This window comes from Armatimonadota bacterium, assembly GCA_013359125.1.
In the GTDB taxonomy this organism is placed as follows: Bacteria; Armatimonadota; Fimbriimonadia; order Fimbriimonadales; family GBS-DC; genus JABWCR01.
Map to the genome: position 1 here is coordinate 114,515 of JABWCR010000002.1, position 57,671 is coordinate 172,185.

53 protein-coding genes and 1 tRNA gene (2 of these 54 running past the window's edge) are annotated in these 57,671 nt (G+C 58.1%); 35 read left to right on the top strand and 19 right to left on the bottom strand.

The window, feature by feature from the left end; all coding sequences use genetic code 11:
* Positions 1–36, bottom strand: the 5' end (the start) of a protein-coding gene (locus HUU60_01860) for a DUF115 domain-containing protein (GenBank protein ID NUL81452.1). The gene continues 1,122 nt to the left of window position 1, outside the view; only the first 36 of its 1,158 coding nucleotides appear in the window; its start codon is at positions 34–36; its stop codon lies beyond the left edge, outside the window.
* A gap of 46 nt (positions 37–82) precedes the next feature.
* Between HUU60_01860 and HUU60_01865 the strand changes: the two genes are divergently transcribed.
* From HUU60_01865 to HUU60_01915, 11 genes are all read left to right on the top strand, one after another.
* Positions 83–154, top strand: a tRNA-Ile gene (locus HUU60_01865).
* Positions 155–178: 24 nt separating this feature from the next.
* Positions 179–2,434 carry a hypothetical protein gene (locus HUU60_01870; GenBank protein ID NUL81453.1) on the top strand — a complete coding sequence of 752 codons (2,256 nt, stop codon included), beginning with the start codon at positions 179–181 and terminating at the stop codon, positions 2,432–2,434.
* A gap of 43 nt (positions 2,435–2,477) precedes the next feature.
* On the top strand, positions 2,478–4,853 hold the full coding sequence (locus HUU60_01875; GenBank protein NUL81454.1) for an enoyl-CoA hydratase/isomerase family protein: 2,376 nt from the start codon (positions 2,478–2,480) through the stop codon (positions 4,851–4,853).
* 10 nt (positions 4,854–4,863) lie between these two features.
* A complete protein-coding gene (locus HUU60_01880; GenBank protein NUL81455.1) occupies positions 4,864–6,042 on the top strand; it encodes a thiolase family protein in 1,179 nt (392 codons plus the stop codon).
* Entirely contained in the window at positions 6,039–6,326 is a 288-nt protein-coding gene (locus HUU60_01885; protein NUL81456.1) for a hypothetical protein, read from the top strand. Before HUU60_01880 ends, HUU60_01885 begins: the two co-directional genes overlap by 4 nt.
* A 13-nt stretch (positions 6,327–6,339) precedes the next feature.
* Positions 6,340–7,089, top strand: coding sequence for an electron transfer flavoprotein subunit beta/FixA family protein (locus HUU60_01890; protein ID NUL81457.1), 750 nt, complete (start codon positions 6,340–6,342; stop codon positions 7,087–7,089).
* 14 nt (positions 7,090–7,103) lie between these two features.
* Positions 7,104–8,039, top strand: coding sequence for an electron transfer flavoprotein subunit alpha/FixB family protein (locus tag HUU60_01895; protein NUL81458.1), 936 nt, complete (start codon positions 7,104–7,106; stop codon positions 8,037–8,039).
* Entirely contained in the window at positions 8,040–10,013 is a 1,974-nt protein-coding gene (locus HUU60_01900) for a 4Fe-4S dicluster domain-containing protein (protein ID NUL81459.1), read from the top strand.
* 18 nt (positions 10,014–10,031) lie between these two features.
* Complete coding sequence (locus HUU60_01905; protein ID NUL81460.1) at positions 10,032–11,819, top strand: acyl-CoA dehydrogenase family protein; 1,788 nt, start codon at positions 10,032–10,034, stop codon at positions 11,817–11,819.
* Positions 11,820–11,823: 4 nt separating this feature from the next.
* The gene (locus tag HUU60_01910; GenBank protein ID NUL81461.1) at positions 11,824–13,392 is read left to right on the top strand and encodes a long-chain fatty acid--CoA ligase; all 1,569 of its coding nucleotides are present in this window, start codon (positions 11,824–11,826) and stop codon (positions 13,390–13,392) included.
* Between the two features lie 37 nt (positions 13,393–13,429).
* Complete coding sequence (locus tag HUU60_01915; GenBank protein NUL81462.1) at positions 13,430–14,731, top strand: cystathionine gamma-synthase family protein; 1,302 nt, start codon at positions 13,430–13,432, stop codon at positions 14,729–14,731.
* Here the strand turns inward: HUU60_01915 and HUU60_01920 are convergent.
* Genes HUU60_01920 through HUU60_01930 form a run of 3 tightly spaced genes read right to left on the bottom strand, consistent with a single transcriptional unit; the run spans position 14,683 to position 17,085 of the window.
* The gene (locus tag HUU60_01920) at positions 14,683–15,651 is read right to left on the bottom strand and encodes a stage II sporulation protein M (protein NUL81463.1); all 969 of its coding nucleotides are present in this window, start codon (positions 15,649–15,651) and stop codon (positions 14,683–14,685) included. The two genes, HUU60_01915 and HUU60_01920, sit on opposite strands and share 49 nt — an antisense overlap.
* 15 nt (positions 15,652–15,666) lie before the next feature.
* Positions 15,667–16,233 (bottom strand): YHS domain-containing protein, encoded by a 567-nt coding sequence (locus HUU60_01925; protein ID NUL81464.1) that lies wholly within the window; start codon positions 16,231–16,233, stop codon positions 15,667–15,669.
* A 39-nt stretch (positions 16,234–16,272) separates the two neighbouring features.
* The gene (locus HUU60_01930) at positions 16,273–17,085 is read right to left on the bottom strand and encodes a sugar phosphate isomerase/epimerase (protein NUL81465.1); all 813 of its coding nucleotides are present in this window, start codon (positions 17,083–17,085) and stop codon (positions 16,273–16,275) included.
* Between the two features lie 35 nt (positions 17,086–17,120).
* On the opposite strand from HUU60_01930, the gene HUU60_01935 reads away from it, so the two are divergent.
* The gene (locus tag HUU60_01935; GenBank protein NUL81466.1) at positions 17,121–18,263 is read left to right on the top strand and encodes a PD40 domain-containing protein; all 1,143 of its coding nucleotides are present in this window, start codon (positions 17,121–17,123) and stop codon (positions 18,261–18,263) included.
* A 1-nt stretch (position 18,264) separates the two neighbouring features.
* On the opposite strand, the gene rplU is transcribed toward HUU60_01935, so the two are convergent.
* The 6 genes from rplU to HUU60_01965 are packed head-to-tail and all read right to left on the bottom strand — an operon-like array spanning position 18,265 to position 21,546.
* Positions 18,265–18,579, bottom strand: coding sequence for a 50S ribosomal protein L21 (gene rplU / locus HUU60_01940; protein NUL81467.1), 315 nt, complete (start codon positions 18,577–18,579; stop codon positions 18,265–18,267).
* A 32-nt stretch (positions 18,580–18,611) separates the two neighbouring features.
* Positions 18,612–19,583 carry a KpsF/GutQ family sugar-phosphate isomerase gene (locus HUU60_01945; GenBank protein NUL81468.1) on the bottom strand — a complete coding sequence of 324 codons (972 nt, stop codon included), beginning with the start codon at positions 19,581–19,583 and terminating at the stop codon, positions 18,612–18,614.
* 18 nt (positions 19,584–19,601) lie between these two features.
* Positions 19,602–20,321: a 50S ribosomal protein L1 gene (locus HUU60_01950; protein NUL81469.1), complete on the bottom strand. Its 720-nt coding sequence runs from the start codon at positions 20,319–20,321 to the stop codon at positions 19,602–19,604.
* Positions 20,322–20,334: 13 nt separating this feature from the next.
* On the bottom strand, positions 20,335–20,760 hold the full coding sequence (gene rplK, locus HUU60_01955) for a 50S ribosomal protein L11 (protein ID NUL81470.1): 426 nt from the start codon (positions 20,758–20,760) through the stop codon (positions 20,335–20,337).
* A gap of 16 nt (positions 20,761–20,776) precedes the next feature.
* A complete protein-coding gene (gene nusG, locus HUU60_01960) occupies positions 20,777–21,304 on the bottom strand; it encodes a transcription termination/antitermination factor NusG (GenBank protein ID NUL81471.1) in 528 nt (175 codons plus the stop codon).
* Complete coding sequence (locus HUU60_01965; protein ID NUL81472.1) at positions 21,301–21,546, bottom strand: preprotein translocase subunit SecE; 246 nt, start codon at positions 21,544–21,546, stop codon at positions 21,301–21,303. The genes nusG and HUU60_01965 overlap by 4 nt, the downstream gene beginning before the upstream one ends.
* Positions 21,547–21,665: 119 nt before the next feature.
* On the opposite strand from HUU60_01965, the gene HUU60_01970 reads away from it, so the two are divergent.
* From HUU60_01970 to mtnA, 5 genes are read left to right on the top strand one after another with little or no spacing between them, the layout of a single operon-like run.
* Positions 21,666–22,850, top strand: a complete 1,185-nt coding sequence (locus HUU60_01970) for a hypothetical protein (protein NUL81473.1) — start codon at positions 21,666–21,668, stop codon at positions 22,848–22,850.
* Complete coding sequence (locus HUU60_01975; protein ID NUL81474.1) at positions 22,850–25,873, top strand: hypothetical protein; 3,024 nt, start codon at positions 22,850–22,852, stop codon at positions 25,871–25,873. The genes HUU60_01970 and HUU60_01975 overlap by 1 nt, the downstream gene beginning before the upstream one ends.
* Before the next feature lie 5 nt (positions 25,874–25,878).
* A complete protein-coding gene (locus tag HUU60_01980; GenBank protein NUL81475.1) occupies positions 25,879–26,772 on the top strand; it encodes a hypothetical protein in 894 nt (297 codons plus the stop codon).
* Positions 26,769–28,070 carry a tRNA uridine-5-carboxymethylaminomethyl(34) synthesis GTPase MnmE gene (gene mnmE, locus HUU60_01985; protein NUL81476.1) on the top strand — a complete coding sequence of 434 codons (1,302 nt, stop codon included), beginning with the start codon at positions 26,769–26,771 and terminating at the stop codon, positions 28,068–28,070. The genes HUU60_01980 and mnmE overlap by 4 nt, the downstream gene beginning before the upstream one ends.
* Positions 28,071–28,074: 4 nt before the next feature.
* Positions 28,075–29,052 carry an S-methyl-5-thioribose-1-phosphate isomerase gene (mtnA, locus tag HUU60_01990; protein ID NUL81477.1) on the top strand — a complete coding sequence of 326 codons (978 nt, stop codon included), beginning with the start codon at positions 28,075–28,077 and terminating at the stop codon, positions 29,050–29,052.
* On the opposite strand, the gene HUU60_01995 is transcribed toward mtnA, so the two are convergent.
* From HUU60_01995 to HUU60_02010, 4 genes are all read right to left on the bottom strand, one after another.
* Positions 29,049–29,675, bottom strand: coding sequence for a hypothetical protein (locus HUU60_01995; protein NUL81478.1), 627 nt, complete (start codon positions 29,673–29,675; stop codon positions 29,049–29,051). The two genes, mtnA and HUU60_01995, sit on opposite strands and share 4 nt — an antisense overlap.
* Positions 29,676–29,701: 26 nt before the next feature.
* Entirely contained in the window at positions 29,702–31,147 is a 1,446-nt protein-coding gene (locus tag HUU60_02000) for a hypothetical protein (protein NUL81479.1), read from the bottom strand.
* The gene (locus tag HUU60_02005) at positions 31,147–32,226 is read right to left on the bottom strand and encodes a tetratricopeptide repeat protein (GenBank protein ID NUL81480.1); all 1,080 of its coding nucleotides are present in this window, start codon (positions 32,224–32,226) and stop codon (positions 31,147–31,149) included. Before HUU60_02005 ends, HUU60_02000 begins: the two co-directional genes overlap by 1 nt.
* 197 nt (positions 32,227–32,423) lie before the next feature.
* A complete protein-coding gene (locus HUU60_02010; GenBank protein ID NUL81481.1) occupies positions 32,424–34,175 on the bottom strand; it encodes a tetratricopeptide repeat protein in 1,752 nt (583 codons plus the stop codon).
* Between the two features lie 135 nt (positions 34,176–34,310).
* On the opposite strand from HUU60_02010, the gene HUU60_02015 reads away from it, so the two are divergent.
* The gene (locus HUU60_02015) at positions 34,311–36,185 is read left to right on the top strand and encodes a carbon starvation protein A (GenBank protein ID NUL81482.1); all 1,875 of its coding nucleotides are present in this window, start codon (positions 34,311–34,313) and stop codon (positions 36,183–36,185) included.
* Here HUU60_02015 and HUU60_02020 read toward each other — a convergent pair.
* Both HUU60_02020 and HUU60_02025 read right to left on the bottom strand, forming a co-directional pair.
* The gene (locus HUU60_02020; GenBank protein ID NUL81483.1) at positions 36,171–36,809 is read right to left on the bottom strand and encodes a uracil-DNA glycosylase; all 639 of its coding nucleotides are present in this window, start codon (positions 36,807–36,809) and stop codon (positions 36,171–36,173) included. The genes HUU60_02015 and HUU60_02020 overlap by 15 nt on opposite strands.
* Position 36,810: 1 nt before the next feature.
* A complete protein-coding gene (locus HUU60_02025; GenBank protein ID NUL81484.1) occupies positions 36,811–37,302 on the bottom strand; it encodes an HIT domain-containing protein in 492 nt (163 codons plus the stop codon).
* Positions 37,303–37,358: 56 nt separating this feature from the next.
* Between HUU60_02025 and aroA the strand changes: the two genes are divergently transcribed.
* The 3 genes from aroA (at position 37,359) to HUU60_02040 (ending at position 40,559) form a co-directional block, all read left to right on the top strand.
* Positions 37,359–38,651 (top strand): 3-phosphoshikimate 1-carboxyvinyltransferase, encoded by a 1,293-nt coding sequence (aroA, locus tag HUU60_02030; GenBank protein NUL81485.1) that lies wholly within the window; start codon positions 37,359–37,361, stop codon positions 38,649–38,651.
* A 139-nt stretch (positions 38,652–38,790) separates the two neighbouring features.
* Entirely contained in the window at positions 38,791–39,615 is an 825-nt protein-coding gene (locus HUU60_02035; GenBank protein NUL81486.1) for a PEP-CTERM sorting domain-containing protein, read from the top strand.
* Positions 39,616–39,698: 83 nt separating this feature from the next.
* The gene (locus tag HUU60_02040) at positions 39,699–40,559 is read left to right on the top strand and encodes a ChaN family lipoprotein (protein ID NUL81487.1); all 861 of its coding nucleotides are present in this window, start codon (positions 39,699–39,701) and stop codon (positions 40,557–40,559) included.
* Here the strand turns inward: HUU60_02040 and HUU60_02045 are convergent.
* Positions 40,556–41,473 carry an MBL fold metallo-hydrolase gene (locus tag HUU60_02045; GenBank protein ID NUL81488.1) on the bottom strand — a complete coding sequence of 306 codons (918 nt, stop codon included), beginning with the start codon at positions 41,471–41,473 and terminating at the stop codon, positions 40,556–40,558. The two genes, HUU60_02040 and HUU60_02045, sit on opposite strands and share 4 nt — an antisense overlap.
* Positions 41,474–41,588: 115 nt before the next feature.
* Here HUU60_02045 and HUU60_02050 point away from each other — a divergent pair, with 115 nt between their 5' ends.
* The 5 genes from HUU60_02050 to HUU60_02070 are packed head-to-tail and all read left to right on the top strand — an operon-like array spanning position 41,589 to position 45,302.
* Positions 41,589–41,930: a prepilin-type N-terminal cleavage/methylation domain-containing protein gene (locus HUU60_02050; GenBank protein ID NUL81489.1), complete on the top strand. Its 342-nt coding sequence runs from the start codon at positions 41,589–41,591 to the stop codon at positions 41,928–41,930.
* A gap of 10 nt (positions 41,931–41,940) precedes the next feature.
* Positions 41,941–42,381: a hypothetical protein gene (locus HUU60_02055; GenBank protein NUL81490.1), complete on the top strand. Its 441-nt coding sequence runs from the start codon at positions 41,941–41,943 to the stop codon at positions 42,379–42,381.
* A gap of 37 nt (positions 42,382–42,418) precedes the next feature.
* Positions 42,419–42,967 carry a type II secretion system protein gene (locus HUU60_02060; GenBank protein NUL81491.1) on the top strand — a complete coding sequence of 183 codons (549 nt, stop codon included), beginning with the start codon at positions 42,419–42,421 and terminating at the stop codon, positions 42,965–42,967.
* A gap of 13 nt (positions 42,968–42,980) precedes the next feature.
* Positions 42,981–44,846: a hypothetical protein gene (locus HUU60_02065; GenBank protein ID NUL81492.1), complete on the top strand. Its 1,866-nt coding sequence runs from the start codon at positions 42,981–42,983 to the stop codon at positions 44,844–44,846.
* 9 nt (positions 44,847–44,855) lie between these two features.
* On the top strand, positions 44,856–45,302 hold the full coding sequence (locus HUU60_02070; protein ID NUL81493.1) for a hypothetical protein: 447 nt from the start codon (positions 44,856–44,858) through the stop codon (positions 45,300–45,302).
* Between the two features lie 39 nt (positions 45,303–45,341).
* On the opposite strand, the gene HUU60_02075 is transcribed toward HUU60_02070, so the two are convergent.
* On the bottom strand, positions 45,342–45,866 hold the full coding sequence (locus HUU60_02075; protein ID NUL81494.1) for a hypothetical protein: 525 nt from the start codon (positions 45,864–45,866) through the stop codon (positions 45,342–45,344).
* A gap of 359 nt (positions 45,867–46,225) precedes the next feature.
* On the opposite strand from HUU60_02075, the gene rho reads away from it, so the two are divergent.
* From rho to HUU60_02095, 4 genes are read left to right on the top strand one after another with little or no spacing between them, the layout of a single operon-like run.
* Positions 46,226–47,530, top strand: a complete 1,305-nt coding sequence (rho, locus tag HUU60_02080; protein ID NUL81495.1) for a transcription termination factor Rho — start codon at positions 46,226–46,228, stop codon at positions 47,528–47,530.
* Positions 47,531–47,546: 16 nt separating this feature from the next.
* Complete coding sequence (locus HUU60_02085) at positions 47,547–48,128, top strand: bifunctional nuclease family protein (GenBank protein ID NUL81496.1); 582 nt, start codon at positions 47,547–47,549, stop codon at positions 48,126–48,128.
* Positions 48,129–48,174: 46 nt separating this feature from the next.
* The gene (locus HUU60_02090) at positions 48,175–48,816 is read left to right on the top strand and encodes a 1-acyl-sn-glycerol-3-phosphate acyltransferase (protein NUL81497.1); all 642 of its coding nucleotides are present in this window, start codon (positions 48,175–48,177) and stop codon (positions 48,814–48,816) included.
* Positions 48,803–50,299, top strand: a complete 1,497-nt coding sequence (locus HUU60_02095) for a hypothetical protein (GenBank protein NUL81498.1) — start codon at positions 48,803–48,805, stop codon at positions 50,297–50,299. The genes HUU60_02090 and HUU60_02095 overlap by 14 nt, the downstream gene beginning before the upstream one ends.
* Here the strand turns inward: HUU60_02095 and HUU60_02100 are convergent.
* Positions 50,278–51,420, bottom strand: a complete 1,143-nt coding sequence (locus HUU60_02100) for a PLP-dependent transferase (protein ID NUL81499.1) — start codon at positions 51,418–51,420, stop codon at positions 50,278–50,280. The genes HUU60_02095 and HUU60_02100 overlap by 22 nt on opposite strands.
* Positions 51,421–51,530: 110 nt before the next feature.
* On the opposite strand from HUU60_02100, the gene HUU60_02105 reads away from it, so the two are divergent.
* The 5 genes in view from HUU60_02105 to HUU60_02125 are tightly spaced (at most 18 nt apart) and all read left to right on the top strand, a layout consistent with a single transcriptional unit that may run on beyond the window.
* Positions 51,531–51,905: a response regulator gene (locus HUU60_02105; GenBank protein NUL81500.1), complete on the top strand. Its 375-nt coding sequence runs from the start codon at positions 51,531–51,533 to the stop codon at positions 51,903–51,905.
* A 10-nt stretch (positions 51,906–51,915) separates the two neighbouring features.
* The gene (locus HUU60_02110; GenBank protein ID NUL81501.1) at positions 51,916–53,805 is read left to right on the top strand and encodes a TonB-dependent receptor; all 1,890 of its coding nucleotides are present in this window, start codon (positions 51,916–51,918) and stop codon (positions 53,803–53,805) included.
* Positions 53,802–54,767 (top strand): ABC transporter substrate-binding protein, encoded by a 966-nt coding sequence (locus HUU60_02115; protein NUL81502.1) that lies wholly within the window; start codon positions 53,802–53,804, stop codon positions 54,765–54,767. The genes HUU60_02110 and HUU60_02115 overlap by 4 nt, the downstream gene beginning before the upstream one ends.
* Positions 54,764–57,268: a HAMP domain-containing protein gene (locus HUU60_02120; GenBank protein NUL81503.1), complete on the top strand. Its 2,505-nt coding sequence runs from the start codon at positions 54,764–54,766 to the stop codon at positions 57,266–57,268. Before HUU60_02115 ends, HUU60_02120 begins: the two co-directional genes overlap by 4 nt.
* Before the next feature lie 18 nt (positions 57,269–57,286).
* Positions 57,287–57,671: the start of a hybrid sensor histidine kinase/response regulator gene (locus HUU60_02125; GenBank protein ID NUL81504.1), read on the top strand. Its footprint extends 821 nt past the window's final position; 385 of the gene's 1,206 nt are visible here — the first part of the coding sequence; it begins with the start codon at positions 57,287–57,289; its stop codon lies beyond the right edge, outside the window.

Below are 57,671 nucleotides of genomic sequence, written 5' to 3' on the forward strand. Positions count from 1 at the left end.
CTTTGTCGTTGTCTCGGTCGTCTTTGTTAGCGCCATAGCGCCCCCTGCGATATTGTAGCGCCTGAGTGTATAATCGGAGCGAGGGCCCGTAGCTCAAGGGCAGAGCAGGCGGCTCATAACCGCTTGGTTGGGGGTTCGAATCCCTCCGGGCCCACTCTCTTCGGGTATCCTTTTGAGCGTGAATCGTTGCCTCCTGTCCCTCGTCCTGCTGGTTGCGGCCTCCAGTTTGTTCGCACAACCCGTCTCCCAGGGCATCGCCGTCGAAATGGACGAGAAATTAGGGCTTAGCATCGATAAAGCCCGGTCGATCGGATCGACCTGCGTGGTCGTCAAAGTTCCGGCAAGCATTAGTCCAGAACTCTGGAAAGTCGCGATCGAAACGCTCGAATCGCGAAACCTGGGCTATTGGCTTTGGCTCCCAGACAGTTCGGCGCGCAATGCCGAAGGTTGGATCTGCCAACCCGAGCGCTATCGCCAGAACCCAGATCCAAAGGGCGTCTACAAGTTTCGGTCGGACACAGCCTCTCGCGCTTTAGCCTTCATTGTAGAAAAGCGAAGCGGCGATCTACGACGCAACATCGAGATTGAGTTAAAGGACGGCGAGGCCGCGTTTGGCGCTAGCGCCGACAACGAATTAGACGTAGCGCTTTACTATCCGTTCGGCGTCAGTCAGATGCCCGACTTCTGGGCCAAGCACGACGCGCACCGCGACCGATTAGCGCTGCTGCTACAGTCCAAGAGGCCCTCCAGGAGCCTTCTAGGCTGGATCAACGCCTCTCCGTCGCTCCCGTCTCAAGATCATTGGCGGGTGTTTCCCAACAGCCCAGAGTTTCAGCTGGATTGGGAGTCCTACCTGCGCGGCAAATATCAGGATGTGTCGGGATTGAACTTTGCCTGGAGGACGGACGTAGAGTTCAAAACGCATCGCGAGGCGGCGCAACGCTTTCCCCTGTGGGCCAACAAGCGAGGCGTTGCGGCTTTATGGAAGATCGGCGAGCGGCCCGTTCATGTGGATCAGGCGCGCACGCAGTTCTGGACCGATTATCACGATTTTCTAAGAATGCGATGCGAGACGGCCTACCGTTCGATGCAGAAGTTTTTGAACGCGCCCTGTCTGAGTTGGATGGAGTTGACCGACGGTTCCGATCTGTCTCCTTCTCCCGCTTGGTTGCCGCGCGATCGGGACGGCGCCGCCGTCTACATACCGTCCAATGTACGAGACCATTGGTTTGCCGCCTTGTCGCAAGCCGCCGGATCAATGGCCGACATGAAGGGTCAGCGTTTGGCGATAATCGAAACCGCAACCGCCACTAGCGCATTGGTCCAGACCTTAGCCGGCGTTGGCTTCTCGACGATCGTTTGGGAATCGAAGCCGGAAGACGCGATCGGAGATGCCCTGTCTGTAACTCCGACTGCTCGCCAGCCCGTGGCAGAGGCTTTCCCCATTTCGGCTTGGACGCCCGTCGAGCCTCAACTGATGGACGATGGCCGGTGGCTCGTGCCGTCTCAAACAGCTGTCGGAGGCAGACTGATCTGGATAGACGGCGTGTACGGTTACTGGACGATGGTTCAAACGGACGTAGGACCGCGGGTCCGGCTCTGCTTATGGACAAATAGAGAATCGAAGCAGCTCGTGCTGAAGTTCGGCGATAAGACGCCCATCTTCGCTTCGATGGCCGACGGCACGGCCGCTCAAGCGACTGTGCGGGGCGACCGGGTTACGGTCATGATTGGCTCGAGACCTACATTCCTTACTGGTTTTACCGCCTTGCCTTTGTGCGAGACAGCCATCGAAGATTTGGCGGCGCGGTTCAAACGGGCTGAGGAAACTGCATCGAATCTTAAGCGCGATCTATCCGTTCAGCGGTTCGGCTACAAGCAGGCCATGCAAACCTATTCAAAGAGCCCGCTCTCAGGCTTCGAGTTAGTGCGCCAAGCGGTCGAATCGGCCGAGCGCGCAGTCAGAAACTACGTCTGGTTAGAAGCGGAGAATGCACGGGATCACAATTTTGGCTCCTCGCGCGACTGGGCTGCGATTTCGGGCGGCGCCAGCTTGTGGCTAAAGTCCTCCATCCTCCCGACCGGTGGATACGACTACGCCAACTACAGTTTCAGCGCTCCTTATGACGGCGACTATGCGATCTGGGTTGCGGCCGCAGGGCTGTCGAGAGAGCTAGAATGGAGCGTTCAGCCCGATCCCAAAAACGAGGCGTCGAGCGGGGCCGAAGGTCGCTATTCTCCAAACGGAGACAAGGGCGCCAAGTACGCCGGGCGCTATGTTTGGCACCGAATCGGATCGGCGCGCATCCGACCCGGATCGCACGAGCTAACCTTGCGCTTCAAGGCGAACGGCGAGCGATACATCGAATTGGATGCCATCCTGATCGCGCCGAACGGCATCGTTCCGACCGGCGCATCACAACCAAGGCCTTAAGACAGGAACCAATGCCAAACCAAAGAAAAGACGAGGGAAACGAATGATCGACGAACATAAGACGACCGGGTTCGCCGTGGTTTTGGGCGCCGGCACGATGGGCGCGCAAATCGCGGCGCACTTGGCGAACGTCGGGTGGCGCGCGCTGTTGCTCGACATCCCGGGCGGCGAGCCAACCCCAGACGAAGCGGCAAAGGGTCTGACTGCAACCAGCCCAGAAGTTCGAAATCGTCCCGCTATTCAAGGGCTTGCCAAAGCAAAGAAACTCAAACCCGCGCCGTTCTATCATGAAAAGTTTGCCGATCGCATCCAGTTTGGCAATTTTGACGACGACCTGCCTAAAATCAAGGACGCCGATTGGGTGATCGAAGCCATCGTCGAACGGTCGGACATCAAAAGACAGATGTGGGACAAGGTACAGCAGCACGCAGGCCCCCAAACGTATCTCAGCACAAACACATCCGGTCTCTCCGTCTCCGAGATGACAGAGGGCTGCAGCGAAGAGATTCGCGCCCGGTTCTTTGGAGCGCACTTCTTCAATCCGCCTCGATATTTGAAACTGCTTGAACTGATTCCTCTCGATCAAACCGCGCAAGATACGATGGACCGTGCGGTCGGTTTTGGCGAAAAGGTATTGGGCAAGAGGGTCGTGATCGCACGGGACACCCCCGGTTTTATCGGCAACCGCTTGGGCATCTATTCGATGATGAGCGTGTTTCAGGCGGTCAAAGAGTTTGATATGACCGTCGAAGAGGTCGATGCGCTGACGGGGCCTCTGATCGGGCGACCGCGCAGCGCGACCTTCCGATTGGCCGACATCGTTGGCCTGGACGTGCTTGCCAGCGTTGCGAGCCATCAGCGCGAAAGGCTCGAAACGCCAGAAGAAAAGGCCGCGTTCGAACTTCCCGAAGTCGTGCAGACTATGCTTGCCGAAGGTCGATTGGGCGAGAAGAGCGGAGCCGGTTTCTTTCGACGCCTAAAGGACGGCACGATAGAAGCGATGGACCTGAAAACGGGCGAATACCGACCGCGCCAAAAGCCGCGATTCGACCATTTCGCCGAAATCGAAAAACTGCCCCTTAAGGAGCGCATCAAAGCCCTGATCGCGCACGACAGCCGAGAAGGGAAGTTTTTGTGGCGATTGTTCAGCGACGGTTTGTGCTACGCCCTGACGCATGGACCCAGCCTGTGCGACGACCCCGAGCCGATCGACAATGCGATCAAATGGGGCTTTGGATGGGAGATGGGGCCGATCGAAACATTGGACGCCATCGGCCCGCGCGCGTTCGCCGAACGCCTGGATGTCGTTCCGCCAACGCTTCAGCAACTGTTTAATTCGGGTCGCGAGACGTTCTATCAAGGCGATACGGTCTACTCTTGGTCGATCGGCGGCGCCCGGCAGATCGACCTCTCGCCCGAGTTTATGACGCCGGGGATCATGGCCGAAAAGCGCCCCAAACTTCTTGGCAACGCCGACGCCTCGCTGTACGACTTGGGCGACGACGTTTTTTGCGCGGCGATCCATTCCAAAATGAACACCCTCGGCCCCTCCGTAATGGAGACGATCCTGAAAGGCGCCGACAAAGCCGAACAGGAAGGCCGCGGCTTGGTGATAACGGGACTGGGCGACCACTTTAGCGTTGGATTCAACCTACAACTGTTCCTGATGATGATCGGCGCGGGCGAGTGGGACGAGGTCGCAAACGGCGCCCATGCTTTTCAGCAAAGTTTGTTGCGCCTTCGCTACGCCAAGGTTCCAATCGTCAGCGCCGTTTTTGGCTATACGTTGGGCGGCGCGTGCGAACTGGCCATGCACAGTTCGAGCGTCGTAGCTTCGGCGGAAACCTACATGGGGCTGCCGGAAGTCGGAGTCGGCATTATTCCTGGCGGCGGCGGCGCGAGTACCATGCTTCATCGCGCCTTAAAAGACCTTCCGGCAGACGCCGATCCCTATCCAGCAGTGCGCAAGATCATTGAGACTTTAGGATTTGGCAAGGTGGGCACGAGCGCGTTCGAAGCGCAAGAGTACGGATTCCTGCGCCCGGGCTTGGATCAGATCGTGATCAATCCCGATCGCGTTTTGTGGGGCGCCAAGCAAGCTGCCATCAACCTGTACGAAGCAGGCTATCAGCCGCCCGAACCGCCAAAGGTCATGGCGCATGGCGACGGCCTCTATAGCCGACTCTATGTCGAGCTTTACAATCTCAAGACCGGCGGTATGATGTCCGATCACGACTTCCTCATCCTTTCGGAACTGGCATGGATACTGTCCGGCGGCGACGGCGCCAGCGCAAAACCGATGCCCGAAGCCTACTTCTATCGGCTTGAGGTCATCGTAAACGCCAAACTGGCGCAACAGCCCAAGACCTGGGAAAGAATGAAGCACATGCTGGAGAAGGGCAAACCCCTTCGCAATTAAGGAGACCACGATGCAAGACGCTTATATAGTTGCTTCGGTAAGAACGGCGATCGGAAAAGCGCCCCGCGGCGCGCTGCGAAACGTGCGACCGGACGATTTAGGCGCATTTGCGCTTCAAGGCGCTTTGGCGCAAGTTCCCGGTCTCGACCCTAAGGAGATAGAGGACGTCGTCTTTGGCTGCGCAATGCCAGAGGGCGAGCAGGGCATGAACGTAGCCCGGATCAGTGTGCTGCGAGCCGGTTGGCCTATCGATGTGGCCGCCGCGACGGTCAATCGCATGTGCGCCTCGGGTCTGGAGGCCATTGCGATCGCGGCTCAGCGCGTTCAAACGGGCCAATGCGATGTCGCCGTCGGTGGCGGAACGGAGAGCATGTCGATGATCCCCATGGGCGGAACCATTTTCAAACCAAACCCGACGCTTGCTCGCAACTATCCCGATTCCTATCTGGGCATGGGGCTGACTGCCGAGAAACTGGTCAATGAGTACGGCATAACCCGCGAGGAGCAGGACGAGTTCTCCTACAACAGCCATATGAAGGCGGTCTCCGCTCAAGATTCCGGCGCATTCGAAGGCGAGATTTGGACGGTGCAAACGACCGAGCGCGACTACGGCCCGGACGGCTATCCAAAGGAGAAAGAAGTTATTCTTAAGCAGGACGAAGGACCTCGGCGCGATACAACCATCGAAGCGCTGGCGAAGCTTAAGCCAGCATTCTTGAGCGACGGCACCGTAACGGCGGGCAACAGTTCTCAACGGAGCGACGGCGCCGCTGCGACGATTCTGATGAGCGAGAGCAAGATGAACGCTCTCGGACTGAAACCGATCGCACGATTGGTCTCCTATGCGCTTGCGGGCGTTCCGCCGGAAACGATGGGCATCGGCCCTGCGTTTGCAATCCCCAAAGCGCTGGAGAAAGCGGGCAAAAAGGTCGAGGACATCGACTTGTTCGAGGTGAACGAGGCGTTTGCCGCTCAGGTGCTGGCCGTGTTGCGACAGTTCCCCCTGCCGACCGAACGACTGAACGTCAATGGCGGTGCCGTTGCACTCGGTCATCCATTGGGCTGTACAGGCGCCCGGCAGACAGCGACTCTCTTGAACGCGTTGCGAAAGAGAGGCGGGAAGTGGGGCGTCGTTAGCATGTGTGTGGGAGGCGGCATGGGCGCCGCGGCGGTGTACGAACTGTTATGAAACACAAAGGCGACACGGCGATCGACAACCTCTCCGCTGCATTTGGTCGAATGTTGATCGCGCTGTATGCAGCCGAAAAGTGGGCCGTTACTTTAGAAGACCGCGAAGAGGCGGCCAGGGCGATCCGCATGTCCGAAGCGATGGAAGCGGAGGCCATGGCCGCGTTTGGACGAGATAGCGTTGCGCCCCTCTTGAGGCAATTGGTGCGCGAAACGGGCGATTTAGCCGCAATTAGACGCTATCTAACCATGCCGGACCGCACAAGATCGCATCACTATGCATAGGGAGGCTGACTGAATGAAGGTGTTGACGCCGATCAAGCGCGTGCCCGATCCGTTTGCCAAGGTAACGCCCGGACCGGACGGACGATCCGTCGTTGTAGATGGCGAGAAGCACGTTATCAACCCATTCTGCGAGATCGCGCTTGAGGAAGCGATTCGACTCAAAGAAGCCGGCATGGCCACCGAAGTTGTAGCCGTAACGGTTGGAGGCGCAGAAGCTGCCGAGCAGCTTCGAACTGCGCTGGCAATGGGCGCCGACCGAGCCGTCCATATCCAAGTTGACGAGACGCTCGATCCGCCCGCGATCGCAAAGCTCTTGGCCGCCTTCGCAAAGCGCGAGTCGCCTCAAATTATTCTATTAGGTAAGCAGGCCGTCGATTTGGATAACAATGCGGTCGGTCAATACCTCGCCGCCTATTTGGGAGTCCCCCAAGCGACCTTTGCCTCCAAAATTGAAATCAGCGGAAGCGAAGCGACGGTTGCAAGGGAAACCGACAGCGGCATCGAAACCATCCGAGTCGCCTTGCCTGCCGTCATTACAACCGATCTGCGGTTGAACGAGCCTCGGTACGTTTCGCTCACAGGCATAGTTCGAGCAAGAAGCAAGCCGTTGGAAACGCTCTCGCCGGCCGACTTGGGCGTGTCGGTGCAAGCCAGCGTGCGCCTGATAAGCGTCGAGGCTCCCCCCAAGCGACAGGGCGGTCGCAAAGTCGCCTCTGTATCCGAACTTGTTCAAGCCCTCAAGGAAGAAGCAAAGGCTATCTAATCACGGAGAGATCAATGAGAGTTCTCATTTTAGCGGAGAGCGATGGACAAATCGTATCGGAGAAAACCCTTCCCAGCATCGCCTTTGCGCAATCGATAGGGGCCGAGTTCGACATTCTGGCATTCGGAGAACAGGGCATCGACCGCCTGCAAGGCTATGGCGCAGGCCGCGCGATCGTTGTTCAGAACGCCGGTCCGCCGCTGTCCGGCGCTTACGCAAAGACGATCGCTCTCGTCGCCGAGCCGTACGACATCGTTGTGGGTACGACTTCGACTTATACTCGCGATGTTCTGGCGCGGGCGGCAGCCTTGCTGGATTGGCCGATAGTGAGCGATGTCATACAGTTTGAAGCCAGCGAGAGAGTTAGGGTCAAACGTCCGATCTATTCGGCCAACCTGATCGGCACGTTCGAAATCGACGCGCCAAGATTCGCCATGACCGCTCGCGGTCCGGCATGGGGCAAGCCCGAATCGCGCAGCGGCGAATCGCAAATCGAACGCATTTCCTTACAAAGCGATTCGGACGGCACCCGATACATTGGATTGGAGCAAGGCGCGCAGGGCAGACCCGACTTGACGCAGGCTCGGGTCGTCGTGTCGGGCGGACGACCCTTAAAAGATGCAGAAACTTTCGAGAAGCTTATTGGCGGACTCGCCGACGTGCTGGGCGGCGCTGTGGGCGCAACGCGCGCCGCCGTCGATTCTGGAATCGCTCCAAACGACCTGCAGGTTGGTCAAACGGGCAAGACGGTTGCGCCGGAGCTCTATATCGCTGTGGCCGTCTCTGGGTCCGTGCAGCACCTGGCCGGAATGAAAGATTCGAAAGTCATCGTCGCCATCAACACCGACCCAGAAGCGCCCATCTACGATGTGGCCGACTTCGGCTTAGTGATGGACCTCTATCAAGCGGTACCCGAGATGATCGAGGAACTCAAACGTTTAAGAGGCTAAATGGACTGGTCCGAATATACGCGCAATACTTATATTGGAATTAGTTCTCTCGAAAAAGCGCTCTTTTACATCCTGATCTTCTCTTCTATCGGCTATGTCGCCCTTTGGTATCGCGGTCGCGCTCGCCTGTGGAAACAGGGCCAGGCCGTGTCGGACGATCGCCCGTGGCATAAGCGATTCCGAACGATGCGGCGGTTCTCTCTAGAGCAACGAAAACTGCCGAGGCACAAGTTCGGCGGCCTCTTTCACATTCCGATGTACATCGGCTTCATCGTCCTCTTCATCGGCACGACTCTGCTCTTTATCAACGAGACGACCGAGCGCGTCGGATTCAAGTTCCATAAGGGATTGTATTTTGCCGTTTACGAGGTGACTCTCGATCTTTTTGGCTTGGGCGTCTTGTTCGGCTGCCTGCTAGCGCTTTATCGCCGTATTGTTCAGAAGCCGCCATCGCTCAGCCGCGCTCCCGCCGACCTGGTCAGCGTTCTCTTACTCTTCGTCATTGTGCTGACGGGGTATGCGCTCGAATCGGCGCGCATAGTCGTAGATAGCACACCGCCTCAAGTTGCGGCATGGTCATTTGTCGGCAACGCTTTTGCGCCTGCCTTCATGGGCCTATCGGTTGATGGTTACGGCGTGATCTGGTGGATTCATGCCGTCCTTATTGCCGCATGGATCGTTTCCCTCGCATTTGGAAGGACGCGGCACATTTTGCTGGCGCCCGTGGTCGCCTATTTCAAACCCGCTATCCAGGCCAACGTCCCGCCCAACGTCGATATCGAGCAAGTAGAGCAGGGAGGTGCAATCGGTGTCAATGCCCTCTCCCAATTCTCGCGCTGGCATCTGATGAGCCTTGACGCCTGCATGGGCTGCGGTCGGTGCGAACGCGCCTGTCCCGCCACAGCCACGGGCAAAACGCTCAACCCGAAGCTCATAGTTGAGAAGCTTCGAGACGCAATGACAAAGGGCAGCGGCGATGATTTGACCCATGTGATCAGCGACGACGAGCTCTTTGCCTGCACGACGTGCGGCGCCTGTCGAGAGGAGTGCCCCGTATTGATCGAGCATCCCATCATGATTATGGAAATGCGACGGCACCGGGTAACCGAAGGCAATCTGCGCGGTACGCCTGCAGGCGCTTTGCAACGGATCGGCAGCCAGGGCAATCCGTGGGGTCTGCCGCCCGCCGATCGCGCAAAGTGGGCAGACGGCCTCGACATTCCAACGGTCGCCGAAAACCCGAACTTTGACATTCTCTTTTGGGTTGGGTGCGCAGGCGCATACGATCCACGCGGACAGCAAACCGCGCGCGCCATTGCAACGCTCCTGACCAAGGCAGGCGTCAATTTTGCTGTGCTGGGCCCTAAAGAAAAGTGCACGGGCGATACGCCGCGACGGCTTGGCGAAGACTTGCTTTTCCAAGACCTGGCCATGCAAAACGTCGAGACCTTGAATGCTGCCAAGGTCAAGCGAATCGTTGCGATGTGCCCGCACTGTATGCACACGATCAAGAACGAGTTCGGAGCATTCGGCGGGCAGTACGAAGTTCTCCATCACACGCAACTATTGGCGGAACTCATCGAACAAGGCAAACTTCCAGCGCCCCAAGACGGCGGCAAGACGATTACGTACCACGATCCCTGCTATCTGGCGCGGGTCAATGGCATCCACGCGGCGCCTCGGCGAGCGTTGAGCGGCATGAAGCTGAACATCATAGAGGCGCCGCGCTCTAAGGATAAGACTTTCTGCTGCGGCGCCGGCGGCGGTCGGATGTGGACCGAAGAACCGCCCAGCCAGCGACCGGGAGTTCAGCGCGCCGACGAACTGCTGGCGACGAACGCCGAAACGGTCGCGGTCGGCTGTCCTTTCTGCATGATCATGATCTCTGACAGCGTCAAAGCCAAGAGCGAAACCACTCAGGTCAAAGATATTGCCGAACTGATCCTGGAACAAATCGAGACACCTGTGCGATAATAGAGAACGGAGGACACCATGAGTCTAACACTGCGCGGCGGCGAGTTCATTATCAAAGATTGCGACCCATCACAAACCTTTACGCCAGAAGACCTAACCAGCGAAGATCACTTGATCGCACAGGCGGCTGAAGACTTTATTCGAGGCGAAGTGATGACCCAGTACGACGCGATCGAGAGCCAGGCCGACGGGGTCATGATCGGACTGCTCAAGAAAGCGGGCCAGTTAGGCTTGATGGCAGGCGGACTGCCCGAGGCTTTTGGCGGCGCGGGTTTAAGCAAAGCGACCACCACGCTCGTCAGCGAGCGCATCAGCATCCAGCCGAGTTTCGCCGTCTCGCTGGGCGCCCACATAGGCATCGGCACCCTGCCCATCCTCTTCTTCGGCACGCCCGAACAGAAGAGAAAGTACATTCCAAAACTGGGAAGCGGCGAGCAGATCGCGGCCTTCAGCTTGAGCGAGGCCGAGTGCGGTTCCGACCCCCTCAGCGCCAAGACAAAGGCGACCCTCTCGCCCGATGGAACCAAGTATCTGCTGAACGGCGCCAAAATGTGGACCACTAACGGCGGATTTGCAGATGTCTTCATCGTCTTTGCCAAGATCGATGGAGAGCAGTTCACCGCATTCATTGTTGAGCGCAACTTTCCGGGAGTCTCGGTTGGGCGAGAAGAGCACAAATTAGGCATCAAGGGCAGCTCGACTCGGCGCGTCATCCTTGAGAACGCCGAGGTGCCTATCGAAAATGTCTTGGGCGAGATCGGCAAAGGGCATCGCATCGCGTTCGGAGTGCTCAACATCGGTCGCTTCAAACTGGCAGCCAGCGCGCTCGGCGTCTCAAAAGAGGCGCTTCGCATCGCTGTTCGATATGCCAAGGAGCGCAAACAGTTTGGGCGAGAAATCGCCTCGTTTGGCATGATCCAGCAGAAAATCGCCGATATGGCCACCAAGGTCTACGTGCTAGAGAGCGCGATCTACCGCACGGCGGGTCTGCTCGATAGCGTCTTCCATGACATCGATGCCTCCGCGCCGGATGCCAACGATAACTATCGCCGTGCGGACGAAGAGTATCCCGTCGAATGCGCAATCATGAAGGTGTTCGGCTCCGAGGTCCTTGATTTTGTGGTCGATGAAAACCTCCAGATTCATGGCGGCTTTGGGTTTACCGAGGAGTTTCCTGCGGCGCGAATGTACCGAGATGCGCGGATCAACCGCATTTTTGAAGGAACGAACGAGATCAACCGCTTGCTCTCTCTGGGGATGCTGATGAAGCGCGCGCTGAAAGGCCACCTGCCGGGATTAATGGAGGCGGCGCAAGCCATTCGCTCGGAGTTGAATACGCCGCAGATGCCAGCCCCAGACCCGACGGAACCGATCGAAATCGTCGCCAAGCAGGTCGGCGGAATGAAGAAGGCCGCATTGATGACAGCGGGCATGGCGGTCGAGACCTTGGGCGCGACGATCGAGAACGAACAAGAGATCGTCGCCGCTCTCGCGGACTGCCTGATCGAGATTTATGCGCTCGAATCGGCGCTGCTGCGGACAAGAAAACTGAGCCAAAAAGGCTTGAACGTCGATCTTCCCGCCGCCATGACCATGCTCTACGGCTATAGCGCTCTCGATAACGTCGAGCGGTCGGCGCGATGGGCGATCAACGCCTTTGCCGAAGGCGATACGCGCCAGACGCTCTTGATCGCCCTCCGCCGCTACTGCAAGCGAATCGAGTGCAACCCGATCGGGCTTCAGCGCCAAGCAGCGGCCTACGTGATCGAGCGGGAAAGGGAGTGGTCTGCCTCGAGCGCCAAGTGAAGATGTGGCCGATACCCTGGTCGAACTGATCCGGTCAAACGCACAATCGCTCGGCGACTTGACGGCCTATCGCTTCTGGCGGGACGGTGCCGTAACCGATGTTACATGGTCGCAGTTTGACCGCGATTGCGATGCGTTCGCACAGTTGCTGATCGATCGAGGCGCGATGCCGGGAGATCGGATCGTGCTGCTTTCTGAGAACCGATACGAATGGTTGGTGGCCGACCAAGCCATCCTGCGCGCGGGCGCGTTCACGGTTGCGCTTCACTATCCGCTGACGAAGGAGCAGGCCGCCGCTCAAGCAAAAGACTGTGGAGCGCGACTGGCCATCGTTTCTGGAGAGCATCAATCGGCCAAACTCCCAGACCTTGATTGCATCCTGATCGACTCAAGAGGCAAGCCGCCTTCAGATGAGGTCATCAGGCGATCCAAAGCGATCGCCCCTAACGACGTTGCCACAATCATCTATACGTCGGGCACGACGGGCGAGAGCAAGGGCGCCATGCTGACTCATCAGAACCTGCTTTCGAACGCCCGAGCGCTCAGAGAGTTGGTTCAAGCCGAATCGCACGAGAACGTCGTGCTCAACTTTCTCCCGCTAAGCCACATCTATGCGCGCACCAGCGACTATATCTCGGCGGCAGTGCAGGGCGTCGTAATGGCGTTGGCCGCTAGCATCGAGACCGTCGGTCAAGACCTACAAACGTTCCGACCGCACGCGATTAACGCCGTGCCCAGATTTTACGAGAAAGTGAGAGAACGCATCATCGAGAGGCGAATTGTCCGTCTGCTCGGGCCCCTGGGTCGTCGTCTCGCGGTCAAAAAGGCGTTTGGCGGGCGGCTGCGCTATGCGTTCTCCGGTGGGGCGGCGCTGGATCCAACTGTGCAAGAGTTCTTTAGTCAAGCCGGACTAACCATCTATCAAGGATACGGATTGACAGAAACCTCGCCCGTAGTCTCAACCTGCTGGGAGGAGGCTTTCAAACCGAACACCGCTGGTCGAGCCGCCCCCGGCGTCGAGATCAAGATCGCAGAAGACGGCGAAATACTGGTACGCGGGCCTAACGTGTTCGTAGGATACTGGAACAACGAGGCCGCGACCAGAGAGGCGTTTGATGAGGACGGCTGGTTCCGCACGGGCGATGTCGGCGAGCTCGACAACGACGGCTTTCTCAAAATTACCGATCGGAAGAAGGACATCTTTGTGCTTTCGGGCGGCAAGAACGTTGCGCCAATGCCGATCGAGAACGCGCTGATCAACGATCCCTTTATCCTGCAGGCCGTGGTGTTTGGCGACAAGCAAAAGTTTACTGGGGCGCTCATCGTTCCCGACCGAGAAGCGCTATCCGGCAAGTTCGATCTCTCGGACAACGAAGGGATCAAAACCTTTCTACAACAGCGCATCGATCTGGCATTGGCAACCTTTTCGCCCCATGAGCGAGTCAAACGATTCGCCATAGTCGAGGAGCCCTTTTCGATGGAGAACGGGTCGATGACGGTAACGCTCAAGCTTCGCCGCTCGCGCATTCTCCATCAGTATGCCGACCTCGTCGAGAAGGTTTACCGCGACTAAAGCCGAAGATAAAGCTAGAGCCAATTAGGAGGTTAGCATGGGCGACCAATATCGCCGTCAGATCAACGATAGAACCCTTCGGCCAGAAAGCCTGATGATGAGCTACGGCTACCTGCCCGAGTGGTCGGAATGCGCGCTAAAGTGCCCCATTTTCCAAACTTCGACCTTTGTCTTTCGCACGGCGGAAGAAGGAAAGGCCTTCTTTGAAATCGCCTATGGTTTGCGCGAGCAGGGACCCGGCGAAACGCTCGGTCTCATCTATAGTCGCTTAAACAACCCAGATTTAGAAATCCTGGAGGATCGCCTTACGCTTTGGGACGGCGCCGAGGATTGTGCCGTATTCGAAAGCGGCATGGCGGCCATCTGTGGCGCGATGTTCTCCTTTTTGCGTCCGGGCGATGTGCTGTTGCACAGCGAGCCGCTCTATGGAGGCACCGACCACTTGATCAAGCACGTCCTTACCGAATATGGGATCGTGCCAGTGCCCTTTGCGGCCGGAACGAGCGAGAGCGGCATCCTGCGGATTCTGGATCAAAGCGATAGCGCGGACAAACTGAAGATGATCTATATCGAGACGCCTGCCAACCCGACAAACGTGCTGGTCGACATCGAAATGTGCGCTCACATCGCCAGAGCGCGCTCGACTCCAGAACGCCCGGTCATTACCGCTGTCGACAACACCTTTTTGGGGCCCGTGTTCCAACACCCGATAAAGCATGGCGCCGATTTAGTGCTCTACTCGGCTACCAAGTACATCGCGGGACACTCGGACGTTATTGCCGGAGCATGCCTTGGTCCAAAGAACTACATTCAGACCATCAAGGCATGGCGAACTTTCATGGGCTCAATGTGCAGCCCGTGGACAGGCTGGCTTTTGATGCGGAGCCTAGAAACCCTGAAGTTGCGAATGACCTGCCAGATGAAGAACGCCCGCGTGGTGGCCGACTTCTTGGCCGACCATCCTCAAGTCGAGCGCGTTCACTACTTAGGACATATGACCGAGCATTGCAGCCAGTACGCGACCTATCAGCGACAGTGCTTGAGCCCGGGCGCGATGATCTCGTTCGAAGTGGTCGGCGGAGAGAGGGAAGCGTTTCGTTTTCTCAACTCGCTCAAACTAATCAAACTGGCCGTTTCGTTAGGCGGTACCGAATCGCTGGCCGAGCACCCCTGCACAATGACACATGCCGACATGTCCAGCGAGGACAAGAAGCAGTTCGGAATAAAGGAGAACCTAATCCGCCTATCCGTTGGCGTAGAACACCCCGAAGACCTAATTGCCGACTTAGATCAAGCGCTGCGGTGCGGCGTAGAGGCGCGGCCCGCCGCCATGAAGTAGACGGACAAGACGACCAATCCAGCCACGCCGAACAGCGCTTTGGCATAGTTGGGAAAGGCGTAAAACGAAAAGAAACCCTCGGTAAGAGCCGCCCACAGCAAGAGCGGCACGGAGCCGGCCAACAACCATATCGCCGTCTTGCCGCCATGCCGAACCGAATCGATTCGTGTGCGGTCGCCCGGCAACAACAGCGACAATCCCAAAGCGAGCCCGCCTGCGCCGCACAAGAAGATTGCGCCTAACTCCGGCACGCCATGAGGAAAGATGGAAACCAGCAAGTAACCCAGCTTTCCGACTTTGGCCATCTCTGCCGCCAAAGCGCCCATGATCGCGCCGTTCTGAATGAGCAACAGCACGGTGGGGATGCCGAGCAGAATCCCATACCCAAAGCATCGCATCGCCACGCTCGTGTTGTTGACAAAGTAGAACGCGGTCGGCGCATAGCCGTCGTCCTTACCGACCGCCTTCTGCTCGCCTGACTTCCATTGTTCGACCACATCGGCAAACTGTTCCGGCATCAGCCGGTAGGTCCAATCGCCGTCGTGATAGCAGAGGGCAAAAGCGACGACCGCCCCTACGAAGAAGAACCCGATCGCCGCCGCAAACAACCGCCAAGTTGTTCGAAAGCTGAGCGCGAAGCGATCCCAGAAGTTTCTCAGGCCAATTCGAAGAGTGCCCGTCCGGGCGCGATAGATGACGCCGTGCGCACGCGTCATCAGGGCATTGAGGGAGGCGTCTAATTCGGGGCTCAGCTTCTTGGTGCGGATGTAGGCTAAATCCGCCGCAGCTTGACGATACAGCCTGCCAATGCGCTTGAGTTCAACCCTAGAAAGAGATCGCGCGCCCCCTGTACGAAGGCGCGCGACCGCTTGATCCAACTCGTTCCAAGCCTCTTTTCGCCGCTCGATATCAAACGGCATAGGCGTCGAACGAGATTACTTCTTAACGGGCGCCTTTGCGGGAGCCTTGGCGACCGTCGTAAACTTAGCAGGGTTCTTCTTAAAAGTGTCGCGGCAGGCTGCGGTGCAGAAATGCAGGGTCTGCTTGTTGTGCGCCAGAGTAACGGACTTTTTGGCGTCCTTGACGGGGGTCTTGTGCACCGCGCACATGACGGCGGCCGGCTTGGCAGGCGCCTTGGCTTCCATGGTCTTGGGCTCGGCGCAACACGCGTCCTTGGCCTGGCCGCCCTCGGCGCAACACTCGGCCTTCATGGCTTCGGTCTTGCCCTCGGCGCAGCAATCGTCGGTCTTTGCGGCGGTTTTCGCCTCGGTCTTGACGCTGGCTGTCTGGACTTTAAGGTATTTGGCAGGGTCGGCTTTGAATTTGGTAACGCAACCGCTGCAACAAAAGGCCAGTTCCTTGCCGTTGTGCGTATACTTGACCGCCTTCGCCGCATCCACCGCTCCGCCGCTGACAGGGCAAGTCGCGTTCTTCTGGGCCTGAAAGCCTGCAAACACCATCGTAAGCGCGGCTGCTGCCGCGATAAGGCTGATTAATCGCATCGAGTGGATCCTCCTGAGTGATCTATGGATATTGTACCCTCATTCTCGATTATCGGCCAATAGTTTCCTCAGGTAAGCGCCCGATCCGCGAATCATGCTCTCTGGGTCGGGAAAGTCGTCGAACGGCTCGATCGACAGCCACCCGGTATAGCCGATGCGCTTTAAGGTGCTCAAGATCGGCCCAAAGTCGGTCGGCCCAAAGCCGGGCGCCCGTCGGTTAGAATCGTTGAGATGGACGTGCCTAATGATGCTCTGCCGCTTGATGATCAAGTTCGGAAGGTCGTGCGTTTCCGAAAGCGCGCTCTTGACATCAAAAATAGAGCTGACGGAGTCGGAATTGAACGCCCGAACAACCTCCGCCGCTTCATCCATCGTGTTGATAAAATGGGTCTCGTCGCGCGGCAAAGGCTCGATACAAATGATAATCCGATGTTCTTCGGCCTCGCGCACGGCCGACGTCAGAGTATCGATCATCAACTCGAGCCGATCATTCCGGTCGGACGATCGCTGCTTTGGCGAGCCGAACACCATCCGATCTGCTCCCAAGTCGGCTGCGAAAAGCACCAACTCTCGCAAGTAATCCGCGGTTCGGGATCGAATCTCGGCATCCGCATGGGCAACGTGCAGCCCGGCAGGCGACACTAACAGCCAATGCAGCCCGACTATCTGAAGTCCCGCGCTCTCGGCAGCGCTCTTGATTTCAACTCGATCCGACATCCCTAAATCGCAGACCGAGTCGGCAAACACAAAAGGCGCGATCTCTACGCCTTCAAAACCGGCATCTGCGATCAAACGACAGGCGTCTGGCCAGGGCAAGCGGCGCAAAAGTTCGTTGCAAGCGGCGAGTCTCATTGGAATAATGCTACCCGCTGGTAAAATAACCGGCAATGCGACGACAGCGAACGCTCATCGGCCTTCTCCTTGTCATCATCCTGGTTTCGGTACTGGCTTATGTGCGCAGCCAGCCTTGGGGACAGTTTCTGCTGTTTCTACCACCTGACAGCCAAGGCTGGATCGTGTGCGAGAGAGCCGGAGAGAACGATTCGGACATCGTGATCGTTAAGCCGGACGGCGCGATCGTCGAATTAGCGACTGGCCCGAGCGACGACATCCAGCCCGATTGGTCGCCCGACGGAAACATGATCGCATTTTCCAGCAACAAACGCGACGAAGTCTATCAGCTCTTTCGCATCCCGGCTTCGGGCGGTCAGGCGCTGCAGCTCACAGTGGGCGGCGGTGCAAAGTTCGAGCCCGTCTATTCTGCAAACGGCGACCACATTCTTCACATAGCCCAAGGTCTGGTAACCGAAGTCGAGCCAAAAACCCTCCACGCAGAACAAATCATCCCGCCGAGCGAGATGATGCACCAATGGAGACAGGACGGCGAAGCGGCGCTGAGCTTTCGAATGCCGCGCCCGAGCAAGACCGACGATCGCCTATTCGCCGCAGTGCAGCGTGCGGATGGCGAGGAAGTCGCCATAGCCCACTTTATCCCTCCCGACCGATCTCGGATGCGGTCGCCCATGCTGGTAACTTCGGCCAAGAGGATTGACGTTGACTGGTCGCCCAAAGAGGCCAAGTTGGCGATGGCCGTTTGGGAAGGCGAGGTACAAGTATCCGAGGAGAGGAAGGACAAGGCCAGCTTCATCGGCATGGCCGACTTCACCCAAGACCCGCAACAGCCGAGCTTTCGCATCGTCATGGCATTGCCGCCCGAACACTTCGCGAGCGAAGTCGCCTTCTCGCCAAACGGCGAGGTGTTAGCGTTTGTGCTGAACAAGACGCACGAAGAGGGCTATGAACGACTTGGATTGGTCGTAGTCGCTGCTACAGGCGGCGCGCCAACGCCTCTAACGCAAGGCGAAGCATGGCAGCCAAGCTGGACGCCAGACGGGCAAAAAATCGCCATCGCCTTCGGTCCAAGGGGAAAAAGGCAGATCCATCTCGTGCACCGCGAATCGGGACAATCGGAGCCGATCACCAAGGATGAGCGAGACTACTCGTCGCCCCGCGTCTCGCCCAAGAAATAGCCTATTTCGAGACGATCTCTAACACTTTCAGCCAAGTTCTCGACTGACGATGGCCAAATCGCTTCCGTTGGTTCTTCTTGGCCTTATACTTAAAGCCAACGATCTTCTTCGCACGGTCCTGCTTGACGACCTCGGCGATCACTTTGGCTCCAGAAACGAACGGAGCGCCCACCTTGACCTCGTTCTCGCCGCGCACCAGCACGACCTCCTCTAACTCTACCTTGGCGCTCGGTTCGGCATCGATCTTCTCAACGACCAGCGATCCGCCCACCTCAGCCTTGTATTGCTTTCCGCCCGTTTTCACTATCGCGTACATGTGTTTGCTCCGTTCCAAAGATTATCGCGAACTCAAATTATACCCGCTCGAAGGAGGTCTTTCAGCATCAGCATCCCGATGGGCCGGCGATCTTCGTCCAATACCGGCGCCTCGCCAATCTTGACCGGCAGTTCCTGAAACATCCTCAGAGAATCGAGAGCCAGCGGATTGCCCTCTATAACGGTTGCCGTTGGATTCATGATCGCAGAGGCGGGCAGTTCTAGCGCTTTCTCGTCGGTTAACAATCGGCGCCGTATGTCGCCGTCCGTAATCAAACCGACAAATCGCCCCTTGCCGTCCGCAACGCACGCAGCGCCCGCGCCCGCCTTTGTGATCGCAAAGAGCACGTCCCTCACGCTCGAATCTTGATTCACGACAGCCAGCCCGTCCTCCTTGCGCATCACCTCGTGCGTGGTCAGGAGCAACTGCCGACCCAATTTGCCCGCCGGATGATTGACTGCAAAATGATCGGGCGTAAAGCCTCGAGCAGCCATAACAGACAACGCTAAAGCATCTCCCAAAGCCAGCATCGCGATCGCGCTGGCAGTGGGCGCCAAGTTGTGCGGGCAAGCCTCGCGCTCGACGGAGACGTCCAGCACGAAATCGCAGCTTCGAGCGATCGATGAATCGAGGCTGCCAGTGAACGCGATCATCTTGCTGCCCAAACGCTTTAGAGCAGGGAGGAGCGTTACAATCTCGTCGCTCTCGCCGCCATAAGAAAGCAGCACGATCGCGTCGTTCCCGTTCACCGCGCCCAAATCGCCGTGCGCCGCTTCGGTCGGATGCAGGTACATGGCCGGGGTGCCTGTGCTGCTAAACGTGCCGGCCAATTTTCGGGCAATGGCTCCCGATTTTCCGACGCCGCAAAGCACTAGCCGACCTTGGAGACCCAGAATCATCTGCACGGCGCGGTCGAAACGCTCGTCAAGCCGCGAGATCAAGCCCTGAATCGCATCAGCCTCGATCTGAAGCGAAGTCCGAGCGACCTCCATCGGGTCGGCCATCGCGCTGGTTACCAAAGCCTAAACTCCGACTTCGCCAAGTCTCTGCGCCGCGACCGTATCGACCCGGATGCCAGGCCCCATCGTCGTCGAGATCGTGATCCGTTGCAGATACCGACCCCTTGCGCCCTGAGGCTTGGCTTTGATCAATGCGCTCAGCGCGGCAGCCAAGTTCTCCTTCAGCTGCGCTTCGCTAAACGAAGCCTTGCCGATTGGCATGTGCACGATTCCGGCCTTCTCAACTCGATAGTCGACGCGGCTCGCCTTCTTGATGTCCTCCACCACTTTGCCCGGATCGGTCGTAACCGTGCCCGACTTGGGCGTCGGCATTGCCGCTTTCAAAACGCCGCCGATCTTGCTGATGACAGGCATCAAAGCCTGTTCGGCTACAATCACATCGAAGTTCTTCCAGTCCTTCCAGCCTTTCTGAATCTGCTCGACCAGTTCCTCTGCGCCGACCATCTCCGCGCCCGCTGCCTGTGCCGCATCGGCCGCAGGTCCCTTTGCAAACACCAGCACTCGCTGCTTCTTGCCCGTTCCATGCGGAAGATTGGTAACGCCGCGCACCACTTGATCGCCCTTCTTAGGATCGACGCCCAACTGTATCGCCAAATCGACGGTTTCGTCAAACTTGGCCGAAGCCGTCTCCTTGGCCAATCGAACGGCATCGTCTGGCGAGTAGACCTCGTTCTTATCGACTTTGGTAGCTGCACCTTTGAATCGTTTACCTACTGTCTTCATCCTCGTTCCCCCTTTAGTCCACCACTTCCACGCCCATAGAGCGCGCAGTGCCCGCCATGATCTGCATAGCGGCTTCGATGTCGTTCGCGTTCAGGTCTGGCATCTTTCTCTCAGCCGCTTCTTTCAACTGCGCCCGAGTGATCTTGCCGACCTTCTGCTTCAGGGGATTGCCGGAACCCTTTTCGATGCCCGCGGCCTGTCGGATCAGTGCCGACGCCAAAGGTTGCTTGACGATGAACGTAAACGACCGATCTTCGTAAACCGTGATCTCGGTCGGAAGCACCATGCCCTTTTGCGAAGCGGTGCGGTCGTTAAAGTTCTTCACAAAATCCATGATGTTGACGCCCGCTTGACCGAGCGCCGGACCAACGGGCGGCGCCGGTGTGGCGGCTCCCGCTGGGAGGTTCAGCTTAACTACGTTGATGACTCTTTTCGCCATAATGGCTCCCTCCTACTTAGGTTAGGCGTTCGATCTGTTGAAATTCCAGCTCGACCGGGGTGTCTCTGCCAAAAATCGAGATCAGTACTTTGACCGTCTCTCGGTCGCCGTTGACCTCTTCTATTTTGCCTGTAAAATCGGCAAAGTGTCCGTCCACCACGCGCACGTTGTCGCCGCGCTTCCATGCCACGCGAGGCTTGACCTTGCTGTCCTCGATAGACTTCAAAATCTCTTCGACCTCATAATCGTGCATGGGGATCGGCCGGTCGCCCGAGCTGATGAAACTAGCGACGCCGGGCGTCGTGCGGATCAGCGTCCATGTGTCGTCGTCCAAGATCATCTCTACCAAGAGATAGCCGGGAAAAACCTTGCGCGTGATCGTCTGCTTCTTGCCGGCGCGGGTGCGAATCTCTTGCTCGGTCGGAATCAATATGCGAGTGATGCGGTCGGATAAGTCGGCCGCCTGCGCGCGCCGCTCCAATGTGGCGCGAACCTTGTTCTCGTGTCCCACGAGCGTCCTAACAACGTACCAGCGCTTGGTCATGGCTTTAGGTTAAAGCGATTCTCGATGGCGGTGATTCCAAACGACAAGATAGCGTCCAGCACTGCCAGCCAAAGCGTAAAGACGATCACAACGCCCAACACGGCCATCGCCATGCGGGTTGTGTCGTTGTGATTCGGCTTCGTAACGCGCAGCCACTCCATCCAGATCTCGTTGGCCGAGCGCCGCATCCGTGCGATCATGCCGGGGCTGGCTTCCTCTCCATGTTTGCTTATCGACGCCATTGTGTCCTCGTTCTGTATCTCTTCTCGCGGCCAAAAAGACGGCGGGGAAGAGGGATGTCAGAGTCTACCTCATGTCGGGGCGAATGTCAAGCCCTCTTTAGGTATACTCCCTTCGCTCCATGGCGCAAATCTATAACGAGGGCGCGGTCGAGTTCCGCCTGCCCGATTCCAATAAGATTTTCTATAACCCTCGCGCTCGGCTCGGACGCGATATAGGCGTTTTGGCGCTCCGCGCAGAAGCCGAACGCAACGGCCGATCGTTAACAGTCTTAGAACTTATGGCGGGGGTCGGGCTGCGCACGCGCCGATACTTGGCAGAGGCTCCAGTCCGCGCGATACTCGCCAACGACGCCAACCCAGATGCGCACAACGTTCTGAAAGAGAGTCTCGAAGGCAACGAGAAGGCCGAACTGACCAACGAACTGGCTCAAAGACTTCTCGCTCGACTCTATCTGGAAGATCGCCGCTTCGATTGGGTCGACTTGGATCCCTTCGGCTCGCCTTCGCCCTTTTTCCCTTGGTGCCTGGGCGCGGCCCGGTGGGACGGTCTGCTCTACGTAACGGCGACCGATGCCCCCGTGCTCTGCGGCGCGCAACGATCCGAAGCCCTAAAAGCCTACGATGCGGTCGCCTACTTGGGCAAGGAGTGCCACGAACTGGCTCTGCGCATTCTAATCGGTTACATTCAGCGGCGCATGATCCAATGGAACATGCACGGCGAGCCCGTGATCTCTTTCTTCGACGGCTATTGCTGGCGGTGCCTGATGCGGGCGCGAAAGGGCGCAAAGGCCTTCAAGCCCGAACTTCTTGGTTTTATCGTTCAGACGCCCGACGGAGAGTACAAGCCAGCCAGGGCCGGGATTCAGCTCGGCCAATCCGAGGGCTATCCTTGGTCGACCGACGTCGTGCGTTGGATCGGTCCGCTTTGGCTCGGACGCCTTCACCGTCAAGAGTTTGTTGCCGATATGTTCAAAGCCGCGCGCGAGCCTTACTTCGCCACCGCGCGAAGACTGTTGGCTCGAATAGGCAAAGAGTTGGACGAGATCCCGATCACCTACGATGTGGCGGCGCTGGCAGACAGAATGGATCGCAGCGTGCCGCCGACGCAACAGATCATCGATTATGTTCGAAACCGAGGCTATCGCGCCTCGAACGTGCATCACAATGGACGCTCTATTCGCACGGAAGCGCCGCTGTCGGCCATCCTTTCCGCCTGGGACGAATGGCACGACGACGGGAAGGGCATAACCCAAACCCCCGACCATGCGTCAATAGGGCTGAGCAAACTTCGGGAGGAAGGTTAATGCGTTCTTTTACTCTATTTGGGTTGAGCGTGCTGACGTTGTCGGTCGCCATAGCCCAACCTTATCGAAACCTGGCCAATCAGCCCTTTGCCACCACCAGCAATGGGCCGCAAAGTCTGATTATCATCGATGTGGGCGCTTCCGGTCGCAGCCAAGAACAGATCGACCGGCTGATTCGACAGAAAGTTCAACGGCTGATCGCCGCACAAATGGCCGCCGCTCGACCGGCCATCCGCGAGATGAAGGCCAAAGGCATTCTGCCTCAAGATTACAAAGTCCCGCTCTTCTTCACGCTCGCGGTCAAACAAGACGGACGACTGATGCTGCCGCGAGGGCGCGATTCATCCCTGGGCAATGGCGCTCTCACATTCAAGTTTTCCGAAGCAATCCCCGAGCAGTTTCCGTCCGATTATCAGACCTTCTTGAACACGCTGACCCAAATTGTGCCCCCAGCGATCGAAGCCTTCTATGGCAAGCCCGCACAAACCAAGCAGATAACGATCGTCAACTTTGACGACCAGATCGGCGATCGAGATGCAGTAGCGGGAGGCATCTACGACGTCTCCAACGACCGCTTCCTCTTTCCGATCTATCGGGCGCCCGAATCGACCGCAGTCAATTTCACGCATCTCGTCGCCCGCGCGTTTCATGGCTCCGTGCCTTTCGAATACGATGCCTGGGAAGAGGGCTTTGCCCGTGCCGTAACGGTCAAAGTTGCGCGTTCGACCCTCAGAAACCTCGCCGGCCTTCAACCCGATTTCGTCGATTTAACCCTTGAAAACACCTACGATGCGCGTCCAAACTACGAGTTGTGGAACCAGCCAAGCCTGGGCGCGCCGACCTTCATTCCGCCTTCGCTCAAACAAGGGCCCATTACGGGGGGCACCACAGGCGGCCTTTGGCTCGTTCGTTACCTCATGGCAGGCTCTGCTTGGCTCAAGGTCTTGACCGAACACCCAGCCTTCTTAAAGGAGTTCAACGCCGAATACTACCGGCAGTACCAGTTCGGCGCAACGCCGACTTTAGGCGGCAACGTCCCCCAATTGATCGGCATCGCCGCCTTCATCGCCAACACGGTCGAAGGGCTGCCCTTTAGCGATTGGTACAAAAAGCAATATATCCTCGACACCAGCGCAACCTATGGCCGAAAACTTCATGCGCAGATTTTCCCTTACGTCAGCCCCGACACCATTCAGCCGGGAGAAGCGCTGGTCTACACGGCTATTCTGACCTACTTCAGAACCTCTGCGCTCTCCAGCGGCATTCCGGACGAGAGCCTGTTGAACGGAACCTGCTTCCCGGTCTATTGGGATTCTAACTACAATCGCCTCACGCTTTCGCCCCAGTATGAGCGAGTCGAGATTCGAGGCGGTACCGGAGCGGTGGTGCCCAGCATCCCCGATATTGGCGGCCAAAGAGTGATGACCGACTTCTCCGTGGGCACAGAGACGATCCGTATCGCACTGCCCGCCACAAAAGTGCAAGGAACAACCTTCCAAAACGACTTCTTCGGAACCGTGTTCGGATTGAACGACGGCTTCGTCCAGATCGCGCTCGAGAACGGCTCGCAAATCGAAACGACCGTCGTCAAAGGCGCTTTTGGAGCAACCATGCCATCGCCCGGAGTGGACAGGGAAGGGCGTGCAACGCTCACCTTTTTAAACGCCAACCGCGAACAGGTCGGAACCTACCGAGTGAATACTGGTATCGGATCGCAGGCCGTAATCGTATCGCTGGAGAACCTTGCGCGGAACTTCCGGCTAATCCTCCCGGCCGGCGTTCACATGATGTCGATGCCGCTTCGCCCTGCAGTGGTAGACATGGCGGCGCTGCTCGGCTTGCCAGCGGCTAAACTGCTTTTGGCCTCTTGGCGGCAGGAACGAGGGGATTACGCGGTCTATCCTGTATCTCCGCCTCCGGCGCCGGGCACCGGATACATCATCCAGACCGATCAAGCGATCGATGTCAATCTCACTGGCTCCGGTCCAAACTTAAGCGAGAACGCCAGCCTGGCGCTCCAAGTCGGATGGAACCTCATCGGCAATCCGTACAATCAGTCGATCAGCCTGACCGATCTGGTCGTTACTTATCGATTAGAACTGCCCGTTGACTGGAACACCGCCGTCAATCAAGAGATTGTGGGAGACGGCGTGTTCGGCTACCTCTTCAATAATACAATCCCTCATGTGCTCAACTACACGCCCGCGGCCATACTCGAGCCAGGTCGAGCCTACTGGATCAGAGTGCTGAAGCCGGAGGGAATCACGTTGACTTTTGCGCCGAACAGGGGCCGAGCGACGGGCCGATCCTACAAGCCGCCCCAATGGCAAATGCCGATCACGGTGCACGGACCGAGCGATACGCGCAGCACAATGACGCTCATTATGGACGCCAACGCCCGCGACAGCCGAGATCGATTCGATAGGGAGATGCCCCCGCCGTTTGGAGGCGGCCTGCGCTGGGTATCGATAGGCGCAAACAACTTAGAACTGATGAACGATGCCCGAAAGAACGCCGCTCGACAAGAGTGGCAATTGCGATTGACGAGTTTCGATCCCAACGCCGAGCATCGCATCAACTGGCCCGCGCCGCCCAATAGAACGCGTCTCTACCTAATCGACGAAGCGACCGGCGCGCGGCACGATATGACGACCATGCGAGAAATCAGAGTAGCGCCCGGCGCATCGCGCGAGTTTAAGGTCGTTGCCGAACCGCTCGTTCGTTCGCCGCTCCGAATCACAACTTTAACTGCCCAGCCTACGCGAGGCGGCAGCGTCAGCGTCAACTTCACCGTTACGGCGGCATCGCGAGTTCAGGCCGAGATCAGAGACTCTCGAGGTCGCACCGTCAAACGGCTTCAAGCCGGACGCTCGGTCGAGGCCGGCGCGCAGTCCTTAGTCTGGAGCGGTCGGGACGACCGAGAGCGGGCGCTCCCGCCAGGAGGCTACTTCGTGCATTTACAAGCGGTGGATTCAGGCGGCGCGGTCGCCCGGGCGGTCGCTCCCGTGGTGGTGTCCCGATGAGGCGAATGACCTTAGGTTTAATCGTTGCGCTTGCCGTTCTTGTCATGGCTGGGTGCGGCGGTGGCGGCGGAGGGGGTAGCGTTACATTGACCGGACGGGTGCTATTAGTCGGCACCGAAACAGCCCCCAATCCAGCGGCAACGGTGCTGTCGGGCGGTTCGCAATCAACCACGAACGTCGGAACCGGAAGTTTCACGCTCCAAGTCTCTGATTCCGCTGTAACACTGACCGTCCGCACAACCGGTTTGCCCGAGTTTCAGTTCACATTGCCGGCCCTAACGCCCGGTCAAACGGTCAGTCTTGGCGACCTCTATGTCGGACCGACCAAAGTGGCCGTCCAAGGACGCACAGTCGATGCCTTAGACCCCGACCTGCCCGTTGCCGAGGCGGTCGTCAAATTGAGAGGACACTCGATTCTCACTGCTTCAACGGGCCAGTTCACTTTGAACGACGTTGCTTACGATGCGGACGGCCTTTCCGAAGTTCCAGGCAGCGCAGAGCGACCGACTGGCACGCCAGCCTACTTGCTCCAACAGTTCTTTCTCGAAACGCCGCCTGTAAACAACGTGATTGTCGTGCCCGACATTGCTTTGGCGCCAGAGACCGGCGGAACGCCGCCCCCGCCGCCCGGCAATGTAACAGGGCGCGTTACGGCTGGCCTTAATAACCCAATCGGAACCAGAATAGACATCTTTCAGCCGCCCGACGCGATCGTTCCAACCCGGTCGCAGTTTGTAACCGCCAATACCGGCGCGTTCGGAATCTGGCTTGCGGGTGGAACCTACCGCATAACGTTCACTCTCAATACCGGCACGGGCACGCTGACGAGCACGATCAACCCAGTTAATGTCGTAAACGCTTCGACAAAGATCGACTTGGGTACTATCGCGTTGAATTGAGGCCAAGCCCAGAAGATACGATCAGCGCAATAGCGACCGGCGCCGGCGCCATCGGCATCGTCCGAGTCAGCGGCCCGTTGGCTCTTCAAATCGCTCGCCAAATCGCGCGCAAAGAACCTAAAGACCGCGCCGCGATCCGCTCCAAGTTCTGGGATAGCCAAAATGTGATCGATTCGGGCATTGTGCTCCCCTTTTTCGCGCCGCACAGTTACACAGGCGAAGATGTGGTCGAGTTTCATTGCCACGGCAGCCCCGCGATCTTGCGCGCCGTGCTTGATCTGACGTTCAAACACGGCGCAAGATTGGCCGAACCCGGCGAGTTCACCCAGCGCGCCTACCTCAACGGCAAGATGAGCCTATCTGAAGCAGAGGCCGTTGCCGACCTCATCCAGGCGCGCACCGATCGCTTTGCAAAGGCCGCCGCACAAAGTCTGGACGGCCAGTTTGGCCGCATAACGCGAGAATTGATCGAAGCGTGCCTTAGCTTGATCGCAATGCTCGAAGCCGAGATCGATTTTTCAGAAGAGTTAGAAATCGATCTGAGCGGTACGATCGAAGATGCGCTCTGCTCCCTCTTGGCCTCGACCGACCGACTGATTGGAGATGCCCATCTGTGCCAACTGATGCGTTCGGGCGCTCGAGTCGCCATTGTCGGACGCCCAAATGTCGGCAAATCGTCGCTTCTCAACCGGCTGGCCGGTTCTGATAGGGCGATCGTAACCGACATACCCGGCACCACCCGAGACACGATAGAAACCGAGATCGATCTAAACGGGGCGCCTGTAACCTTCATCGACACGGCCGGTTACCGTTCAACGAACGATCCGGTCGAAACAATTGGAGTCGAACGCGCCACACGAGCGATCGAGAGCGCCGACCTGGTTCTGCTACTGGCCGACGCATCCGCAGGATGGACCCCTGAGGACCAAGCGATCCCCGCTGACGACGTATTAAAGGTCTTTAACAAAGCCGATCTTGCGCCGCCGCCAGAAGGCGAAATCGGCATCTCCGCCAAGACCGGAGAAGGCCTCGATCGCCTCTTGACGACCATTGCAAACCGCCTTGGCGCGGTCGAACAAGACAATACCCTTCTAGTGCAGGCTCGGCACTTAGAAACCCTCCGGTTGGCAAGGGTCGATCTTTGCGAAGCCGCTGGCGCTTTGCGCGAAAAGGCCCCGCCAGAAGTCGTCGCAATCCCTCTCCGTTCGGCTTGGAACCGGCTGAACAGCATCGTTGACGAATCGCCGGACGACGCCATCGTCGACGCCATCTTTAAGAACTTTTGCATAGGAAAATAGAACCATGAGCGACATACGACCCGTCCAATGGACTGCCGACGGACTGGAGATTATCGATCAAACCCAATTGCCGTTCCGATTCATCGTCGAACGCCACAAAGAAGCCGAAAGCGTGGCCCGAGCGATCAAAGACATGAAGGTCCGCGGCGCTCCGGCGATCGGCATCGCGGCGGCCTATGGCATAGCGCTAGAAGCGCAACAAGGCGCCGATCGACAACAGTTGCTGACTGCCTGCCAAATGATGAGACAAACCCGGCCCACCGCCGTCAACCTCTTTGCCGCCATGGATCGAATCGAACAAGCCGTTAGAGAAGGGAAGGACGTTCTGGCAGAAGCCCATGCGGTCGCCCAAGAAGACCTCGAAGCCGATCTAAGAATGGCCGAATTGGGCGCAGACCTGATACCGCTGAACGCCCGAGCGCTGACTATCTGCAATACAGGCGCCCTGGCAACGGGCGGCTATGGCACCGCCTACGGCATCTTGCGAAAAGCATACGAAACCGGCAAACTTGAAATCGTCTACGCTTGCGAGACGCGCCCGCGCCTTCAAGGCATGAGGCTGACCGCTTGGGAACTGGCTCGCAACGGCATTCCCTTTCGCGTCATCTCGGACGGTATGGCCGGATGGCTCATGTCCAAACGTATGGTCGATTTCGTCATTGCGGGCGCCGATCGGATTGCAGCAAACGGCGACACGGCGAACAAGATCGGGACCTACAGCCTCGCCACCCTGGCCCATGCGCACGGAATTCCGTTCTACATCGCCGCGCCCACGACAACGATCGACTCTTCAACCCCGGACGGCAATTCGATTCCGATTGAGGAACGAAGCTCCACAGAAGTTACGCACATTGACAACGTACAGATAGCGCCGGACGAATGCCCCGTGTGGAACCCGGCCTTCGATGTAACGCCTGCCCGGCTGATCACGGCGATCGTAACCGAGCAGGCCGTATGTCGACCGCCCTATCGGTTTGGCTAAGCCAGCTGCAAGCCGATGCTGAACTCATAGTCGCTGCCGTTCCACACCTTGCGGGCATAGACGACCACAGCCGGCAACCTTCGACCGTTCATTTCAACCTCGCAGGCATTGCCGACGAGCAGTTCAGAGCGAGTGCGCACATTGATTCCATGGCTCGACTCTTCCGTCAGCCAAGCCGGAAGGCTCATGCCCTTAAAATCCAGACGAATCTGAGGCTGTCCGATGCTGGGCAATCGGTGCGCGGCTCGCCGCTCTATCGGATGGGGCAGACAAGACAACTGAACAAGAAACGAGGCTCGGTCGGCTATTCGCGACAACACCTGACCCTGTGCCGCATATCGAAGTCCCGAGTTGTTCCAAATCAGCTCGATCCCGGTGCCCGCAATCGGAGCGCAAGGAACGCCTAGCTCCAAAGGCGCAGCGATCTCAAGACGACGTTCGCTCGTCTCGAGTACGACCGAGTTGAACCGCTTCTCTCCCCAAGCCAGCTCGATCTTTGCGCCCGACAAGGGCAGCGAACTGACCTCTGGCTCTCGGCGAAACAACTGGCGAAAACCCAGTAGTCCAATGCTGAACGCCATCAGCGATAACGCGATGACGGCGAAATAGATATCGTCAAACATGGTAGGCCTCCTTGGCTGAAGCGCGTTTACGGAGAAGCTGCTTTCAACTCTTCGAGCGCTTCTGTCCTCAGCAGCGCGGCGGTTGCCAAGCGCTGCCGATCTTTGGACAGCAAGAAGTGTGCCAGGGCCTCTGAAGATTGTGCCAGGAGATTGGTAGCAAGTTTGATCCGGCCCACCGATTCCTTATGCGAGGCTTCAGGCTTGATGGCCTCAAGCCAAGTCTCAAAGCCCTCCAGTCCAGCCGCAAGCGCGTCCAACTTGGCCTTGGAATCGGCCAGGCTGGGATTCGGCTCGCTTAAGACGCGGCGAATGTCGTTCAATTCGTCGGCCGCGTCCGTTATGTGACCCTGTACAACGACGTAAAACAGCGCGAACTCCAGCTCAGACGGCTGATGAGAGTAGCCTGCATCGACCTTAGAGAAATCCGCCCGCGCGCCATGCGTCAGATAAACTCTCCAACTGACAAGCGCGCTCGCGGCGTCGATGGAAACCGCCTTCTGCGCCCAATGATAAGCGAGATCGTAGTTCGCCTCATGAAGCTCCAAATCACAGAGCGCCAATAGGGGCTCCAATGCTGACGGATTCGCCTCGACTGCCTTCAGCAACCGCTCTCGGGCGCCCGCGCGATCTCCTTCGCTCAAAGAAGTCTCCGCTGCCTTCATAGTGAGTTGCGACGCGCCTGGGAACAGGATCAAGGCCCGCTCCGACTCCCGAACGGCCGCCTCTCGACTGCCGGCAGACTCGTAAGCCTCGATCAGCTTCAATCGAAGACTCAGATCGTACGGTTTCTCGGTTATCGCCGCCCTCAAAGGCTCGATAGCGGCGATTGCGTTTCCGGCTGCCAGAAAATCGAGTCCTTCCTTGGCAGGGTCTCGCTCGATCGGCGAAAAGTTGCTCGGCGGCGGGGCGTCGCCTCCCGTATTGACAGGCTGTCGCGTTACGGCAAAATCCTTAAACGGATCGCCGTTCATCCGCCAGGCCAAGGTTCGGATCGACGACTTTGCGGCGGCAGACGGATCGCTCTGAAGCCCGACCGAAATCGTGCTCATCACCTCGTCCTGCCACACGGGCTCTCGCTTTGTCGGCTGATAGAGCCGGGCCCGCGCAAAAATGGCCTGGCCGGTCTCTGCCCGCTCGCACGTAACGACGACCAGATACTGCGCTGGCCACTGCTTCGCCATCTCCCTCAATAGATCGAGCGACGGCGACCCGGTCGCGCTGGGTTCCAAACGCATGTCCAGCGCTATTCTCTGCGCGGTCGGATGATCCGTAGAATAAGAGACAGGCTCCACCTTGCCCAACTCGCGAAGCTCCGCAGTCATAAAGCCCTGAACCGTAACGTTCGGGTCAAAAGGCTGCTGGTTCTGCCGCTGGACTAAGGGCGCGCGCTCTTGATAAACGAGCACAGTCGGCATCTTGGGCTGACCAAACGCAAAGGCGACGGACAAGAACCCAAGAGCGAGCAGCCTCATTACTCTTCTAATATGCTGAGCGCAATGCGCGAGGTGTCCGCGCCGCGGCGAGCCAAAGCAACGTCGCGGCCCTCTCTGATCTGCGCATCATAGGCAGCGATCGCCGACCGATAATGCTCTCTTGCGCGAGCCCTGTCGCCCAATCGCTGATAGCAAAGCGCGATCTGCTGATGAGTCTCGCCGACGTTCTTAGTAGTCGGCAGCGCCTGTTGATACAGATCGATCGCCTTCCTATAGTCTTGAGCGCGCTGATGGTCTTGCGCAAGCCTGATCAGGGCGTCGGCGCCCTCGGTCGTGCGGGGCGGCGCGTTCGGATCAGGACGCGAAACTCGAATGTCGTAGACGGCCTTGCTGCTCTCTTTCGCACCCACATCCGGCATGATCAGCGATGCGTCGTCCCTCGGCGCAGGCTCAGTGGGAGGAGCGGGCGATGGAGCTGCCGGCTCCGAAGGCCGAGACGAAGGGCCCGACAACGAAAGCCGAGAAGGATCGATCGACATCGGCATTAATCGCTCGTCGCTCGAGGACGAATCGGCAGGAGGAATGGTCGTAGCGCGCACCGTGCCGGTTTCAGGCGGAGTTCGCGTTTCCGGTATCGCCTGTCGACCATCGTCTCGGTGCTCCGTTATCGATGTCGGCATCGCATTGTCGGGCTTTGCAACTGTGGTCGCCGACAGTTTGATCGAGGCGAACCAAATGCCGAATCCCAACACTAAGACCCCGGCCAACGCAGCAAAAGCAATTGGAGCCATCTCTTCCCAAATGCTTCTCTCTCTCGGCATGACCGTCTTGCTAATGTCGCTCGGCTCGCCCGACTTGAGCGCCTCTAACTTGGCCCGATCGGCAACGCTGAAGGGGTTGAGCGCTACAACGCGCTCGAAAGAAGCGATCGCATCCTCTCGGGCGCCGCGCTTCTCATGAATCAGCCCGCGCAACGAATAGGCCGTAGCGTTCTCAGGATCGAGCGCCAACACCCCCTCGATGGCCAACATCGCCTCGGGGTAGCGCTTCTGTTCAAAAAGCTCCAAGGCCTCTTTAACCAGCGCCTCGATTTTTTCTTCGACTTGTGCAAGCGTCATTTTCTGATCTCGATGGACAGGTACGCCGCATTGCAGACAAAACTTCGCTGCTTCTTCGTTGCGGGCTCCGCAAAATGCGCATACCATGTGCCGTTCTCTACCTTCGATTGTACCTCTGCCTCGATTCATAGAAACCCCCGCTCATTTGACGCAGAGCAGGGGGCATCTGGTTTCAGCCTATTCAAATCCTCGTATTTCTACGGGTTGGACATCATCGGCGGAAAAAGCAACCGCCAGAGCGTCTCCAGACCGCGAATCGGCGCCGGTACGCTGGCCGCTGGGATCCGATCCTTCTCGATCTGTTGGGCAATCCCAACCTCTCGCTCGGCATCGCGCGAAAGCTTATCCCGGCGAGCATCATCCTGTCGCAACTCGGCATCGCTCGCATTTGAAGACGCCAAACGCAGTTTGCCCGCTTGCTCCATCACAATCCCCATGCCAAAGTGAAACCATGCCTGACCACGGTGCGAGTTGATCAATTGGGGAATCCGCGTCTGCATCTCTCGAGCGTGCTTATACGCGAGCTCTTTCTGATCCGGATCGTCCGCAGCGATGTCGCGCAACCAGTAGTGAATCGCCATCGCCATCGCAAACAGGTCGCCCAACTGCGCCTGGCCGTGATTGGGCCGTGCTTTAAGAGCAAGGGCAAAGTAAGAACGAGCCGTCTCCGCAAACTGCTCGTCGCCAGGACGAGCGCTCTCGCCAATCGATTCAAAACCTCTCAGTACGAGCGCGTCCACATAAAGCGGATCCAAATCGAGCGTGCGCCAAAACTGTTCGTTCGCTCGGTCGTACTCTCGCATGGAGGCGTGCGCCCACATCAAAAGGAACGCCGTCTCGGCCGAGTTGTCGCTGTCGTTCTGAAGAGCGATCAAGGCGTTTCGAGCCGCCGCATGCTTCCCGTCTCGAATGTCCAGAAACGCTTGCGCCCGCTTAAGGTGATGCGAATCGGCGTTTTTCTGTCGCGCCTTGGCGAATGCCGACGCAGCCTCGTTTGTGCGGTTCTGCATCGCGTGCGCCAGTCCCAGCGCGACAAAGGTGTAGTCGTCCGCAGTGCCGCGATTCTCAGCGTTGGTGGCAATTACAATCGCCTCTCGATACTTGGCTGCCCTTAGATTCGCCTGCAGCCACCGATTGATGTGCCGAACGTTGCGCGGATCGCCGTCCGACAGTTGCGCAAATACATTGGCCGCCTGCTCATAATCTCCACGAACATAAGCCGCGTCTGCTTGCAGCGCCAGCGCCTCGGCGCCGTTGGCCGATGAAGCCATTTTGGTGCGAATCTCCATCGCCCGAACAGCGGCATCGACGCCCATCGCCATCTCCTCGGCAAACTCGCCAACGTTCGCGCGCGCTCGCCGATAGTGGATTCGACTCTTTAGAGCAAAGGCTTCAGAAGATTCGCTCGCCCGCATCGCCAGAGCGTCCGCCGCCGCTAAAGCCTCGCGCAGTTTGCCCTCACGGATGTACGATTGCGCCAACAGCGTCCTAGCCGCGTTCAGCGATTCGTCCGCCTTCAGCGCGATCCGAGCCGACAAAACCGCCCGAGCCGTCTGGCCGTTACGGAAGAACTCGTTCGCTCGGTCCAAATGCGCCTGACCGCCCAGACCAACCTGATTGTCAATGTTCAGGTTCATCGTGTGTCGGGCCTGTTGGCCGTTCTGAAACTTGGCAACGATCACTAAATCGGTCGACCCCTCTTTATCAGCGATCGTGTCCCATTCGAACTCATAGGGAGTGCTCGCGTCGATGCCTCTCACTTCGCCAACAACGCGGAACTCGACGCCGGTGATCAGATCGTCCGTGTCGATCAGCGCCTCCACGTTGACGATTCCAGATATGCTGGCCCCGCTCTTGGCCTCGTTGCCCGATATCTTGATCGTAAACTTGGGCTGGCCAAAAGCCGTAAAACTGCACGCTAATAGGGTTAAGACTATCCAATTGCGCATCTCTACCTTCCTCTGATGGGTCGCCGTCGGCGATGGATTTCATCCATTTCTATAGACAGCGCCGGTTTCCTGCGGTTCTAAGTATGACAGACGAGCAGGAGACAGAGCCGTGTATCGTGAATTATAGGCCGGACAATGAGCGCGATCTGGATTGTCATCGGTAGCCTGGCGGCTTTCGCAGTCGTCTATCGCTTCTACACGGCGTTCCTATCGGCAAAAGTCGCTATGCTGAACGACGAGCGATCAACTCCGGCGCATCGGCTCAAAGACGGCCACGACTACCAGCCGACCAACCGTTGGGTCCTGTTCGGACATCACTTTGCCGCCATCGCTGGCCCGGGCCCCCTCATCGGGCCGGTGCTCGCCGCACAATGGGGCTATCTGCCGGGCCTTATCTGGATCGTCATCGGTTGTTGCTTTGCAGGCGCGGCGCACGACTTCGTCATCTTGTGGGCATCGGTGCGCGAGGACGGCAAGAGCCTCAGCCAAATCGCCCGAAGCGCCATCAGCCCAACCTCTGGGCTGATTAGTTCCATCGCCGTACTCTTCATCATCATCTGCCTCTTGGCCGGCGTCGCCGTTACCGTCGTCAACGCTCTGGCCGAAAGCCCTTGGGGCATGTTCACCATCATGGTCTCGATCCCAGCCGCATTGCTGACCGGTCTCTGGATGTATCGCATACGGCCCGGCAAGGTCGGCGAGGCCTCACTGGTCGGCATGGCGATCCTCTCCTTTGGCGTTATTGCAGGCCACTGGGTGCAAGAATCGGCCCTCGCGCCCTATCTCACCTTTGACAAAGAAACTCTGCGACTGGCATTGCCTGCCTATGCCTTTGTCGCATCGGTATTGCCAGTTTGGGTGCTTATGTGCCCGCGCGACTATCTCAGCTCCTATATGAAAGCCGGCGTCATGATCCTGCTGGGAGCCGGGTTGATCCTGGCCAATCCCACCCTAAAAATGCCCGCCACAACGCCCTTTATGAGCGGAGGAAGCCCCGTCATCGGCGGCTCGGTCTGGCCGTTCGTCTGCATCACCATCATGTGCGGCGCAGTTTCGGGCTTTCATGCGCTCATCGCATCGGGCACAACGCCCAAGATGATCAACAAAGAGAGCGACATACGCATGGTCTCTTCCGGCGCGATGCTCTTAGAAGGCTTTGTCGCCGTAACCGCGCTCTTGGCCGCGGCCTGTCTCGACCCCGGAGACTACTTCGCCATCAACGCCGATCAATCCAAACCAGCCACCCAAGCCGCTTACGTAACAGCCGTGCAAACGATGCAGGAACAGCACGGCTGGGACATCGCCCCAAAGGGCGTCGAGCAGTTGGCGACTGACGTAGGAGAAAAGAGCCTGGTCGGCCGCACGGGAGGCGCCGTAACGCTTGCGGTCGGCATGGCCTCGATCTTCAATAAACTGCCAATCGTAGGCGGCCTCATGTCCTATTGGTACCACTTCGTCATCATGTTCGAAGCGCTCTTTATCCTCACCCTATTAGAAACCGGCACCCGTGTCGCGCGATTCGTCTTTCAAGAGTTCTTGCAACAACTCAAACCCAAGCAAGACGAGGCTCGCGAGGTCAGCTATCGCGGAGTCGTCCTTTTCAGCCTAATCACGACCGGCGCATGGGGTTGGATGCTCTATACCGCCACCATAGACACCATCTGGCGCATGATGGGGATCGCCAATCAACTCTTGGCCGGCATTGCGCTCGCCGTGGGCACGACCTACATCCTCATGCATTCGAGAAAGAAAATCTACGCGCTCGTAACGCTCATCCCGTTCGCTTTTGTTCTCGCGACCATCTTTACTGCCGGCTTCATGCAATCCTCTGATTGGTGGGGCAAAGCCGCTCTGGGAGGCCCAGACGCCTTCAAGTTCCAGCTTCAGTCGGTCTTGACGGTTACTTTGCTGGTATTGACCAGTTTCATCGCCCTAGACGCGGCCAGGCGCTGGTGGCAATTGGCCATGGAGGACAAAACGCCGAGGGAACCGTTGCTAAAAGAGGCTTAACTGCTCCTCTTCTTCGACAGTCGGCTCGGCGACCGGCTCGCTTCTCAATTCGATCACCTTGTGCCGGGCCGCCAGCAGATCGCCCATCAACGCTCCATAGCCTTGCTCATACGCCGCGCCCCCCTGTCTCAGCACATAGGCAGGGTGGAACGTCGCTGTAATCGCCCGAGCGTACTGAGATGTGAACCACTCGCCGCGCTCGGCAGTAATCCGAAACCCCTTATGAATAAGCGCATTCGCCGACGGCGCCCCCAAACAAACGATCACCAGCGGAGAAATCGCCCGTAATTGACGACCCAACCAATCCGAACAAGCCTCGATCTCGTCCGGCGCCGGAGCCCGATTGCGCAATCGACCGCCCTCCGTCAGCGTAGGCCGACACTTGACGATATTACAGATGTAAACGTGCTTGCGCGTCATGCCCGCCTGCTTCAACGCCTGATCTAACAATTGTCCCGCCCGACCGACAAACGGCCTTCCGGTCGCATCTTCCGTCTCGCCCGGCCCCTCGCCGACCAATACCAGCGGCGCGGACGGGTTGCCTTCGCCAAACACCACGTTTGTGCGACCGGCGGCAAGTCCGCAACGTTGGCAGCCTAGCGATTCAACTCGCAACAATTCCAAGTCAGAGGACATTCGGCAAAGCCTCGATCAACTTGTCATAGGTGTCTTCCAACGATTCCGGCAGGACCCTTGTCTGTCCAACAACCGACATAAAGTTAGTATCCCCGGCCCATCGAGGCACAATGTGCATGTGAACATGTCCCACGATGCCCGCCCCGGCAGATCGCCCAATGTTCGCGCCCAAATTAAAGCCCTGCGGACGATAGACCGCCTGCAGAGCTCGACAGCAAGCGTCCGTCGCCTCGATCATCTCCAGTTTCTCCTCAGAGGTCATCTCATTCAGCTCTCCCAGGTGTCTAAACGGCGCGACCATCAGATGACCCGAAACATAGGGGAAGAGATTCAGAATCACGAAACAGGTCTCAAAGCGATGCAGGATCAGATTCTCGCGATCGCGCTTCTCGCTTGGCTTGTCGCAAAAAATGCAGCCTTCCGCAACATCCGCGTTCTGAATATATTGAAGGCGCCACGGCGCCCAAAGACGCTCGCTCATAGCCACCATCATACCAAATCTTAAGCCTGGTATACTCCAGTTCGGTCAGTGCCAACATGGATGTGCTTCGAATTGCTCCCGCCAAAGCGATCAGAGGACGCTGGTTGCCGCCGGGCGACAAGTCGATCTCTCACCGCGCTATGATCTTTGGAGCGCTGGCTCAAGGCCAAACCGAAATTCAGAAGTTTCTCGAATCGGACGATTGCCTGCGCACCGCCAAGATATGCGCGCAGCTCGGCGCAAACGTGATCCGCCTGGCCAAAGGCCACTGGTTAATAGAGGGCGCCAACGGCTTCAAAGAACCGAACGATGTGCTCGACTGCGGGAATAGCGGCTCGTCCGCCCGAATGTTAGCAGGCCCGATCGCCGCAAGCGGAGCCTACGCCGTCCTGACCGGAGACGATTCCCTGCGCCGACGCCCCATGCGAAGAATCGCCGACCCCTTGAGAGCAATGGGCGCGAAAATCGAGGGCAGGGAAGAAGGCTCGAAAATGCCGCTGACCATCCTGGGAGGCAATCTGAAGGGGATAAAGTGGAAACTGCCCATCGCCAGCGCCCAGGTCAAAACGACGATCCTCCTGGCCGGGCTCCAAGCGGATGGACGCACCGAAGTCCTCGAACCCTACCCCAGCAGAGACCACACCGAGCGTATGCTCGATGCGTTCGGCGCCGACTTAAGCATCGCCGAAAACGGAGCGCTCACCGTCGAAGGCGGCCAGACTCTCCACGCTTGCGACGTGCGAGTTCCCGGCGACATCTCGTCGGCAGCCTTCCTCATCGTCGCCGCGCTCCTCCTGCCAGACTCCGAACTGCTCATCCGCGACCTCGGCCTAAACGCTACCCGAGCAGGCCTGCTCGAAGTCTTGACAAACTCCGGGGCTGTCTTCCAGTTTGACCGAATCGATGAAACCGCCGGCGAACCGATCGGAGCGCTCCGAATACGAAGCCAACCGCTCAGACCGATAACCGTCATGCCGGACATCGTGCCCAGACTGGTGGACGAAGTCCCAATCCTCGCGGTAGCAGCCACTCAAGCGCACGGCATATCGCGCTTCAATGGTCTCTCAGAACTCCGCACCAAAGAATCCGACCGGCTTCATGCGATCTCGACCCAACTTCGACGCATGGGCGCCCAAATCGAAGCCGACCAAGACGGTCTGACGATAGAAGGGCCCGTACAACTGAAAAGCGCCGAAGTCGAGAGCTTCGGCGACCACCGCATCGCCATGTCGCTCGCTATAGCAGGCTTGCTGGCGCGCAAAGGCGAAACCATTATCAACGGCGCCGAATGCATCGCGACCAGTTTCCCCAACTTTGCCCGAACGCTCGCGCGATTGGCCGTCGAATGACCAGGCGAAATTGACAGGTTCTTTTGAACCCATCCCTCAATCGACTAAAATCGGGTTACAATATCGCATGGCCGAACTCTGCCGCATAGGGTAGAATGACGCCAAGAATACGTATTCTAAAACCGAAAGGGGGCTTTTCATGAAGCGGTACATTCTCGTAATGGCGGCGGCTTGCGTCAGCATGGCCTCGGCCAACACCGATGGCGTAAACATCCCGGCCGACTTCGCCGCGGGCGATTTTGCCTATCAAAACACAGCGACAGGCTTTGGCGACAACTTCAACGAGCTCAATGGACTCTTCCTCCGAAGCAACCTAGGAACGATCTTTATGGGCGCTACGGCAAATCTGGAGCAGAACAACGGAAACCGAATCATTATCGCCATGGACACCAAGGCAGGCGGCGCGACTCAAATGCCCGGCTCGTTCGGATTCACATCCGGTCAAGGCCACCTCTTCTTCGGCGGAGGCTTCGCCGTCGATTACGTGCTCCACATGAACATCTTCAACGGCATCATGTACATTGACCTGTACGACGTTCAGGGCAATAACAATATGTACCTGGGCGGAACGCAGGTCAACGGCAGTGGCGGATGGGATCCCGGCCAGGGCGGGATGCAGCCCGGCTCTGCTGCATTCAACAACACCAATACTGCAGGCGTTGGCGGAGGCAATGGAATGGACGGCAATGCTCCAACGGCCACCACCGGCTTCGAAATCGAACTGCCCTGGAACTTGATGGGGCTGAACGAGAACGAACAGTTCTGCGCGATGGCCTATATTACCGGCGGCGATGGATTCTTTAGCAACCAGTTCGTACCGGGCATAGGCGGCGGAGACAACATCGGCCGCAACAACTACACGCAAAATAGCTACGTCTGCCACACGCTCGCGCCAGAGCCGGCATCGATGTTCGCATTGGGCATCGGCATGGGCGCTCTTGCGCTCAGACGCCGCCGGCGCTAAGTTTCGAAGCACGCCCTCCTTGCATCCGACGGCTGCCCCTAACCCAGGCAGCCGTCCTTGCATTTGGGTATACTCGCGGCGCAATGCAATCTACAAACCGCCTCGCTATCGGTCCGCACCCCCTAAAACAAAAATCGGGCAAGGCTAGGCAAGGCCAATATTACGACTGCGAGCGAGGTCGACCAACCTCTCTGAGCGAGGCCGCAAAAAGCCTGCTTCATTCAAAATTCGTCGTCATCGGCGAAAGCCACGACCACCCCGAACATCACCTGACACAAGCCGCCATCATCCGCGAACTCCATCGCCAAGGAGCCTCGGTGATCGTCGGAATGGAAATGTTCGACCGCACAAAACAGTTCGCGCTTGACGAATTTTCGCTGGGTCGCCTTAGCGACGAAGAGTTCGTCGAGCGGAGCGCCTGGAAAACCCAATGGGGCTTCGACTTCAACCTCTACAAACCGATCTTCGACGCGGTCCGCCAACATCGCTTGCGCCTGGTCGCGCTTAACGTGCCCAGAACCACGGTCTCAAAAGTAGGCAGGGAAGGGTGGGACTCCCTGACCGAAGACGAGCGTATGGGCATTCCCGATCCCGACCTGACCAATGGGGAACATAGGCAGCTCTTTACCGCGCTGATGGCTGGACATCCGCCGACCGGAGACAGAGGAGAGCGCATCTACTCGGCCCAAGTTCTGTGGGATACCGGCATGGCCGACAGTGCCCTTAAATACTGGGAGCGCACCCCCAAAACCGACCGCACGATCTTCGCGATCATCGCCGGCAACGGCCATGCCATGTACGGCTTGGGCATCAATCTCCGCCTGGCGATGCGCACTAACGAGAAGATTTCAACGGTAGTCTGCCTTGAAGCCGAAGGCGGCGGTCAGACGTTCCAACGCTCAATAGCAGATGTTGTCTACATCGCCGCTCCGCACGCGCGCTAAGACATCAGTTTTCGACGCCAATAACGGATGTAGCCCTGCACCCCCATCTGATAACTGGCCGCTACGTCGTACTCTTCCGGATCGATTCCCAACTCCTGCATTTCGCCGTGCACCGCCTGACGAACCCTCTCGACAATGGCCTCCTCGTCCTCCGTCTCGCTCATCAACGATTTGACCAGCGCCCCCCAATCGTGCAATCGCTTTTGAAGATCGGTCAGATGCCGCTCAACATCGTCAAATTGACCAAAATGGGTGAGATTCAGCCAACTCGGCCCAATCGCCCGAATCTTGGCCAAACTCGCGTCCCAATCTTCCAAATTCAATTCCGGCGGCGGCGTTGGCGGCCTTACATAGGCAAAGCCCGGCAATCGAACTCCGGCTATGTCTCCTGCGAACAGAGAACGACTGCCCAGATCGAGATAAGCATGATGATGCCGCGCATGGCCGGGCGTCTCAATTGCCCGAAGCCTTCTGCCTGCGCCCGCTATCTCATCCCCGTCCTGCACGATCACAACCCGACCCTCAGGCACAGGCGCAATCTCCCCCCACAGAAAATCCATCAAATCTCCATAGATCCTGCCCGCGCTTGCGATCAGTTTGGACGGATCGATCAAATGCTGCGCCCCAAAAGGATGAACATAGACCTTCGCCTTCGGCATTTCTCGCGCCAATACGCCGCACGCCCCCGAATGATCCAAGTGGATGTGAGTCGCAACAACGTGAGACACTTTATCCAAGGGAATCTGCAGCTCCGAAAGCGCCGCCGTTAGCGTAGAAACGCACGTCGATGGCCCCGTCTCGACGATCATCGCCTCATGGCCGTCATAGCAAACGTACGACCCAATGATCTGCTTGTGCCCGATAAACTCAAGATCGATCAAACTCCAGCCGTCGGCTAACCGCTCAATTTGCATCCGCCTATTATGAACCAACCCACAAACTCAAAAACCGGTCATTCCCTACAGCCCTTCTAACCCCGCGACATGGAAAAACGCCTAAGGCCATCATCCCACCGAGAGGAGCCATTCTATGAACGCGCGCAAGACAGAACGAGGCTTTACCCTTGTCGAAATCATGGTCGTCGTCTTCATTTTGGCGATCTTGCTTTCTATCGCCTTTCCCAGCTGGGTCAACGCCAGAACCCGATCGGCGGCCAAAAACTGCCAGCGAAATCTATCTAAGGTCTATCACGCCAAGGAGCAGTTCGCGATGGACTCGCAAAGAAACAACGGCGACCCCTGCACGGTAAACGACCTTGTTCCGACCTACCTAAAAGGCGCCTTGACCTGCCCGTCCGGCGGAACTTACACCGTCGGCACGATCGGTACCGTACCAACCTGCAGCCATGGAGGCGATCACATTGCGCCGTAGAACCGCCGGAATGAGCCTACTGGAGATCCTCATCTCCGTATTCTTGGTCGCGGTCTTCGCGCTGTCGATGGCCGCGCTCATGCCTGCGGCCGCAAGAATGCGGGCAAAGGCAGAGCATTACAACAAGGCGACGAACGTCGGTCAGATCATGCTCGAGCGCATCCGCACCCTAGATTACGCCCAGCTCACTTATACGCTGATGTATCAGCAGGGCTTGGTACAAAACCTCGTTACGCAAGAGTCGGCCCGATTCGTTGCCGGATTCAACGCCCTGTCGCTGCCAGGCGGGGTTACCGTAACGCTGAGCGACTACCTGCCCAGCGGCACGGGCACGATCGAAGTCATCAATGTCTCGAGCGACCTGCGCTCGATTATCGTTACAACGTCTTGGAGCGACCGAGGCATTACGCGAAACGTAACGCTCAGTACCATCGTCGCACGACTGAACTAAGCTGATCTAAGAACGCTCTGACAGGGGAGGGAGCGACATGAAGCAAAGACGCAACAAGGGATTCACGCTGTTCGAAAGCCTTCTCAGCTCGACGCTCATTGCGCTCGTTGTGGGCGGCATGGTCTATGCCCAAATGAACGTCATGCGCGCATGGCAAAACGGCATTCAAAAGGAACAGGCGCAGCGCCAGGGCCAGCGCGCCGTGCGCGAAATCAGAACGGCTCTGATGGAAGCCGCCATAGTCGAAGTGCTCGATAGCGGCAGAACGTTGCGATTCCGAATGCCGCAGCAAGATTCCAATGGCAACTATCTCGTGCCAGTGGTACCCGCCCCCGCGCAACAAGCGCGCGTCATCAGCGTCTCCTCAGGCGGCGACGTAACCTACGACGGTCGCAACATCCTGAGGGGCGTAACGCAAACCCGCTCGAACGGACAATCCTACGCAAACTTCACCCTGATCCCCGCAGGCGCCAACACTTCGGTCCTGCACGTTCGGTTCAACGTTAAACAGAGGGTGAGCACGCCCAACCAAAACTACGCCCAGTCCTGGATAGAAGAAACGATATTTTTGAGAAACCTGCAGTAAAGGAGGCTGATCAATGACCTCGCAAAAACATAGAATTGGAAACCGAAGAGGCATGGCGCTTATCGCTGTCATGGTGATGGGCGTCTCGATGGTTACGGTCAGCACGGGCTATCTAAACGTATCGACCAGCTCGATGCAAAACGCCGCCACCCGAATGCGCGAAGCCTCGATGAACAACTTGGCCGAAGCCGGGCTTGCCGCCACCGTCAACAACGTCTGGCGGTCGTTCAAGGCAAGCCAGCGGTTTACGAGCATCGATGCCGAACTGGCCGCTGTCTCTCCCAGCAATCCGCAACGCATCCAAACCGGCGCCTTCTCGGGCATCGGCGCCTACTCGGCCGGAATCGTCGGCTACGCTCAGCCCGATTCCTATAACCGGCACCTGACCGTGCGCGCTGTCGGCTGGGTCGACCGAAACCGCAATGGGCAACTGGACAATGACGAACCGCGCCGTACGGTCGATCAGACTGTAACCTTCTCGCTCAACCGCTCCGGCGTGTTCGACTACTCCTACTTTGTCAACAACTACGGCTGGATGTACGGATTCGACAACGAACAGCTCATCTGCAACGGAGACATGCGCGCCAACGGCGATTTCGAGTTCAGATATGGCACGCCGGTCATCAACGGCGGAGTTACTGCCGCCGAGAATAATAAGCTGATCCCTGCCGCTGCCGGCACGGTCAACGTCGCTCCGCGACAGTGGACCAACTCCTATTACGACACCCGAGCGACAAACTGGTCGAGGCAAGCCTACAACCCGTCCAAACATGGAACCTATGGCAGTTCGACCTTCTCCGATTGGCGCGACATCGTTTACCAAGACACCGCCTCTATGGTCGGGGGCCGCACCTTTGGCGCGGCGCTGTCGGATCGAAACGGAACGCGAACTTTTGGAGGCACGACCATCGATGCCGTGCCATCCCAAGAACTCACCTTGCCAGACCTGAACGACCTCGGCTATTACCAAGCGATGTCCCAGACGTATGTCGATACGAAGGCGACCTACCGAGACGGCACGGCCAACCCCTACTACGGCCAAGGAGCCTGGATAGAAGTCTGGAATCCCAGCACAAACGCGTACCAGCGGGTCTCGACCAACGGCGTTATCAGCGGCAGCATCGCCTTGGTGGGCTATGCAAGCAAGCCGATCAAGATTCACGGCCCGATCACGGTAACTCAGGACGTGGTCATCAGAGGCTACGTTCAAGGTCAAGGCGTCATCTACAGCGGCCGAAACACCCACGTCGTTGGCGACATCATCTACAAAAACGCCCCCGATTTTCGCGGCGCCAGCACTACGGCCGTCGATAACGCGAACGAGAAGAAGGACATCCTCGCGCTCGCCGCTCGCGGCAGCGTCATGATGGGCAACACGAGGCAGTTCCGCAGCCCCTATCCGCTCGATTACATGCGACCGCCGTTTACCAAACCGCGATACGACGACAACGGCAATCTCATCCCCGCCTTCGATGCGCTCGAAGTGGACGCTGCAGGCAGACAGCGATATCGGTCTACCTATGGCCCGAACGACCAGTCCGAGATCGAACGACTGAGCATCAACATCGACATCGACCAGAACGGATCGATCAGCGCAGACGAGCGCGGGATCTCTCGCGTGGACTCCATCCTCTTTACCAACTTCGTCGGCGGAGGGAACCTGGCCACGGACGGCCTCGGCTTCACCCTCAACGGCAGCATCATCTGCAAGGACGAAGCCATGGTGCTCTGGAGCCTTCCGATGCGATTCAACTACGATTCGCGCATTCGAGAGCGCGAACTCAATAGCTCGCCCCTGATCGACATCAACTTGCCCAGGACGCCCGGACTGCTAAAAGTCGTCTACCAATCTCGCCAATACCGCTGGTTCGACCATTAGGAGATCGTTATGAATAAACTGCTCAGCCTATTGATAGTCGTTGGATGCCTCTCCGCCCATGCGATGGCCATCGGCTTGGAGCCAAACGATGGGAAGCCGCCTAGCTGGTGGAAAGATTGGGAAGGCAAAGCCCCCACCACGGCCGATCCGAGCGTCGCGCAGACCATGGGCGAGGTTCCAGACGTCATCCACGAATCGCGCCTCTCGCAAACTAAGAGCGACCACCCGGACAAACTGGAAATCGTCCCGTCCGGAAAGAGCGGGGAAGACCTGCCCGACGTGGACGGCGCCCAAGCCCTCAAAGCCGTCGAGGACGAAAAGCAAGCCAAGAAAAACGCCCACTGGAAGACGCTTGGACTATTCGGAAGCATCCTAACAGCCGTCGCGCTGCTGATAACCGGCGCCTTCCGATGGATGAGCGCCAATGCGCCCGAACCGCCGGGCCGAGCCAGATAGCAAAACGGGCGGAGCGACTCTCGCTCCGCCCGATATCGATTAGAAGCGGAAGCTCGCCAGAACCGAGGCGCCGTTGTGCTCCTCGCCGGTGCCGGTCGCGCCGTTGTACTGCACAATGATCGTGATCGGCGTCGTGCCGGCCGAGACGTTGTAACCAACGCCGGCCTGCCATGCAAAGCCGTTCTTGCGATCCCCGTTCAGCCTCTTGGAAAAAGCAACGCCCGCGCCCACCTGATAGAACCAGTTTTCGTTCATGGCGCCGTGGTAGCAAAGCAACACAGGCACGCTGTAGATGTCGTTGGTGCCGTAATAGGCGACGCTAACGCCATATTCGCCAACATAGCCCTGCATCGCTTCAGTCTCGCCTAACATCCACTCTACACCAACATGAAGCCAGGCGTCCGCTTCCTGACGAGAGACGTCCTTGCTGGGAAAGAACGCGCCCAAATTCACCCTAAACTGCGGGTCGCCATCCTGTGCCAATGTATCCGAATGGGCCGCGATAGGGAGAAATGCGCTCGCAACCAGCAGAGCCGCCGCAAAAGCCAACATCCTCTTAAACATTCGACTTTACCTCCTTGTAGCAGAACCTTCTCTGCGCGGCAATTATACCTTAAGGACGGACGAGCAAGAATTCCGTTGCTACCCCTTGCAATTTGCCGAACAGAAGAGGTATAGTAACCATGGAACAGCCGAGGCCTCTTGATCGTCTAAGCATTGGACGAACGGGCCGAGCGCCGTTCATTCCAATAAGTCAATCCCACCAAATGCATTTGATGCAGATCGAGCAACTTTGAACCGAGTCTGCCCGCTTCAGTCCTTTTGTATCGCCTCAAACCCTAAAACAGGCCGACAAGTTCAATGAACAGCAAGCAGCAAGGAAAAACATGAGAAAGAGACCTGGCCACCACGGCGCAGCAACGATGGAACCCGATCCCGGCGCGCGCCGACCTGTAAACCCGAACGAGCCGAGCTTCGCCAGCCTGAACGCGCTCCCCAGCGACGAAATTCTGGCGCTGGCGGCCAAAACCGGTGTCCCCACCGACCTGAGCGACAAGAGCGAGATTATCTATCGCCTGCTGTCCGCCCAAAGCGTCGATTCCGGCACCGAGTACACCTGGGGCATTCTAGAGATCATGCCGGACGGATGGGGCTTCCTCCGTAGGCATCCAAATTGGAACCCATCGCCGGAAGACGTCTACGTCAGCCAGTCGCAGATCAAACGATTCGGCCTGAGAACCGGCGATCTCGTTTTCGGCGCGGCAAGACCCCCCAAAGACGGCGAGAAGTACTACGGCCTGCTAAGGGTCGAAGCCATCGAAGGCATCGAAGCCGAGAAGATGCGCAATCGCCGCGACTTTGATCAGCTCACGCCGCTCTTTCCAATAGAGAGATTCAAGATGGAGACCAATCCCGACAACGTCGCCGGCCGCATAATCGATATCGTGGCCCCGATAGGGAAGGGACAACGGGCGCTCATCGTCGCTCCGCCAAAAGCGGGCAAAACGACCCTGCTGCAGGTAACGGCCAACAGCATCACGGCCAACCATCCCGATGTCGTGCTCATCGTCCTCTTGGTCGACGAAAGACCCGAAGAGGTTACCGAAATGCGCCGCTCCGTCAAAGGCACCGTCATCAGTTCCACCTTCGACGAGCCGCCGGAAAACCACATGCGCGTATCCGATCTGACCCTGGAACGGGCAAAACGCTTGGTCGAAGTCGGCAAGGACGTCGTGATACTGCTGGACAGCCTGACGCGCTTTGGCCGAGCCTCCAACCTGACCACGACGCCCAGCGGACGCACGCTCTCGGGCGGGCTCGATCCTTCCGCGCTCTACCGACCCAAGCGCTTCTTCGGCGCCGCGCGCAACATCGAAGAAGGCGGCAGCCTGACCGTCATCGCAACCGGACTGATCGAAACCGGCTCCCGAATGGACGAGATGATCTTCGAAGAGTTCAAAGGCACAGGCAATATGGAACTGGTGCTCAGCCGCGAACTGGCCGACCGCCGAATCTATCCCGCCATCGATGTCAAACGCAGCGGCACGCGGCACGAGGAGCGGCTGTACGATTCGGAATCGCTCAAGGGAATCTGGCAACTTCGCCGACTTTTGGCGAACCAGGACGACCCTGTACAAGCCACCGAACAACTCATCCGGCTTCTGCAGCGCACCAAATCGAACGACGAGTTCATCCAAGAAGTCGTAGAACGCACACGCTCGATGTAGCGTACGGAGACTATCCATGTCAGAGCGCGAATGGGACGAAGAAGGGAAGTTTGATCCCGAAGACCTCAAGATTCCCAGCCAAGACGAACTGATGTCAATGCCCTTCTTGCCGGACGAGGGCGAGACGGGCGAAGGCGCCGAAGTGCCAGAAATGGAGGACGAAAAGCGATTCTCCTCCGGCAAAGAGGTCGAAGTCAAAGTCGTCGGCGTCTTCGAACACGCAGAGCCGGCAGGCGCGCCCCATACCTTCGTCGTCCTGCGCGACCACAAAGGCCGACAAGTGCCCATCTCTATCGGTCGCACCGAAGCCTACGCCATCTCGCTCGGCCTCAGCGGCGAAGCCTCCGAGCGCCCGCTGACGCACGACCTTCTGCGCAACATCTTGGAGCGGTTAGACGTCAACATCGACCGCATCGTCGTGGACGACCTGTGGCGAGATACGTTCTACGCGAAGATCTATCTCGTCGTCGAGGGCGAAGAAATCGAAATCGATTCCCGCCCCAGCGACGCCATAGCCCTGGCCATCCGCTTCCGATGCCCGATCTATATGTCGGACGATGTGATCGCCTCGATACAGCGCTCCTCCAATCCCGAGTAGATAACATAATGCATCTTATCGGACACCCTGAGTAAGACGAAGCGCGATGCTGTTCTACCTGCTCGCGCCCTTCTTCAAACTCCTCTTCGGTATCGGCTTTCGCTTTCCGCTCCTCTGCTGGATCGTCATCAAGAACCGGCAGCGCGTCCCAAAGAGTGGCGGACTGCTCGTCATTGCCAACCACATCAGCATCGCCGACCCGCCGCTCCTTTGGTATGCACTGCCGCGCTACGCTTGGTGGGTCGGTCGCCACGACATCCAGAATATTCCTTTCGTCTCCACGATTGCGCGAATAGGGCGCATGATCCCGGTCAAACAACGGCAAGCCGACCGAAAAGCGCTGATGGACTCGGCAGCGCAGATCGAAGCAGGCAGCGCCGTCGTTATCTTCCCAGAAGGAGAGGTCAGTCCTAACGGCAAAATTCAACCCTTTCTGCCGGGAGTTTCTCTTATCGTCCGCAAGACTCGCTGCCGCGTCCTGCCGGTCGGCCTCCTTAACACCGATCGGATTGCTCCTCACGGAAAACTTTTCCCGCGGCCCGGCTTCTGCCGCCTTATCGTTCGATTTGGCGAGCCGATCTGTTTTGACGACATCTTGGACGCGCCGGACGCCTCAGAGCAGATAGTCAAGAGGATGCAGGACGCCGTTGCCGAACTGACCGGCCAAGCGATCGATGATTCGCATTAGTCCAAGCCTGATTCTCCTTCTTGTCTGGGCGGTTTTTCATGGTCGGCTCTTCTTGGGCGAACTCTATTGGGGCGACATCGGCATCTATTTCTATCCGCTCTACAAGGTCATCGCCGAACACCTTCACAGCGGCCGCCTGCCGGCATGGGATCCTTATCTATCACAGCCGATCATCGGCAACCCTCAAGCCAGCGTCTTCTATCCGACCTCTCTGTTGCTCTGGCTCTTTCCTATCGAGCGAGCGCTTTCGATTTCAACGGCGCTCCATCTGCTGCTGACGGGCTTTGGGATGCTTTGTCTTCTGCAACGATTAGTGGGCGATCGGTGGGCGGCCCTGCTGGGCGCTTGCGCCTGGATGGGCTGCACGGCTTTGATCGCTCGAGCCCAGTTCCCGCCCATGTTGGCCTCTCTCTGTTGGATGCCTTGGTGCGCCTTCGGCGTGCTGGTCTGTGCAGGCGAGAGACCAACAAAGGGGGCATTGATCTTTGGCGCAGCCTTCGCCATGGCTATCTTGGCGGCCCATCCGCAAGCCGCCTACCTGACGGGCATCGCCTCGCTCCTCTGCGCTCTCGTCTGGCTAAAAGAGAAGAAAGCCTGGTCGGCATTCGCACTGGGAACTGTCTTGGCCATTGGCCTCAGCGCGATCTACTGGCTCCCAATGGCGCTCAACCTGCCCGAAATCGCCCGCAACGACCTCTCCTTGGCCAAAGCCAATCGCTTTCGCGCTGACTTCCTGCAACTCCTCAACCCATGGCTCCCATGGCTGTACGGACACCCAGGCGCCGAATACCGAGGTCCCGGCAACTATTGGGAAACCGCTTGCTTCGTAGGCCTCGCGCCCGGTCTGTTGGCGTTTTGGGCCGGCAAAAAACGATGGGCGCTTTTCCTTTTCGTCGCGCTCTGCCTCTGGATCAGCCTGGGACGGGCCGGCGGCCTTTTCTCAATCCTCTACTACGCTTTGCCCGGCCTCAAATATTTTCACGATCCCGCGCGATTCATGATCCTCGCCGCATTCTTCCTGACGATCCTAAGCGCCTATGGATGGACCAACCGTCCAAAAGTCGCCCCTGCATGGTTGCTCTGGATCGCTTTCATCATCCCTCAAACAATCGTAATCTGGGCCGCGATGCCCCTCCAACCTCTCGGCGCATGGCAAAAAGCGCTCGCAACGGTCGAGCCCGCCCTCGAAAACCCTGGCTACAGCCCGTGGAAAGAGCACATCAGCTACCGTCGATACAACAATCGGCCAAACGCCATCGCCGAACTGATAGAAACCGGCGTGCCTAACACGCCAGCCATCTACCGCCGCAAAATCGACGAGCCTTACGAGCCCGCGCCCCAAAAAGCCTGGAAAGACAAATCCCGACCGCCGCATCCCGGATTCGCCCCTTCGGGCGAGTTTCGACCGCCGGGCCTCACAATCGCCGCCTGGATAACTCTTTTCAGCCTACTGGTCGCGCTTTACGCCTGGCGCAAAGCCTGATCCAAATCCTCGATCAGGTCGTCCGCATGCTCCAACCCGACAGAAAGCCGCACCAAATTCGGCGTCAAACCGCGCGCTGCCTTCTCTTCGTCGCTCATCGAACTGTGCGACATCGAGTTCGGATAGCCGATCAAGGATTCGACCCCGCCCAGGCTCGAGCCCAACTGAAATATTTTGGTCGACTCGGCAAACCGTTTGGTCGCTTCGTAACCGCCCTTAACCTTGACCGACACCATCCCGCTAAACCCGCGCATTTGGCTTTTTGCCAGCTCGTAGTTGGGCGAGTCGCTGAAGCCGGGATAGTAAGTCGCCTCCACCTTCGGATGCTCGCGCAAAAACGCGGCGACCGCAGCCCCGTTCCGCTCGTGCTCGCGCATCCTCACGCTCAGCGTCCTCATGCCGCGCAACAGCAGAAAGCAATCAAAAGCAGACGGAACAGCGCCGCCGACGGCTTGTTGATCCCACAGCGGATCAAAAAGATCCTGCCGATTAAATGCCACCGCGCCGCCGATCAAATCGCTATGCCCTCCCAAATACTTAGTAGCGCTGTGCACCACAATGTCAACCCCTAAGTCCAAGGGATTCTGAAAATAGGGCGATGCAAAGGTGTTGTCGACAGCGACCAGGGCTCCGTGCCGATGTCCGACCTCGGCCAGCGCGGCCAAATCCAGCACCTGGTTTAGCGGGTTGGTCGGACTCTCTAGCCACAGTAGCTTTGTGTTCGGTCTAAAAGCAGCCGTAGCGTCCTCTATCGTCTCGCAGGGCGCATAGGTCGTCTCGATCCCCCGTTGCTTGCCAAACAGGTTGAACAACGAGTGGGTGCCGGCATAGAGGTCTTGCACACAGACGATGTGATCGCCCGGAGACAATAATCCCAAAACCGCCGTAGAAGCCGCCATGCCCGAGGAAAACAAAAAACAGAACTGGCCGTTCTCTAACGACGCCAAGCACGCCTCCGCCGCGGCGCGAGTCGGATTGGCCACCCGAGAGTAGCCGTATCCATCGGTCTGCTCGATCGATTTTCGCTTAAAAGTCGACGACACGTGTATCGGCTGCACGATGGCGCCGGTCGCTGGATCAGGATCCTGCCCAACCCGGATCGCCTTGGTTTCAAATCGCAATGGGCCCTCCAACATTTACCAGTTTGCAATTATACCGCCGGTCTTTACCCTTGCCATCTCGCCCGCCGACGCCAATAATCAAGAAGAATCCCATAGGAGACGCCCTATCCATGATCACTGCGCTGGTAGTTGACGATGAACCGATGTTGACCGACCTGGTCAAGAGCGTCCTAGAAGACGCCGGTTGCACGGTGCACTGCGCGGCCAACGGCGTCGAGGCGCTCCAAATAATGGCTCAAGGCCCGGTGGACATTCTGTTGACCGACGTTCACATGCCGCAGATGAGCGGATTTGAGCTCATCAACCGCGTCCGAAGCCAGCATCCCAATGTCGTCATCGTTGTTATGGACAGTTACCCGGATAGTTTTACCGATTCGTTCTCAATGGAGGGCGTGCGCCAGATCGTCTCAAAACCGTTCGAACTGGAGACGATCCGTCAAGTCGTACTAGAAATGCCGCAAGGAAGCTGGCAGAAAGCCGCTTAAGGAGGACGCTATGCGATACGTCGCTTGCTTCATCTTTGCTCTCGCCTGTCTTGTCGCCTACTCTCAAAGAACCAGCCACGGCGCCGAACTTCTCTTTGCCGACCCCAAGCAAGAGAGTTCCACAGCCACCCGAACCAGCCGCAAGATCAACGAATCCTTCACGACCGTCCGAATTATCTCTCGACAAGAGATTCGTCTGAGCGGCGCGCTGACCGCTCAAGAAGCGATTGAGCGAACGATCCCAGACATTGAGGGAATCGAAGGCGCCGTTTCTCGCTACGTCTCCAGCCGTGGCGCCAACGCAGCGGTCGAGTTCAACGAGCGAACCCTGATGCTCCTGGACGGCTGCCCGCTCAACTCGGCCTCGATCGGACATGTGATGCTAGCGGGCATCCCCATCCATCACATCGATCGCATAGAAGTTGCGTTTGGTCCAGGCTCTGCCGTTTATGGCCCCAATGCTTTCGCCGGCGTTATCAACATTGTAACCCGTACGCCCGAACAAATCGAGCGCGAGGCTTCGGGCGGATTTGCATCGCGGGACGGCGCCACCGCGCACTTGAGCATGCTGATGCCGTTCGCCAACGGCAGCTTGATGGCCGGCGGGTCGTTCTTCCGCGATCCGGGCAGCAACCGAGTTCTGAACAACGACACCAAAAGCAACGATTTTCACTTCGTCGCCCGATCGAAACACGGCAACAGCAACTGGACCGGACGGTACCAATACTTTAATATCGACCGCGGCAGCATCGGCACCGGCGCGGTCTTCGCTACGCCTAACGACCGTATGAGCCAGGTCATCCATGCCGTTCAATTGGGGCACGAAGCGCCCATGGGCGGTTGGACCGCTTCCACGCGCTTTCAAGGGTTGGTGTCCGATCTCGATCTGCTGCGCGAGCTTCCTCCCGGAAGCAACGTCTCGTTCTTAAGCCGAACGCACAGCTTCATCGGCGTTCTGGAACAGCTCTTTCAACGAAACACCCAGAATGCCCACATCACAGCCGGAATCGAAGGCCGTCTAATGAGAGCGTCTGGCGGAGTCTTGCCGGACCGAACCAATACGAACGTTGCCGCGTTCATCCAGTCAGAGTATCGATGGGGCTCGCTTCAGCCCGTATTGGGCGTGCGATTCGACTCCCACTCGATCTATGGCGGCGAATGGAGCCCGCGGGCCGGACTTGTTTTCAACGCTGGCCAAGGCACGTTCTTCCGATCCTCTTATGGCCGCTCGTTCAGAGCTCCCAACGCGAGCGAACTCTATAACCAGGGCTTCCCGATCTATACCATGCACCCGCAGTTCGGCCTGATCCAGCTCAACGTCTTTGGAAACATCGACCTAAGGCCAGAAATCATGGATGCGTTCGAGATCGGTTTCAATCACCAATCCAAGGACGGCTGGCACATCGATGTCGCGGCTTTTCAAAACGAAATGCGCGACCTGATCGATCTCACCGTGCGCTTCGACCCGAACAATCCCGACCCGACCAACTTCACCTATAGCAACCTCGGAAGGGTTCGAGTTCAGGGCGCTGCTGCGACGGTCTCCCGCTATATCGGATCGGGCATTGACGCAAGTTTGGGCTGGTCCAGAGCGATCGTTAAAGACATCGGGAATAACAGCGGCTACGGCAATTCCTCGCCCGATAGGGCCATCGCGCGCATCGCTTATCGAGGCGCCGGTCCGATCCATGGCCAGTTCACAGCCATCTTTCCGAGCGTCGCCGTCGGATCGGGAACTATCAGCGGTGTAGTTGCCCACCTCAACCTCGTCTGTAAAGTCGATCGACAGCACGAACTGAATTTCCGAATCGACAACCTGTTCAACACGGCGAACATGATCGGCCCAGGCGTTTCAGGCGGCAGCCGGTCGCTCATGCTTCGGTTGGTGAGCCACTGGTGATCGATACGTCCATGCATCGCATTGCGACTGTCATCTTGCTCTTGGGCGCGGCGGCGGGCTTCGGCCTGCGGTCCGCGCCCAAGAGCATCGTACAAGCCCTGATTCTAAAAAGCGGCGACGATGAAATCTACTCCATCGCCGAAAAGGCGCTCTCGCGCCGCCTGGCCGAACTGGGCTTTCGCGACAAGGTAAACGTTCGCTTGATCGGCTACACGCTCCAGCGCAACAACAACGATGCCGCTGCGATCAATCGCGCAAAGCCTGATGTTGTGCTGGCTATGGGCACCGATGCCGCGCTTGCGGCCAAGAACGCAGAAACGACCGCTCCGATGGTTTTCGCAATGGTGCTCGACCCCGTGGCTCTTGGCCTGGTCGAATCGATCGAGAAGCCCAATAGAAACGCGACCGGCGTCTCCCTGCAGGCGCCGCCCTTTAGACAGTTCCAGCTCCTTAGGGACATTCTGCCAGAAGCCAAAAAAATCGGAGCCCTCTACAACCCTAACGACGCCACGTCCGCTCGTCTCATCGAAGCCGGTCGCCAGGACGCCGCAAAGCTAGGCTTCGAGCTAGTCTCTGCGACCGCCGAATCCAATGTCCAAGAGAGCTTATCCAAGTTGGGCGAGGTCGATGCTTTTTGGCTGATTCCAGACGTTACGGTCGCCGCCCCGACGCCCTATGCGGCAATCTTGGCCTGGTGCGACAAGATCAAAGCGCCGATTCTAGCGTTTGCCGAGACGTTTGTCAGACGAGGAAGCCTCTGCGCCATCGGCGTCCAGTTCGAAGACCAAGGCGCGCTCGCGGCCAAACAGTTGGCGCGCGTTCTTTCGGGCGAATCGCCTGCCGAACTGCCCGTGCTCAGACCGGAGAGGTTTCACGTCAGTTTTAACCTCAAGTCCGCTAAATCGCTCGGCGTCGCCATCCCCTCTTCCCTGCTCGATTTGGCCGATGAGGTCATAAAATGAAACTTCGCGGCCGATTGGTCGTTCGGCTGATCGCGCTGTACGGTCTCATGGCCATTCTGCCGTGCCTGATCGGCCTGGGTCTGCTCACTTACTATCTGCGCGAGCGCGTCCTCTCTGCCAATTTCAGCCTAAGGCAAGAGACCCTCCGATCGATAAAAGAGGGCAACAAGAAAGCGCTCCAGTCGTCCTCCAGCGCGGCATCGTCGCTAGTCGGCGGTCTCTCCTCAAGGCAGCGCGCGATCATCTCGCAAAACCTCGAGTCATTTCGCAAGCGGCAACAGCAGGATCTTGACGCTCAGCTGAGCAAGATCGCCACGTCGTTGGGCCAGCAATCGGTGCGAACGGGACAACAGACGGCAGAGATCGTCCGTAAGAGCCATCAAGACGCAGTGGACAAGAGCCTCGCTCTTTACCAAAAGGCCAGTCAAACCGTCTCTAACGAGGCGGCCTCGATCGCGAGAACGAGCGTCAGCGCCTTGGTAGGCGAACGCTTCGCAGACGCAGCCAAGTCCATGACCGACCAGTGCGACCTGCTACAGCGAAACTATCTGGCGATGCTCGCTCTGGTCTCGAAGCAGCACGCGGTTATCAAAGCCGATCCGCTCGAAAGTCGATGGATTCTCGAAAACCTGCGAAACCGAGAACCCCTCTTCCGCGCTCTCGCGCTCGTCGGGCCAGACTGGCAGCCGATCGCCAAAGCCGCCGAAGATTCCGATTGGATCGACAAGGCGATCGAGAGCGCCAAACCCCTTGCAAACGAGATTGGCCAAGCGGAAATCTCGTCCGAAGTGGTCCGAATCGAAGGACAAGCCTATCCGTGGCTGCCCGCGCTCGCGCCCGTCAAGTCCCAAGGCGAACTCGTCGGTTATGTCGCCGCGCTTATCGACATCGAGAATATTGTGAACTCGGTCGTAGAGTTCCGATCCGGCTCGACGGGCTCAGCGCTGCTATTTGACAACCATGGCAACCTCCTGGCAGGGTCTCGCCATGCCTCCGACAGTTCGTTATCGATCGATGTCTGGAAACGCTTGTCCAGCACGCTCGAATCCAGCTCGCGCTACTATGAGGAAATAGAGCTGAACGATGACAACAAGTGGCTCGTCTCGGGAGCCAAGATTCCGGGAGTAGAATGGACGCTGGTCAAACTCCAGCGCAGCGACGAAGCGTTCAAAGCGGTCTCGCAACTGACCGATAAGATCGCCGCGCACTCCTCTAGCGCCACGGCCTCGATGAAGACCGCAATTCTGTCCGAATCCCGCAAGGCCGCCAATAGCGTTGTTTCTGCGACCAATCGCAACGCGACCGCAGTGTCCAGCGCGCTCGACCGACTCTCCAAGCAAGCCATCAGAGAAGCGGCCATCGCAGCCAACGTCATCGCCGACCGTCAGATGGCTCAGACTTCTGGCCAAATTTCAAAGATTGGGCAAGCAGCCAGCGCGCAAATTGCAAAGGAACTGGCCGTCGCTCAGGCAGCATCCGAATCCGATCTTGAGCGCTCTTTCGGCGCGACCACCGAAAAGAGCCTCGACTCCCTGACCGAACGAACTCGCTCCACCATCGGCCTCGTGCTTCTCATCGTCGCCCTGCTGGGTACGATCGGCTCCCTAATCATAGCAAAAACCGTCGTCGCGCCTATCCGTAGCCTCCAAGTAGCCCTCAAAAAGATCGAACAAGGCGACCTTTCTGCCCGCATCAGCGTCAGTGCTAACGACGAGATCGGAGCGCTCTCAACGCGGTTCAACGAGATGGCCGAAACGCTCGACAAGAGCCAAAGAGAACTGACCACTGCACAGTCGCACCTGGTCCAGTCGGCAAAACTGGCCTCGCTCGGAACCTTGGCCTCCGGCGTCGCACACGAACTCAACCAGCCCCTCGCCATTATCCGCGCTATCGCCCAACAACACGCCAGCGCCGCGCCAGACCCCGATGCGCTGCACCAAGACCTTAAGATGATCGAAACCCAAACCGGTCGGATGATGAAGATCATCTCCCACCTGCGCACCTTTGCCCGAAAATCAGGCGATGAGTTCGATCCAGTCTCCGTCAACGAGGTTTTTCAGAACGCGCTCGTGCTGCTGCGAGAACAGTTCAATTCTCGAGGCATCCGCATCGTCGAAGCGTATTGCGACGACGCCCCGCCGATAATGGGCGACGCAAACTCGCTAGAACAAATCGCGATCAACCTGCTCACCAACGCCCGCGACGCCGTCGAGAATGAGGCCGACGCAGTCATCAAGATTATTACTAGCGTCGAGGACGGCTTCGTTCTGGCTGTGGTCGAGGACAATGGGCCGGGCGTCCCGGACGACGTCGTGCCGCAGCTCTTTGACCCATTCTTCACCACCAAAGACCCGGGCAAAGGCACCGGTCTCGGCCTGCCCATCTCGGCCGAAATCGCACAGAAGCACAAGGGAACGCTCACTTACGAGCCTGCATCAGGACAAGGCGCAAAATTCGCGCTGCGCCTACCTATAATTGAATCTCGGGCCGATGCGGCCTGAACAGCAGGGAGGACGACAATGGACGCGACCATCAGCAAGGTACTGGTAGTAGACGACGAAGAAGGCCTTCGCTATGTGCTGCAACGACAACTGAAGTCAGCCGGCTTCGATGTCGATACCGCGAGCGATGGACAGGAAGCCGTCGAAAAGATGCGCGAGACCCATTACCATGTCGTCGTTAGCGATATGAAAATGCCCAGGCTGGACGGCATGGGCGTCCTGGCCGCCGCAAAAGAAATCTCGCCCGAAACAGACGTCATCATCCTTACCGGACACGGCTCGCTCGAAAACGCAGTCGCGGCCTTTAAAGCCGGCAATCTCTTCGAATACTTGCTAAAACCGCTGGACGACATCGCCGTCCTTTCGACCCTCGTCTCCCGCGCTATCGAACAGCAACAGCTCC

Bases quoted from the DNA above. Each gene is read 5' to 3' on its own strand.
- rho (NUL81495.1), top strand. From the start codon at position 46,226: ATGGAACCCGATCCCGGCGCGCGCCGACCTGTAAACCCGAACGAGCCG.
- HUU60_02090 (NUL81497.1), top strand. From the start codon at position 48,175: ATGCTGTTCTACCTGCTCGCGCCCTTCTTCAAACTCCTCTTCGGTATC.
- HUU60_02010 (NUL81481.1), bottom strand. From the start codon at position 34,175: ATGCGCAATTGGATAGTCTTAACCCTATTAGCGTGCAGTTTTACGGCT.
- HUU60_01980 (NUL81475.1), top strand. From the start codon at position 25,879: ATGACCTTAGGTTTAATCGTTGCGCTTGCCGTTCTTGTCATGGCTGGG.
- aroA (NUL81485.1), top strand. From the start codon at position 37,359: ATGGATGTGCTTCGAATTGCTCCCGCCAAAGCGATCAGAGGACGCTGG.
- HUU60_02095 (NUL81498.1), top strand. From the start codon at position 48,803: ATGATTCGCATTAGTCCAAGCCTGATTCTCCTTCTTGTCTGGGCGGTT.
- HUU60_01970 (NUL81473.1), top strand. From the start codon at position 21,666: ATGGCGCAAATCTATAACGAGGGCGCGGTCGAGTTCCGCCTGCCCGAT.
- rplK (NUL81470.1), bottom strand. From the start codon at position 20,760: ATGGCGAAAAGAGTCATCAACGTAGTTAAGCTGAACCTCCCAGCGGGA.
- HUU60_02070 (NUL81493.1), top strand. From the start codon at position 44,856: ATGAATAAACTGCTCAGCCTATTGATAGTCGTTGGATGCCTCTCCGCC.
- HUU60_01875 (NUL81454.1), top strand. From the start codon at position 2,478: ATGATCGACGAACATAAGACGACCGGGTTCGCCGTGGTTTTGGGCGCC.
- HUU60_01925 (NUL81464.1), bottom strand. From the start codon at position 16,233: ATGCGATTAATCAGCCTTATCGCGGCAGCAGCCGCGCTTACGATGGTG.
- HUU60_02060 (NUL81491.1), top strand. From the start codon at position 42,419: ATGAAGCAAAGACGCAACAAGGGATTCACGCTGTTCGAAAGCCTTCTC.
- HUU60_01900 (NUL81459.1), top strand. From the start codon at position 8,040: ATGGACTGGTCCGAATATACGCGCAATACTTATATTGGAATTAGTTCT.
- HUU60_02120 (NUL81503.1), top strand. From the start codon at position 54,764: ATGAAACTTCGCGGCCGATTGGTCGTTCGGCTGATCGCGCTGTACGGT.
- HUU60_01995 (NUL81478.1), bottom strand. From the start codon at position 29,675: ATGTTTGACGATATCTATTTCGCCGTCATCGCGTTATCGCTGATGGCG.
- HUU60_01920 (NUL81463.1), bottom strand. From the start codon at position 15,651: ATGCCGTTTGATATCGAGCGGCGAAAAGAGGCTTGGAACGAGTTGGAT.
- HUU60_01885 (NUL81456.1), top strand. From the start codon at position 6,039: ATGAAACACAAAGGCGACACGGCGATCGACAACCTCTCCGCTGCATTT.
- HUU60_01915 (NUL81462.1), top strand. From the start codon at position 13,430: ATGGGCGACCAATATCGCCGTCAGATCAACGATAGAACCCTTCGGCCA.
- rplU (NUL81467.1), bottom strand. From the start codon at position 18,579: ATGTACGCGATAGTGAAAACGGGCGGAAAGCAATACAAGGCTGAGGTG.
- HUU60_02050 (NUL81489.1), top strand. From the start codon at position 41,589: ATGAACGCGCGCAAGACAGAACGAGGCTTTACCCTTGTCGAAATCATG.
- HUU60_02025 (NUL81484.1), bottom strand. From the start codon at position 37,302: ATGAGCGAGCGTCTTTGGGCGCCGTGGCGCCTTCAATATATTCAGAAC.
- HUU60_02105 (NUL81500.1), top strand. From the start codon at position 51,531: ATGATCACTGCGCTGGTAGTTGACGATGAACCGATGTTGACCGACCTG.
- HUU60_01905 (NUL81460.1), top strand. From the start codon at position 10,032: ATGAGTCTAACACTGCGCGGCGGCGAGTTCATTATCAAAGATTGCGAC.
- HUU60_01930 (NUL81465.1), bottom strand. From the start codon at position 17,085: ATGAGACTCGCCGCTTGCAACGAACTTTTGCGCCGCTTGCCCTGGCCA.
- nusG (NUL81471.1), bottom strand. From the start codon at position 21,304: ATGACCAAGCGCTGGTACGTTGTTAGGACGCTCGTGGGACACGAGAAC.
- HUU60_02085 (NUL81496.1), top strand. From the start codon at position 47,547: ATGTCAGAGCGCGAATGGGACGAAGAAGGGAAGTTTGATCCCGAAGAC.
- HUU60_01895 (NUL81458.1), top strand. From the start codon at position 7,104: ATGAGAGTTCTCATTTTAGCGGAGAGCGATGGACAAATCGTATCGGAG.
- mtnA (NUL81477.1), top strand. From the start codon at position 28,075: ATGAGCGACATACGACCCGTCCAATGGACTGCCGACGGACTGGAGATT.
- HUU60_02065 (NUL81492.1), top strand. From the start codon at position 42,981: ATGACCTCGCAAAAACATAGAATTGGAAACCGAAGAGGCATGGCGCTT.
- HUU60_01975 (NUL81474.1), top strand. From the start codon at position 22,850: ATGCGTTCTTTTACTCTATTTGGGTTGAGCGTGCTGACGTTGTCGGTC.
- HUU60_02005 (NUL81480.1), bottom strand. From the start codon at position 32,226: ATGACGCTTGCACAAGTCGAAGAAAAAATCGAGGCGCTGGTTAAAGAG.
- HUU60_01890 (NUL81457.1), top strand. From the start codon at position 6,340: ATGAAGGTGTTGACGCCGATCAAGCGCGTGCCCGATCCGTTTGCCAAG.
- HUU60_01950 (NUL81469.1), bottom strand. From the start codon at position 20,321: ATGAAGACAGTAGGTAAACGATTCAAAGGTGCAGCTACCAAAGTCGAT.
- HUU60_01965 (NUL81472.1), bottom strand. From the start codon at position 21,546: ATGGCGTCGATAAGCAAACATGGAGAGGAAGCCAGCCCCGGCATGATC.
- HUU60_02075 (NUL81494.1), bottom strand. From the start codon at position 45,866: ATGTTTAAGAGGATGTTGGCTTTTGCGGCGGCTCTGCTGGTTGCGAGC.
- HUU60_02110 (NUL81501.1), top strand. From the start codon at position 51,916: ATGCGATACGTCGCTTGCTTCATCTTTGCTCTCGCCTGTCTTGTCGCC.
- HUU60_01880 (NUL81455.1), top strand. From the start codon at position 4,864: ATGCAAGACGCTTATATAGTTGCTTCGGTAAGAACGGCGATCGGAAAA.
- HUU60_01935 (NUL81466.1), top strand. From the start codon at position 17,121: ATGCGACGACAGCGAACGCTCATCGGCCTTCTCCTTGTCATCATCCTG.
- HUU60_02000 (NUL81479.1), bottom strand. From the start codon at position 31,147: ATGAGGCTGCTCGCTCTTGGGTTCTTGTCCGTCGCCTTTGCGTTTGGT.
- HUU60_01945 (NUL81468.1), bottom strand. From the start codon at position 19,583: ATGGCCGACCCGATGGAGGTCGCTCGGACTTCGCTTCAGATCGAGGCT.
- HUU60_02040 (NUL81487.1), top strand. From the start codon at position 39,699: ATGCAATCTACAAACCGCCTCGCTATCGGTCCGCACCCCCTAAAACAA.
- HUU60_02015 (NUL81482.1), top strand. From the start codon at position 34,311: ATGAGCGCGATCTGGATTGTCATCGGTAGCCTGGCGGCTTTCGCAGTC.
- HUU60_02055 (NUL81490.1), top strand. From the start codon at position 41,941: ATGAGCCTACTGGAGATCCTCATCTCCGTATTCTTGGTCGCGGTCTTC.
- HUU60_02045 (NUL81488.1), bottom strand. From the start codon at position 41,473: ATGCAAATTGAGCGGTTAGCCGACGGCTGGAGTTTGATCGATCTTGAG.
- HUU60_02035 (NUL81486.1), top strand. From the start codon at position 38,791: ATGAAGCGGTACATTCTCGTAATGGCGGCGGCTTGCGTCAGCATGGCC.